Genomic DNA, 52,317 nt, shown 5'->3' with positions numbered 1-52,317 from the left:
TCGAAACGACGACAGCCGACGGCGCCCGCGTACGGGCGTGGCTGGCTCTTCCGCACGGTGACGGGGCCTTCCCCCTGGTGCTGAAGATCCACGGCGGTCCGGTCAGCTCCTGGAACTCCTGGTCGTGGCGCTGGAACCCGTGGGTGTGGGTGGCCCGCGGCTACGCCGTGCTGATGCCCGACCCGGCCCTGTCGACCGGCTACGGATACGAGTTCATCAAGCGTGGCTGGGGAGCGTGGGGTGACAAGCCGTACACCGACCTGATGGCCATCACCGACGCCGTCGTCGCCCGCCCCGACATCGACGAGACGCGGACGGCCGCCGCCGGGGGCTCGTTCGGCGGCTACATGGCCAACTGGATCGCCGGGCACACCGGCCGCTTCGACGCCATCGTCACCCACGCCTCGCTGTGGTCGCTCGACCAGTTCGGCGCGACCACCGACCACTCGTTCTACTGGTCCCGCGAGATGAGCCCCGAGCGCCAGTGGGAAAACTCGCCGCACCGCTTCGCCGACGCCATCACCACGCCCATGCTGGTCATCCACGGTGACAAGGACTACCGGGTGCCGGTCGGCGAGGCGCTGCGCCTGTGGTGGGACCTGATGTCCCGCTCCGGCGCGGAGGGCGTGCCGCACAAGTTCCTCTACTACCCCGACGAGAACCACTGGATCCTCACCCCGGGCAACGCCAAGGCCTGGTACGCCACCGTGCTGGCCTTCCTCGACCACCACGTACGCGGCGAGAAGTGGCAGCGCCCCGGCCTGCTCGACTGAGCCCTAGGCTTCGCCCATCACCAGGCCCTCGATGGTGTGCTTCTGGGTGATCGGGGTGAGCTTGTCGGCGATCGGGCAGTGCAGGTGGTCGCGGACCTGCTGGGGCAGCGCGTCCCAGTAGGCCTGGGTGACGGCCATGGCGTGCTTGTCGCCGTTGCCGGCGTCGGGGGCGTCCACGCCGAGCACCAGCACCGGGCGCGACAGCTCCGACTTGTTGGCCGTGCCGCGGTGGATGGTGAGCGCCGAACGGGCCGAGATGTCGCCGCGCTGGGGGTATTTGCGCACGGCCAGCTCGTTGTAGCGGGCGTAGTGCGGCTTGGGCGGGAACATGTCGTGACCGAACTCGGGGCTGTCGTCGAACTGGGTGCCCGGGGCGATCTCGAACGGGCCCATGTCGTCGGTGGTGTCGACGCCGGTCAGGTTGAAGGCCAGCGAGTTGAGCCGGCCCTCCTGGCGGGTGACCTCGGGCATCGGGAAGTCACGGTGCCACGGCTGGTTGACCGCGCCGGCGAACGGGATGTCGAAACCGAGCTCGACGATCTCGTACTGCGGGCCGAGCACGGCCGTGCAGACGGCGGTGACCCACGGGTGGGTGACCAGGTCGGCGAAGCCGCGAAGCTGTTCCGGGTGGATCTCGACGTAGTAGCGCTTCGGCCCGCGGCCGACCGCGCCGCCGGGACGGGCGATGGCCTCGGCGAACGCCGCCTCGATGTCCTCGCGCATGGCGTCGGCCCACTCGACGCTGAACGCGCCGCGCAGCGCCGTGATGCCGTCGGTGTAGATGGCTTCGCGGGCCTTCGCGCCCGCCTCGGTGGCGTTGATGGCAGTCGTCATACCCTCAGTTTGCAACGTGGCATGCCACGTTGCAAGTGGAAGTTAGGATGGTCTTGTGGGAGCCAATCTGAGACAGGTCGCGGAGCGCGCCGGCGTCTCCGTCCGCACGGTGTCCAACGTGGTTTCCGGCTTCCCGATGGTCTCGCCGCAGACCCGGGAACGGGTGCAGCGGGTGATCGACGAGCTGCAGTACCGGCCCAACGCCGCCGCCCGGCACCTGCGCGGCGGGCGGTCGGGGCTGGTCGCGCTGGTGCTGCCCGAGATCGCGTCGCCCTACTTCGGCGAGCTGGCCGGGCATCTGGCCGACGCCGCCGAGGCGTACGCGTGGACGTTGCTCGTGCAGCAGACCGGCGGTGACGCCGCCCGCGAGAGAGAACTCCTCGATGGCGTACGCGGTCAGGCCGTCGACGGTCTGATCATGAGCCCGTGGGCCCTGTCGCCGGCCGAGCTGACCCGGCGGCCCGACAGCGCCCCGCTCGTGCTGCTGGGGGAGCAGGACGCCGACGGGCTGCTCGACCACGTGGCGATCGACAACGTGGCCGGGGCGGCCGCCCTGACCCGCCACCTGATCGCGAGCGGACGCACCCGGATCGCCGCCATCGGGTTGCAGCCGCACCTCGAGAACGGCACCGCGGCGCGGCGTGCGCAGGGTTACCGGCAGGCGCTGGCCGCGGCCGGGATCCCGTACGGGAAGGAACTCGAAGTCGAAGTGGAGAGCCTGCACCGGGCCGACGGCGCCGCGGCGATGAGCCGGCTGCTCGACCGCGGAACCGCGATCGACGCGGTGTTCTGCTTCACCGACCAGCTCGCCCTGGGCGCGATGCACGTCGCCGTCGAACGGGGGCTGCGCGTGCCCGGCGATCTCGCGGTGGCCGGTTTCGACGACATCGAGGACGGCCGGTACGCCAACCCGGCGCTGACCACCGTCTCGCCGGACAAGGCCGCCCTGGCCGACGCCGCCCTCGCGTGCCTGGCCGAGCGGGTCGCCCGCCGCGATGATCCGCCACCGCCACGCCGGATCATCGTGCCGCACCACCTGGAGGTGCGTGGTAGTGCTCCTACTAAAGGAGGTTCCGCGTCACTCATCGACTGATTTAGGTTGCTGGATGTCACGGTTCCATGTTCGACAGACAGGGGAGCACAACGTGGTGTCTCGCACTCGAAGACGTCTGGGCGCCGTTCTGGCCGCCGCCGTCCTGCTCGGTGGCTTCGCCGTCGCGCAGCCGGCCCAGGCGTCCGGCCACTCCGTCAAAGACCTGACCAAGTCCGTCACGCTGGCCGGCGTGATGCGCCACCTCGTGGCCTTCCAGGCGATCGCCAAGCTCAACGGCAACACCCGGGCTTCGGGAACCCCCGGATACACCCGCAGCGCCGACTATGTCGCCACCCTCATGCGCGCGGCCGGCTATCGCGTGACGCGGCAGCCGTTCCCGTTCAACTTCTGTGAGGACGAGGCTTCCTCCTTCGCCCAGACCGCGCCGGCCCCGGCCACATATGTGGATCAGGTGGACTACGACGTGCTGGACTGCTCGGGCAACGGCACGGCGACGGGCACGGTCGTGCCGGTCGACCTGCAGCTGACCACGCCGAACACCAGCACCTCGGGCTGCGAGGCGGCCGACTTCGTGGGCGTGCCCGGCAAGATCGCCCTGATCCAGCGCGGCGGCTGCGCCTTCGGAGTGAAGGCGGCCAACGCCGAGGCCGCGGGGGCGATCGCGGTGATCGTCATGAACCAGGGTGACACCGCGAACCCCGACCGCCAGGACCTGTACTTCGGCACGCTCGGCACGCCGGTCGGCATCCCGGCCATCGCGGTGTCCTATCCGCGCGGGGTCGCGTTCGCCGGCACCCCGGGCCTGACCGTGACCATCTCGGCCGACACGGTCGCCGAGGTGCGCCAGACCGAGAACGTCATCGCCGAGTCCCGCTACGGCGACGCCGGCAACGTCGTCATGACCGGCGCCCACCTCGACTCGGTTCCGGCCGGGCCCGGCATCAACGACAACGGCACCGGCAGCGCCGGGATCCTCGAGGTCGCGCTGCAGATGCGTCACCAGAAGACCAAGAACAAGCTGCGGTTCGCCTGGTGGGGCGCCGAGGAGGCCAACCTGGTCGGCTCGACGTACTACGTGAACAACCTGACCGAGGCCGACCACGCCAAGATCCGGCTGTACCTCAACTTCGACATGATCGGCTCGCCCAACTACACGTTCGGCGTGTACGACGGCGACGACTCGGCCGCCAGCGGCGCCGGTCCCGGGCCGGCCGGCTCGGCCCAGATCGAGGCGGTCTTCCAGCGGTTCTTCGCCGCCCGCAAGCAGGCCACGGCGGCCTCCGACTTCAGCGGCCGTTCCGACTACGGTCCGTTCATCGGCACCGGCATCCCGGCCGGCGGCCTGTTCACCGGGGCCGAGGTCGAAAAGACCGCGGACGACGTGGCGAAGTGGGGCGGGATCGCGGGGGTGGCCTACGACCCGTGCTACCACGAGGCGTGCGACAGCTTCACGCCCGAACGCGACGGCGCCGACAAGGCCGTCTACGCCCAGCTGCGTAAGAGCTACAAGCTGATCGGCAACATCAACACGTTCGCGCTCGACACGAACGCTGACGCGGTCGCCACGGCGGTGGCCACCTTCGCCCAGGACACGTCGTCGATCCCGCCGCGCACCACGGCGGCCGCGGCCCGCTCCCGGTCGGCGGCGGCTCCGGCCGGCGCCCACGGACACGCGATTTCGTAGCAGCCCGCGTTCCGGCCCGTCGCAGCATGATTGAGTGGGGTGATCCAGATCGAGGAGGCTCTCATGGGTAATCACGTGTACCGGCTCACCGAGGTCGTCGGAAGCAGCCAGGAGAGCGTCGACGACGCGATCCGCACGGCGATCCGCAAGGCGGCCCAGACCGTACGAAACATCGAGTGGTTCGAGTCCCAGGAGATCCGAGGCCAGGTCGTCGACGGCGACGTCGCCTACTTCCAGGTACGCCTGAAGATCGGCTTCCGGGTCGAGGACTGATCGGTCATCGGCCGGTGGGCGGATCCTGTTTCCGCTCACCGGCCGGTCGCGCGTTCGACTGCCACCGGTTCGAACACCACCGGCTCACCGCTTTCCGTACCAGCGTCACTAGGGCCAAGACTATTCCGGCGGCCGCGTCCCTGGCCGGTGGCTCAGCCGGGGCTCAAGCCGGTCAGGATGCGTACGAAGGCCTCGCGCTCGTCGGGTGGGAAGGCGCTCAACAGGTCTTCCTCGGCGGCGCGGATCTCGGATTGGATTGCCTCGTGGAGGCGGCGCCCGGCGGGGGTCAGGTCGAGCAGCCGGACCCGCCGGTCGGACGGGTCGGGCTCGCGCTCGATGAGGCCGCGTCTCTGCAGCTCGTCGAGCACGGGGATGAGCCGTGTCTTGTCGGCGCCGATGCCCGCGGCCAGCGCGGCCTGGGTGCGCATCGAGCGTTCGCGCAGGGCGGTCAGCACCGCGTACGCCCACATCGACACGTCGTGCCGGTCCAGGATCGGCTGCTCCAGCGCCAGCAGTCGCCGTCCCAGCCGGAACACCATGGCGCCCAGGTCATCGCGCTCGTTCACGAGGTCTACTCCTACCACCTCGCCGCCCCTTGACTAACCATAAGCAGGCGCAGATGATAAGCACATGCTTACGTTTGAGATCGATGCTCGACCCGCCGACGCCGCCGCGGTCCGCGACACCGTGGAGCTGGTCCACAAGATCACCGACGCCGATCTGACGCGGCCCACGCCCTGCGCCGGCTGGGACCTGGCCGCGTTGCTGGCCCACATGACCGACCAGCACTACGTCTTCGCCCGCGCCGCCGGAGCATCACCCGGGGCCGTCGGCGATCACGAACGGACCGCCGGGGCGTCAACGGCGGCGGCCGGCGGGCGCCATGAGGACGTGGGGGCGTTGCCGGGGGTCGGCGGGTGCCATGAGCGGGACGTTGGGGCGTCATTCGAGGCCGTTGGGCGCTACGAGCAGGCGGCCGGTGTGGTGGTCGAGGCCTTCGCGGCCGTCGCGGATCTGGACCAGCCCTTTCGGATTCCCGAGTTCGGCCGGGCCGTCCCGGGCCGCCTGGCGATCGGGTTCCACCTGGTCGACTACGTCGTGCACGGCTGGGATGTGGCCCGCACGCTGGGCGTTCCCTACACTCCCGGCATTGACGCGCTCACGCTCGCGCTGACCGTGGCCTGCGCCGTCCCCGACGGCCCGGAACGCCGGACTGACGCGTCCCCCTTCGCCCCCGCGCTTCCCGTGCCTCCGGGCGCGGACGCCTTGACCGAAACCCTGCTGCTGCTTGGCCGCGACCCTTCCCACCCGTTGGTGTGAGCGGCGTGAGTCGGTGCGGGCCAGCGTGCGCACGCGATCGGTCCGTTACTCGTACCGGTACTTCAGCGCGTCCGCCTCCGTCTGCTCGATGTCGGAGATCGTCAGCTCCGGCCGCCGCAGCTGGGCCAGCGTCACCTCGGCCGAGGTCGGCTGCGCGTCCGCCGGCAGCCACTGGTCGGGCTTCCAGACCGAGCCGCGCAGGAACGACTTGGGGCAGTGCGGGTAGACCTCGTCGATCGCCACCACCAGCGCGCTGGCCGGGGGCTTGCCCACGGCGGTCAGCTGCGACAGCAGGTCCGGGCGGGTGGAGACGCAGGCCCGGCCGTTCACCCGCAGCGTCGTGGAGCGTCCCGGAATGACGAACATCAGCCCGGCCCGTCCGGTGGCGATGATGTTCTGCAGGCTGTCCAGGCGCTTGTTGCCGGTCGCGTCGGGTATGGCCACCGTCCGCGAGTCGAGAACGCTGACGAACCCGGCCGGGCCGCCGCGCGGCGAGACGTCACAGTTGCCGTGGGCGTCCACGCTGGCCACCAGGACCAGCGATGCGCAGTCGATCAATCGCCGGGTCGGCTCGGTGAGTTCGGTCATCTGCTTCCGTACGGCCGCGTCGTTGGGAAGGGCGTAGACGCGGCGCAGCGCCTCCTGGTCGGGCAGGGCATCGAGGCGCAGCGAGTCGAAGGCGCTGGCGGCGAGGGCTGGATCCATCCACCGAAACTAATGGACCGCATCCCGGCGTGCGGTTAGGTTTTTCGGCTATGACGCAGAAGCATGACGTTGCAGCGGGTCCGGATGTCGCGCTCCGGGACGACGGCTTTGTCGTGCTGCGAGGCTTGTTGTCCGAGGCGGAGCTGGCGGCGGCCCGCGAGCACGCGGACGACCTGCTGAGCGGCGCGAGCTGGAGCGACAACGACTTCGACGGCCGCCGCACCCGCCGCGTCTATGCGCTGCTGAGCCGCGTCGGGTCGCTCGAGCCGCTGCTTCTCCATCCCGATGTGCACCGCCTGGTCACCGCGAGCCTGGGCCGGGTCTACCAGTTCGGCATGCTGTTCCTGTCCGCCGTCGATCCGGGCCAGGGTGCCCAGAAGCCGCATTTCGACGCCGGGGTCTACCCCCTGCCCCGCGAAGTGGAGGCGGAGACCAACGTCATCTGGGCTCTCGACGACTTCACGCCGGCCAACGGCGCCACTTTGATCGCTCCGGGGAGCCACCGCTGGGCCGCCGGCCGCCGCCCGGCCGCGTCGGAACTCGTTCCCGCTGTCATGCCCGCCGGCAGCGCCCTGGTCTACAGCGGTCGCCTCTGGCACGCCGCCGGGCACAACACCGCCGAGACCACACGCCGAGCCCTGATCTGCGAACACGTCCTGCCGTGGCTCCGTCCGGCCGACAACCACATCCTGTCTACCGGGGCCGACCAGCTGCGACGTCTGAGCCCCGGACTCCGGCGCCTGGCCGGAGTGGCCGCCGCCGGCGATTACCTCGGTTTCGTCGCAGGCCAGGACCCCGAACAATGGTTGCAGGCCTCGATCGAGCGAGCCTGAGCCCGGTGCGCGGGCCCGCAGGACAGCCGGCCCGCGCACTACGATGCGATCATGAATCCCCTCATGGCGGCCGCCGAGGCCCCACCGCGAGTTCGCGTGCGCGGGGCGTGCGACCGGATCGCCGCCTCCCGCCGGCTTCCGCTCCAGTGAGGCAGTCACGCGCGCTGCAGGGGTTCGTCCCGGTGCTGGCCGTGGTTGTCGCGGCCGCCGTGATTGCCGGGGCGGTCGACTGGGCCGAGGTGCCCGCCCGGCTCAGCGTGCACGGGGAGTTCGTCGACCTTTCCGTTTATCAGTACGGCGGCCGGCTGGTGCTGGACCATCTGCCGCTCTACGGCTCCCGCGATCCGGCCACGAACCTGCGGTTCACCTATCCGCCGTTCGCGGCGGTGGCCATGGTGCCGCTGGCGCTGTTGCCGGGCTGGCTCGCCACAGCGCTGTGGACCGCGGCCTCGGTGGGCGCGCTGGCCGGGGTCATCGTGGTGGTGGGCCGGGCGATGCGCCAACCCATGCCGGGATGGCTGGTCGCACTGCTGACCGCTGGTGCTTTCGCCCTGGAACCGGTGTGGCAGAACCTGACCTTCGGCCAGATCAACCTGTTGCTGATGCTCGCGGTGCTCTTCGATCTGGTTCATCCGGAACGGCGCTGGTCGGGTGTGCTCGTGGGCATCGCCGCCGGGGTAAAGCTGACCCCGCTCGTGTTCGTCGTGCTGCTGGTGCTGATCGGTCGCCGGACGACAGCGGGACGGGCGATCCTGGCCTTCGTCGGCACCATCGCGATCGGCTTCGCGGTGGTGCCGAGCTCGGCCCGCACCTACTGGTCCGACAACCTCGTCAGCGCGGGCCGAGTCGGTCCTCCGGAACTGGCCCACAACCAGTCGGTCTTCGGCGCCCTCACCCGGGTGCTCGACCGTCCGCCCTCGACGATCCTGTGGTTCGCGGTCGCTGCGCCGCTCGCTCTGGCCCTCGTGGCCGTCGGCGCCCTGTGGTGGCGTCGCGGCGACCGGGTGCTCGGCGCCGGTTTCGGAGCGCTGGCCATGTTGCTCGCTTCGCCGGTCTCCTGGTCCCACCACTGGGTGTGGGCCGTCCCCATCGGGCTGGCCCTGTGGGCGCACAACCGCTGGGCGAGCATCGTCTGGACGGCGGTGTTCGTGCTCCGCCCGTTCGTGTGGCCCCCATGGGGTGATCGCCGCGAGTTCAAGTGGGGACTGCTCGACCACATACCCGGAAACGCCTACCTTCTCGTCGCGCTGGCCCTCGGCGTCTTGGCGGCGGTGGAACTCCGTCGCCGCGCCGACCCGCTCGCCGGCCTTCCCGGCCCCGAGAAGCTGCGCTCGGCCCCGCCCACCCTCCCGTAGCGACGGCGACGGCGACGGCCCAACCGTGACGCCGCCTCCGTCACTGGCCGGCCCTCCCGAGGCACGGTAAGCGGTAGACGCCGGCCGGGCGTACTCAGAAGTTGATTACGGTCTTTCCGATCGTCCGCCTGCCCTCGGCCAACTCGTGGGCTGTTCTCATCGCGTCCACGGTCAGGCCGTCGAGCACCGTCGTGGCGATGGGACGCAGCCGGCCCGCGACGACGTCCGCGGCCAGTTCGGCCAGGATCCGGCCCTGGGCGGCGATGTCGCCGCCGGTCGTGAACCTGCTGAAGACGGTCTCGGTGTGCAGCGACACGGACTTGCCGGCGAGCGGTCCGAGATCGAGGGGACCGTTGAGATCGATGGCGGCAAGGTGACCGAACGGCCGCAGGGTCTCGGCGATCCAGCTGACGTTGCCGGTGGTCCCCGACGTGGACAAGACCAGGTCGATGTGGTCGAAGCCGGCGTCGCGCAGCTGACCGGGGACGTTTCCGGTGTGGTCGACGACCACGTCCGCTCCCATCCTCGTGCACCAGTCGCGTGATTCGGGACGCGAGGCCGTGCTCGCCACCAGGGCCGGGGTCCTGCTCTTGAGCAGCTGGGCCGCCATGGATCCCACGCCGCCGGCGCCGCCGACGATCAGCACCCGGTCGATTCCCGCGGTCAGGCTGTCGTGATCGCGGAACAGGGCCTCCCAGGCGGTGAGCCCGCCGATGGGGAGTGATGCTGCGTCGGAGAAGGACAGCCGGTCGGGAATTCTGGCCGCTACACGGTGGTCGACCGCGAGCCGCTCGGCCCAGGCGCCGTCCCGGGCCGGGTCTCCGGTGCCCATGACGCGATCGCCGACCGTGAAGCCCGTGGTTTCCGGTCCCACGGCCTCGACCACCCCGGCGAATTCCCAGCCGAGGATGAGGCGCCCGCCCGGTTCGGCGCTGCGCATCTGCCGGATCATCGCCTCACCAGGGTTGATCCCGACGGCGTGGATCCGGACGAGCAGGTCCGTGTCGCGCAGCCGTGGCTCCGCGGTGTCGACGAGTTCGATGGCGAACGCGTCGAGTGAGTGGGCCTTCTCGTAAGCGAGGGCTTTCATGTGGTGCTCCTGTCGTGCCGGGGGAGTGGCTTCGGTGCTCGCCCGGGGTGATTTCGATGGACGAGACGGGCTGCTGGGACGCGCGAGGAGCCGGAACGTGTCGTCCGCGATCGGGCCGGCCCTGCGGTCATGGTTTGGGCCGGTCAGTCCTGCTTGAGGGCGTGCAGGGCCGAGAGCGGGCCGCCGACCTGCATCAGCCGGCTGCCGTCCCGCAACGACCCGGCGTCCACCGGCGCGAAGCCGATCTGCTCGGTGACCGCCCGGAAGCCGGTTTTCGCGTCCGCGTCGTCCCCGGCGTAGAAGAGCAGCTGGCGGCCCTCCGCGTGCCGCGGGTCGGGCGCGATGTACTGGGCGAACAGCGTGTTGAACGCCTTGATTACGCGTGCGCCGGGAGTGTGCCGGGCGACGAATTCACTGCCCGTCTCCGTACCTAGATCGACATAGTGTCCGGGAGCCGAGCCGGTCAGCTGGTTGGTGGTGTCGACCAGGATCCGGTCGTCCCATGCGGGCACGCCGGCCAGCGCGGCCGGGATGTCCGCCCACCGGACCGCGAGGAACACCATCTCCGCCTCGGCGGCCTCGGCGACTGTTGCGGCGCGGGCCGACGACCCCAGCCGGGCCACCGTGTCACCCAGTGCCGCCGGGCCGCGCCGGGCGCTCAGAACGACGCGATGACCGGCGGTCACCAGATGTCCGGCGATGGCCTGCCCGATCGTGCCCGCTCCGATGAATCCGAAGTTCACCAGCGTCTTCCTCTCCGACCGCCTTTTGATGTCGTACGACATCGAAAGTATGATTGTGCTCGACATCATTAGCTGTCAAGTCCGAGGCGCTTTTTTGATGTCGGGTATCATCGCAACGGCGAGGTGCGCCCGCAGCGGGCGCCGTCTTGGCGAGGAGGTGGCCGAGGTGCCACGCATCACCCAGGAGCAGAAGAAGCTCAACCGCGAAAAGATCGTCCGGGCGGCCGGCGAGGGCTTCCGGTTGCACGGCGTCGACGGGATCGGCATCGAGGACCTGATGAAGACCGCCGGGATGACGCACGGAGGCTTCTACAACCACTTCTCGTCGAAGGAAGATCTCGCCCTCGAGGTCTACCGTCAGGGCTTCACCGACTCACTGGACGCGCTCGCCGCCATCCGCAAGGCCCATCCGCGCTCCGCCCGGGCTGCGCTGCACGACATGGTCGACACCTACCTGACGGCCGCCCACCGTGATCACCCGGAGACCGGCTGCGCCTCAGCCGCCCTGGCCGTCGACGCCGGACGCCACGGCGCCCCGTCTCAGGCCGAGTATCAGCGCGGGCTCGACGGATACCTAGGCGCCATCACCGAGATGGTGCTCGATCGCGCGCGCCAGTCCGGCGCGGAGCCGACCGCGGCCGAGGCCCGCGAGCAGGCCGTGGCGCTGTTCAGTCAGATGGTCGGCGCGATGGTCATCTCGCGGGCGGTCGCCGAGGCCGACCCCGCACTGTCCGACGAGATCCTGGCCACCAACCGCAAGCAGCTCCGGCAGAGGTAAGCCAGCCTCAGGTGATCGGACGGCCCAGCGAACGGCTGCGGCCGCGGAACTCGGCCAGCACGGTGCCGTCTTCGCGTGTGACGGTGACGTCGTAGAGGCCGGAACGCCCGCGCCGGGCGCGCTCGACTGCGTGGGCCCGCAGCAGATCCCCGGCGTGGCCCGCCTCCAGAAAAGTGATGTCGAAGCCGGCCGCGACGGTCACTTCCCCGTACGTGTTGCAGGCGACCGCGAACGCACTGTCGGCCAGCGAGGCCAGCAGCCCGCCGTGCAGAAGCGCGTATCCGTTGACCATGTCGTCCCGGACACGCATGGTGAGCACCGCCCACCCGGGCCCGACGTCGCCGAGCTCGATGCCCAGGCTCCGGCTGGCCGCGTCCCGCCCGAGCATGATCTCCGCCCCGCGGCGCGCGACCTCGTCCGACATCCGAGCAACCTAACACTGGCCCGAACGCGCGAATCGTCACCCATGCTATCTTGAACGTGTTCAGTTGAACGTGTTCAAGGAGGCGTCATGGATCGCCTGACCGGGCCCGGCTGGGTGGGGCTCTACGTAGTGGTCGCGGTGTGCGTGCTGCTGTTCGTGCCGCTCGGGCTGGGTGCGCTGAACCGGGGGGACCGGCTCGTGCGGTGGTGGCCGGCGGTCGCGGTGCCCGCCGTCGTGGCCATGACGCTGCCGCGGGGGTGGGTCGCCGGGCTGCTCTGCGTGCCCTATCTGCTGGCCTGCTCGGCGGTGCCGGTGCTGCTCCGGCGCGACTGGCTGATGGCCTTCGCGGCGGCCTGCCTGCCCGTGGCCGCGGCGGGGCTGGCCGCCGAGCGCGCGGGCTATGCGCTTCTCGGGTTCCCGCCCGGCATTCTCGGGCTCACCGCCGCGCATTTCCACGTGGCCGGATTCGGCGCGATGCTGCTGCTCGCGCTGACCAGCGAACGTAAGCTCCTGGCCCCGGCGGGGGTGGCCGTCGTCGGGCTCGGGTTCGTGGTCGGAGGACCGACCGGCGACCTCATCGAGCTTCTCGGGGCCGGGCTGCTGAGCGCGGGGCTGTGGCTGGCGATCGCCTCGCGTACGGGGAAGGCCTTTCGATTCTTGCTGGCTCTGAGCGTGCTGACCATGGGGCTCGCGCTGCTGTACGCGTCGGGGCAGGTCGTCGAGTTGCCGCACCTCGACCTGACGTGGATGGTGCTCACTCACGGCGTGCTGAACGCGGCCGCCGTGCTCACCGCCCTGCTCGTCGTCTACGCCGGACGCTCACAAACGCACACCTGGACGCACCGGATCGGCGCCGGACGGGCGCGCTTCGAGACGGCCTCGACGGCGCTGCTCACCTGGGAGATGCACCGCCGGGGCGGGGCCTGGGTCGACCCGTCCACGCCGCCGGCCTTCGAGGGGCAGCGGATGCGCGCCGACATCGGCTTCGGCCACTTCCGGCTGCCGGAGCCGTGCGAGGTGCTCGAAGTTGCGCGTTCGGACAATCGCACGTCGATGCACTACCTCGCGCTGCCCGGTCACACCTTCGAGGGTGACGAACGCTTCACAGTTCTGCTCGACCCCGACGGGACCGTGCGTTTCCAGGTCGAGGTCACCGCCAAGCCGGCCCGGACGATCAGCCGCCTGGCCGGGCCCGCCGTTCCCGTCGTGCAGTGGCTGTTCATCGCACGCTGCGCACGGGCCCTGGCCCGCCACACGATCTCGCCGACCGGCTACAGCGAGGCCGCCGAGACGCACGATCAAGCTCCCGCCGTACGATCGGAGCCGTGACGGCGCTGCGATGGTACGGCGGAATTGCCCTGGTGGTGTTCGGCATTGTGCCGACGGTGATGCTCGCGCTGCTGGTCAGTGGCGGCCACACGCCGTCGTCGGTGGGTTACCTGCTGCTGGTCGGCATCCCCTTGATCGGCGCCGCGGCGGTCTTCGCCGTACGGGGAATCATGGGTCCCGAGCCGGAGGAGGCCGCGCGCCGGCTGCACCTGAGCATGGCCCTGGTGGCCGGCGCCGACCTGCTGATGCTGGGCGGAAACGCCCTGATCAGGATGGGGGCCTAGGCCTTCAGATCGCCCCAGACGTGCCAGCGGTCGATCACCAGGCGGCCGCTGACGCGCGGGCGTTCGCGGTTCGGATACGCGTCGCCGCCGTAGTGCCGGGACAGCGCGTCGATGTCCTTCAGGTCGATGTCGTCGGTCAGCTCCCCGACGCGTCCCTGCAGGCTCACGTGCGTGTACCAGTCGTCCTTGTCGAGCACGGTCAGCGACACCCGGGGATCGTTCTGCAGGTGCTTGAGCCGGGCCCGCCCGCCATCGAGGTTGAGCAGCACCCGCCCGTCGTCCTCGAAGAGATACCAGGTCGCCACGGTTACGGGGCGTCCGTCCTTCCCCAGGGTGGCCATCACGGCCGGGTTGGGCTGGCGGAGCATGGCGGCGACGTGCTCGGGCAAAGGTTCGGTAGACATGACTCAAAGCCTAGGGCCTGCTGCTCCCGCGGCCAGATAGTGCTGCCAGAGGAGGCGGGCGGCGACCGCTCGCCACGGCCGCCAGGCTTCGGCCCGCAAGGTCGTCGCGGCCGGTGAGGGCAGGGCCGGCAGTTCCCACAGCTCGGCGATCGCGGCGATCACGGCGAGGTCGCCGGCCGGCCACGCGTCGGGCCGCCCCAGGGCCGAGAGCTGATAGATCGACGACGTCCACGGCCCGATCCCCGGGACCGCCCGCAACAGCCGGTCCGCTTCCTGAGCGTCGAGTTCGCCCAGCGTGTCCAGCGGCAGCGACCCCTCGGCGACGGCATTGGCCGCGGCCCGGGCGTACCGGGCCTTCTGCCGGCTGAACCCGGCCGAGCGCAGCTGCGGGTCGTCCAGCGCGAGCAGGTTCTCGGGGGTGAGCGGATCGGCCAGCGCCAGCAGCCGGTCGAACGCGGCCCGCGCCGACGCGAGTGACACCTGCTGTTCCAGCATGATGTGCACCAGCGACGCCAGGCCGGGCTCGCGGGTCCACATCAGCGGAAACCCGTGGCGTTGGACCACAGTGGCGAAGCGAGGCTCGCGCCGGGTCAGTTCCGCCACGCCGCGGCGCAGGTCCGCCTCGGTCATCGGGCCGGTCAGCATGACTCCCACCGTAGTGATCGCCGGGCCGGGGCCGTGCACGCCGGACTGCCCGTCCCGGGGCGGTTATCCGTCCGGCCGACGGCCAGTGGGCCGGGCGGACGACCCCCTGCGGCGGAGAATCCGATCTTGAGGTCGCGCCGCCGCACGATCGCGCCCCCCGAAGCCCACACTCTGATCACTGATCATGACTTCGGGGTGGCACAGATGGCGGCAGGAATCAGCATCACCGGTCTCGTCGACGAGTTCGTCTCGACCCTTCGCCTGCACGGCGTGCGGATCGAGCGGCAGGCCGTCGAGGCGGAAGTGGGCGAGCGGCTGGGGGACATCGCGGAACGGCTCGGGGTCGGCGTGAACGCGGTCCTGCGCGATTACGCGTCCCGGGAGTGGGGGCGGCAGATGGCGATGGCCGTGGTCGCGCAGATCCGCGAGGACCACCTGCTCGACGCGACCCCGCGGTGATCACTGAACCGGTTCAGACCGGATCAGTGTGCAGGGGCCGGCCGCGACCCGGCGTTGTGGCGGCCGGGATGGCCGTCGAACAGGCCGCAGTCCTCCTTGTCGGCCCGCGGCGCCGGGCACCAGGTGTACGGGTTGATCTCGGACGCGCTCAGCGTCCACTGAATCCACCACATCGTGGCCTCCACCTGCTGCCCGAGCGCGGCGTGCGAGCCTTCGTGCCCGCGTTCGAGCTCGCAGCCCAGTTCGGACTGCACGCTCGGCGCCTCGGTCGGTAGCCCGTTGAAGAAGGCCAGCTGGGCCGCGTCGAGGGTGACGCGAGCGGGACAGTTCATCACATCCGGACATTCGATCGACATGCTTCCATGCTTTCCCGTTTCCGGCCCAACTGAACCGCATCAGTCCAGCGTAAGAACGATCTTGCCGCGACGCAGGCCACGACCCGGACGGCCGCTGCGCGCGCCGAGTTCGTGCGCGTCGGCCGCCTTCTCCAAGGGAAAGGCGGCCCGGATCGGCACCCGGAACCGGCCCTCGCCGAACAGCGAAGCCGCCGCGAGCAGTCCGTGCCGCCCGTCCGGCTCACCGGCGAGCTGTCCCATGCTCAGGCGTACGCCGTGCGCGCCCGCGGCGAAGTCGGCCAGGGTCACTACCGCGTCCGGATCCCCGGTCAGCGCGACCAGCTCGGGCACGGATCCCGCGCCGGCCACGTCCAGGGCGCGGTCCACCCCCGGCGCCGGAACCCGATCGGCCAGACCGGGTCCGTACGGGATGGGAATTGCTCCGAGCCCGGCCAGGAAGTCGTGGTTGCCGGGCCGCGCCGTGCCGACGACCCGGGCGCCGCGAGCCACCGCCAGCTGGACCGCCACACTGCCCACCCCGCCGGCGGCGCCGTCGATCAGCAGCGTCATCCCCGGCCGCAGGTCGAGCCGGTCGAGGGCCCGGGTGGCCGTCTCGACGCTGGAGCCGGCCGCTCCCGCCTGCTCCCACGGCATCGCGGCCGGCTTGCGGGCCCACATCCGAAGCACCGCGAACTCGGCACTGGCGCCACCCAGCCGGGCCAGGTCGACCAGGCCGAACACCTCGTCGCCGACGGTCACGCCGTGCACGCCGTCGCCGACCGCGTCGACGATTCCGGCCGCGTCGACGCCGGGGATGTGCGGCAGGGTGATCCGTGCGCTCATCGGAGTGCCGCCGGACCGCAGCGCGATGTCGGCCGGAGACACCCCGGCGGCCCGTACGCGTACGCGGATCTGATCTTTCGATGGCTCGGGAAGGCCGGCCGGGCCGAGATGCAGGACCTCCGGGCCGCCGAACTGGTGGAACTGGACTGCGAACATCGGCCTACCGTAGGCAGGAAACGGAACACCCGTTCCGCTGACGATCGAAGTGGGAAGGACCCGGGCCGCAGATGTCTCGGATACAGCGCGCCGACGCCCGATCGAACCGGGAACGGGCCCTGTCGGCGGCCCGCGAGACGTTCGCCGCCGACGGCATCGAGGCCCCCGTACGCGAGGTCGCCCGCCGGGCCGGGATCGGCGTGGCCACCCTCTACCGGCACTTCCCGACCCGCGCCGACCTGATCACCGCGGTTCTCGCCGAGCGGGTCGAGGCCTGTAACGAGCAGATCCGCCGCGCTCTCGACGACCCCGACCCGTGGCGCGCGCTGTCCGGTGTCGTCCTGGAATTCGCCGACCGGCAGATCCACGACCGGGCGCTCAACGAGGCGCTGCTGGGGCCGGGGGAGATCAGCGCCGGGTTGTCGAAGGAGCGCCGGGAACACTCGCAGGCGCTGAACCTGCTGGCCGTGCGCGCCGGTGTGGACGCCGGCGACGTACGGGCTGGTCTGCTCGCTGTGGCCTCTTTGCGCCGGCTGCCGCCGGAAACGAGCGCTCAGGTGATCAGCAAGGTGGCCCGGCTCGTGCTGGCCGGCCTGCGTTCAGCCGGAGTGGACGAGGGCGAGCACGGATCTGCTGCTTGACTCCCTCGGTGCGCTGCGCCGACGTCGCGGCCCCGCGATTCCCGGAGCAGCCAGACCGGCATCGCGCCGCCGTCGCCTATCCGATTCCCGCCGACCATCCTGGTCCATCTCCGCTGTCGGGGACCACCAGGAGTAGCCGGGATCCGTCGGCCGTGATCATCCCGTTAGCGGCGGGTTGCACTTCGGTGCGTCACGCTCTAACCCCTCCGATGGCCACCCCAGGTGACGAAAGGACCTCCAACGCGGTCCGAAAAGGTCGGGCTGCCGTACACGGGGAGATCGCATGGAGTCGGTTGGGACGCTAGTGCATCGGCGGGGGTTCATCGGGTGGGTGCAGGACCTCCGGGTCAGCACGAAGATCCTCTCGGCGGTTCTGGTGGTCGCGGCCACCGGCACGGGCGTTGCCTCGTTCGCGGTCACGGAGATGACCAGCTTGAACAACAGCACCAACGCCGTCTACGAGGGCAGCCTGGAGCTGAACACGGTGGCCGAGGTGCGCAACGCGTTCAACCGGGTGCGCATCGACTCGCTCAACCACTTCTTCGCCCCCGACGCGGCGACCCAGGCCGAGGCCGAGAAGGCGATCACGACTGACCTGGCGGCGCTGGCCGAGGCGGAGGCGGCCTACAAGACGCACGACCTCGGGCCGGCCCAGACGGCGGCGCTGGCCGACTTCGACAAGGCCTGGGCGCAGTACGTCACCGTGCTCAACGACAAGCTGCTCCCGCTGAGCCGGGCCAACAAGGACGCCCAGGTCTCGCTGGTCCGCAAGCAGCAGGTCGACCCGCTGGTCGCCACCGCCCGCACCGCCATGGACACCCTGTCCAAGGAGACCCTGAGGGTCGCGGAGCAGGAGAAGTCGGACGCGACGGCGGCCTATTCCAGCGCCCGTACGCTGGTCATCGGTCTGATCATTGCCGGGCTGCTGCTCGGGGTGGCCGCCGCGGTCGGCATCGCCCGGCTGATCACCAAGCCGCTGGCCCGCTGCGTGCAGGTGCTGATCCGGATCAAGGACGGCGACCTGACCGCCCGTACCGGTCTGACCGGTAAGGACGAGGTGGCTCAGCTGGCCGAGGCGCTGGACACCTCGACGGAGTCGGTGGCCTCGATGGTGCGTCAGGTGGCCGACAACGCTCACCACGTCGCGGCGGCGTCGGAGGAGCTGTCCTCGGTGTCGGTGCAGATGTCCTCGGCCGCGGAGGAGACCTCGGCCCAGGCCGGCACGGTGTCCGAATCGGCCGGCACGGTGTCGTTCAACGTGCAGACCGTGGCGGCCGGCGCCGACGAGATGGGCGTGGCCATCCGGGAGATCGCGACCAGCGCCACCCAGGCCGCGTCCGTGTCGGCGCAGGCCGCGGTGACCGCCGAGCGCACCAACGCCATCGTCGCCAAGCTGGGTGAGTCGTCGGCCGAGATCGGCAACGTCATCAAGACGATCACGGCGATCGCCGAGCAGACCAACCTGCTCGCGCTGAACGCCACCATCGAGGCGGCCCGGGCCGGCGAGATGGGCAAGGGCTTCGCCGTGGTGGCCTCCGAGGTCAAGGACCTGGCTCAGGAGACCGCCCGGGCCACCGACGACATCTCCCGCCGGATCGGCGCCATCCAGGACGAGACCGAGCAGGCGGTCGTCGCGATCGGCGAGATCACCGAGGTCACCGCCCGCATCAACGACCACGCCGCCACCATCGCGGCCGCGGTGGAGGAGCAGACCGCCACCACCAACGAGATGGCGCGCAGCGTCGCCGAGGCCGCCAGCAGCGCCAACGACATCGCCGGCAACATCTCCGGCGTGGCCCAGGCCGCCGACGCCACCGCCACCGGCGCCACCGAGACCCAGGCGACCGCGCAGGAACTGGCCCGGATGGCCGAGGAACTGCACCAGACCATCTCCGTGTACCGCGTCTGACGTCAGGCTCAGGAATGAGGCGGCCCGCCGGGCCGCCTCATTTCGTGTTTCCCGCCCCGAAGCCCGGACGGCCGGGAGCCCACTGGGGTTGCAGCAGGACCGACCTGCGCGGCCAGCCGCGCTGCTCCACGAGATGACGCTGCACCAGGCGGCAGGTGTCACTCTCCCCGGCCACGTACGCCGTGCCGGGATGTGCCGGCAGCTCGAGTTCCTGCACCGCGCGCAACAGCACGCGGGACGCCACCGCCGAAGCCGTGCCGCGGTGCACCCACGGGAACGGGCCGGGCACCTCGTTGTCCGGCGTGGTGGTCTCGAAGACCCCGTACGCCTCGGTCTCCGGCCCCAGGGCGGCGCGCATGGCCAGCAGCGGCACCGCGCCCGTCTCGTCTCCGACGAACAGGTGGTAGCGGGCCGTCCCGTCGAGGGTGATCTTGCTGCGCGGCGGCTCGACGGTCACCCGATCGCCCACCGCGGCCCCGAGGGCCCACGCGCACCCGGGACCACCCGCGTCGTGCAACGCGATCCGCAGCGTCACCGAGGCCGCACCCGGATCGTGGCGCCACAGCGAATAGACGCGCCGCTCGGGCGTCAGCACCACCAGGTGGGCCCCGGGCCGGCAGCGCAACCGGCGCAGCTCGGGGCCGACCAGCTCGACCTGGCGGATGCGGGCGGCCACGTCGGACACCGCCCGCACCTTGGTCACCAGCGGCGCCCGCCTCGGGAAGGTCACCGCCCGAGGCTAACAAGGTCAGCTCCGGCGGGCCGCCCGGCGCCGGGTGGCCTGGCGCTTGATCTTGGCTTCCACGCCGCAGCCGTCCATCGTGCACCAGCGGCGGCTGCGGTTCTTGCTGGTGTCGAGGAAGATCCCGACGCAGCCGGCCTCGGCGGCGCACACCTTGACCCGGTCCAGGGGGCCGTGGGTGAGCAGCCGCACCGCCGAGACGGCCACCGGCCACCAGGCACGGGCGGGTTCGTCGCCGGTGAACTGCCAGTCGAAGCCGTCGCCGCCGGGGACCAGCCGGGCCGCCGCCATCGCGCCGGCGTAGTGCTCCCGCACCGTGGCCAGGGCCTCGGCGGGAGCGGTCCGGTTGCGGCCGGCGGCGGCGAAGACTTCGAAGATCGCTTCCCGCAGCTCGACGGCGGTGCGCAGGTCGGCGTCCGTGCCGCGGCGGGCGAGGCGGGTGGCCGTGGCCGGGTCGATCAGTCCGGCATAGGCCGACCAGGCGGTCAGATCCCCGTACGAGTGCAGCAGCTCTTCCGGATGCGCGGTGGCGCGCCCGTCCACCGTGTTGGCGAAGTCGAGGCAGGCGACGCCGCCGAAGAGCTCGAGGAACACTGCTTCCACCTAAATGTGTTTGACCCGCATCAGAGGCGGTATCTACCAGTCAAGCGAGCTTAGCCCGCATCAGACCGGGAGGGTGCCATGCTGTTGCTCAGCGTGCTGGCGTTGGGGATCGCCGACTCGATGGTCGGCCCCTACCTCGTGCTCTTCGGCACGCAGGAGGCGCACCTGTCGCCGTTGCAGGTGGGCGGGTTCGTGTCGCTGATCTCGGCCGCGGGCCTGGCCGTGAGCACCTGGCTCGGCCGTCGCTACGACCGGCGCGCGAGCCGGTGGCCGGCCTTCGTGGCCGTGGGCGCGGCCGCCGCCGGATATGCGGCGCTGACCACGACCACCTCGTACCCGCTCCTGCTGCTCGTCGCGGCCGGGCTGCTCAGCGCCGGCACGGCCGCCTTCCCGCAGATCTTCGCCCTGGCCCGGACGCACTACGACCGCGCCGGCGAGGTGTCGCACCGCCGGACGCCCGCGCTGCGCTCGACCTGGTCGCTCGCCTGGGCGCTGGGACCGATGATCGGCGCCGCGCTGCTGGCGGCCGGCGGCTACCGCCGGCTATTGCTGGTCACCGCTCTGGCGTTCGTCCTGGTCGCCGGGCCGCTGCTGCTGCTCGGGCGCACTTCGCGACCGGACCGCGACGAGCCCTCGCCGCCGGAACACAGCCGGCTCACCCGGGCGATGCTGCCGGCCGCCGCCGCCTTCACCTGCTTCCACACGGCGATGCTGTCCGGCTCGGTGGTGCTTCCCCTGTACGTGACCGGCGGCCTGCACCGCCCGGACGGCGACGTGGGCCTGCTCTTCACCGTGTGCGCGCTGGTCGAGATCCCGGCCGCGCTGGCCACGATGCTGCTCCCGGCCCGCCTCCGCAAGATCGCCATCCTGGCCGGGATGGCGCTGTTCGCCGTCTACTTCGTCCTGGTCGCGTCGGCCGGCGCGATGCCGATTCTGATCGCCACGCAGGTCGCCCGGGGCATCGCGCTGGCGGCGGTGGGCACGCTCGGCATCACCTACGTGCAGGATCTCGCCCCGCATGCACCGGGCCGGGCCACCACGCTGTACGCCAACACCCTGACCCTGGGCTCGCTGGTGTCCGGGCTGCTGGCCGGGGCCACGATCCAGGCGCTGGGTTCCCGGCCGGCCCTGCTGGCCTGCGCCGCCCTCGTCGTGGCCGGCGGCGTGCTGCTGATGGCCGGGCCCCGCACCGGCGCCGGGCGGCTCGTCCACAGCGACGCGGCGGACGAGCCGGAAAACGCTACGACGATTCCCGTACGGCCTCGGTCAGCGCGCGCAGAAACTCCGGCGCCTCGAAGGGGACCGTCAGATTGCCTCGCCCCGGGCGGACCAGGTAGGCCGTGACCTTGCGGCCGTCGAGGAAATGGCAGACGAGCCGGACGCCCTGGGGCAGGTCGAGCACGATCTCGTCGGGCGTCTGGGCGAGGGTGTGCGCCACGTTGAGGAACGGAAGCTGCTCGAAGCCGCCCCACTGCCCGCGCTCGGCCGTCACCTGCCAGGCGCCGGCGTCGCCGTGCACGTCGATTCCGGCCGTCCGGTCCGGATCGTTCAGGCGCCCGGACAACGTCGTTCCCTCGATGCGGACGTCGCCGGTGTACACGACCTCGGCGTAGGTCAGGCTCATCCGGAACGACAGGCCGGTCAGCCGCTGGACCGCACGATCCACCACAGGATCGCGAGGATCGCCGCGACGGCCGTCACGGCCACCGCGATCATCGGCAGGCGAGGGCGGCGCTCCACCGTGAGCGCCGGGCCTTTTCCCGCGGGCAGCACCTGTAACCCGGACGAGCTGTCGGGGTCGAGTAGCAGGATCGCGGCCGGCGCCCGCAGGTCGTCGGCGGCCTCCTGCGCACCGCGGGCGGTGCCGAAGGCCTGGCTCGTGAAGGCCCACCCGTCCTGCTCGGAGGCGGCGATCCGCCCGGCCCGGGCCAGGAACGCCCCGCGCGCGTCGTGGTCCTGGACGCCGCCGACCCAGGAGCCGGGCCTGTCGTCGCCGGGAGCGGGCGCCGGGTCCAGCACCGCGCCGAGAATGTCCGCGGTGCGCCGGGGCACGTCGTCGGCCGGGTCCTCGCCGCCGATGGCCGCGTCGATGCGGTCGGCATCGAACTCCTTGTCGAGCTGTTCGCCCAGCCGTTCGTAGCCGTCACCCGACCAGGCCAGGGCCACGATTCGTTGCAGCAGGGCGGGATCCGGGCCCAGGTCGTCGATCACCAGCGTGTAGCGGATCGGGGTTCCGCCGGCGTCCCGGCGCGCGGACGGCACGCCGCTGACCATCACGCCGGCCCCGCCGGGGTGGCGGGCCACCACGATCTCGCGCTGCGTGGTCTGGATGTGCGGGGTGACCGCGTCCCACCAGCGGGCCGGCGGCACGGCGCCGATGAACTGGTAGTCGTAGCGGTTCTCGCGGGGACGTCCGCGCGTCATCAGGTACGCGGCGCCGGTCATGACCAGCTCTCCACACGCGGGTCGTACGCGGTCGCGGCCAGCTTCTCCACGCTCTCGCGCAGCTGCTGCCGGCGCTGCTCGATCTGCACGATCTCCGACTGTGTCCGGCCCTGGTCGGCCGCGTTGCGCGCGGACTCGCCGGTCACGTAGTAGCCGATCGTGCCCCAGAAACCCTTGCGTTCGCGGTCGCGGGCGACCAGCCGGCTGTACTCGTCCTGCCGGACCCGCAGCACCCGGCCCTCGGCGACCGCCCACCCGTCGACCACGCACTGGCACAGGGCGGTCATCACCGCGCCGGCCGCCTTGACCGACGGGGTCGTCTGGTTGCCGCGGATCCGGTAGTGGGCACGGAATCCGAGCTGGCCGGAGCTGTTCCTGGGCCAGTCGGCCTCCATCAGCTCGACCACCCCGTACGTGTCGATGGGCGCGTAGATGATGGTGATGTCGCGATTGGTGGACTCGCCGCGCACGATGTCCAGCATCGGCCCGTACCACTCGGCGACGCGCTTGCGCAGTTCGTCGGCGTCCCGGCCGTGGCCGCCGTTGTCGTCGAAGTATTTCTCGCACTTGAGCGGCGCGAGCACCAGCACGGCCGGTTCGTCGTGGTGCTCGGGCAGGTTGCGGGTGCTCGCCCATTTGCGGGCGACCTCTTCGACGTCCTCGAAGCCCAGCAGGCCGGGCACGGCGCCGCGCTGCGACGGTGTCTCGGCCTCCATGAGCACGGCCGAGTCGATCGGCACGAGCAGCATGACGCTGGCCTTGATGTGGTCCTCGCATTCGCGCCACTTGCGTTTGCCGTCGGGCACGGTGTCGAGGAAGTCGGGGTCGAGCCACTTGCCGGGGTAGTCGAGGATGCTGAACGGGATCTGCACCGAGTCGTCGGCGACCGACTGCAGCGACACCTGGTAGTACGCCTCGTCCTGGGTGCCCGAAAGCGCCTCGGCGTTGAACTCGCGTTCCAGCAGCGCCTGCCGCATCTCGGTCCGCTGGGTGCGCACCCGCCGCTGGGTGCGCTCGTCGAGCGAGACGATGACGCCGGTGCCGGTCAGCATCTGCTTGGTCTCGTCGAGGATCGCGGTCAGCAGGGTGGTCTTGCCGACCCGGGTGGGTCCGAGGACCGCTGCCTTGAAAGCCGGATTCATCGCGGTGTCCTCTCGGTGGGCTCGTCTGGTCGCAGGGCCGTGCTGAGCTCGCGGAGCACGCTGCGCAGATGCTGCACGCGGGCGGTGGCCAGGGCCGGTCCGCTGAGCTCGTCGGGCCACAGCTGGTCGCGGAACGCCTCGGCCAGCCGCCGGAACTCGGCCTCGGACGCGGCCGAGCGGATGAAGTGGTCCTCGAACTGCTCGGCGAAGGCCAGCAGCACCTGGGCGGTGATGGCCGGCTCCTGCTCCAGCGTTTTCGAGGCGCCGTGCGCGGCCTCGCGGGCCAGGTGCGAGATGTGGGTGAACAGCACCCCGGCGCCCTCGTCGTTGTGGGCCACGGCCGGGGTCTGGGAGCGCTCGGACCGCAGCAGCGTCAGCGCGTTGCGCATCCGGGGCAGCACCCGGGTGCGGTAGTCCAGCCGCACGTCGAGGATGAAGTCGAGCGCCTCGGCCAGCACCGGGCACGGGTCGGGGGCCTCCCGCAGCCGCACCGCCAGATCGGCCAGGGCCCGCCGGGGATCGCCGTCGGACGGCGGCACCAGCCGGGGGCCGAGCGCGGTGGCCAGACCCTGCCAGAACTCCTCGCGCCGTCGTTCGAGCAGGTCGTCGATGGCGCTGAACCGCCGGGCGATCTCCACCCGTACGCCGTTGAGCTCGTGCACGGTGAACGGGCTGGGGGAGTCGTCGACCCGCATCCGCGACACGGCCCGTTTGCGCCAGGCCTGCTCGCCCTCGCCGAAGCCGTTGATGATCCAGCCCCGTACGTCGTCGCGCAGTTGCTGGGCCCGGTCGTAGAACTCCTTGTCCTCGTAGGACTCGGCGGCCCGTTCCTCCAGACCGGCGATCCACTCCTGGACGGCGTCGGCGGTCTGCGCCCGCAGTTCGCCGGCCCGGGCGATCAGCAGGTCGACGGCCGTCGGGGTCAGCACCGAGCGCAGCGTGGCCAGCATGCCGGCCGCGACCGTGTTCAGGTGCTGGCGGGTGGCCGTGCCGAGCGCGAAGGCGTGCTCGATGACCGCGCTGTCCATCCGGGGCAGCGCGGCGGCCAGGTGGGTGAGCACCGGCCCGAGCACGTCGGCCTGCACGGTCCCCGGGTCCTTGACGTCGGCCACGATCACCGGGAAGGCGGCCTCGCGGGCGTTCTCGTTGACCGCGTGCCGGATGGCCGAGAGCAGCGCATCGACGTTCTCCTGCTCCAGGCCGCCGCTGTTGACCAGGATGGCGGCGAAGTCGCGCACCGGGGCGGCCCCGGCGGCCTGGCAGATCAGTGCGAGCCCGTCCGCGTCGTGGGTGTCCCAGTAGGCGTTGGTGCCGTCCGGGCGTTTGACGTTGAGCACGAAGTCGACGTCGTTCTCGAGACCGGCGATGTGGTGGCGTTCGGCGTTGGGCACGGTCTCGCCGAGGCCGGGCAGGTCGACCAGGCCCAGATCCTCGACCGTCTCGGTGGGGAACCGGGTGGTGATCCGGGCGTCGCGCACCGCCAGGTAGCGGCGGTCGGGGTGGGGCTCGTCGATGCCGGGATAGGCGACCCAGCCGCGCAGGTCGGCGAACTCGACGACCCGGGTCCGGCCGTCGAGGAAGGGCCGGTACGTGCCGGTCGAGCTCTGCATCTCGCGCAGCCGCACCAGCATCGGCCCGAGCCGGGTCTGCTCGGCGGCCGTCCAGTCGAGGTGCTCCTTGATGGTCGGGTAATCCTGCGCGATGAACGCGTCGATGGTCTCGGGCGGCGGCCCCAGGCGCAGTTCCTCGTGATAGCCGGCCAGCACCTCGGCGCAGAACGAGGCCTCGGTGTGCATGGTCAGCACGGCCTCGCGGCGTTCGGCCGAGTGGAAGATCCGGCTGCGTACGGCGGTGACGGGCGCTCCGGCGCCGGCCGGGATCTGGTCGTCGCCCAGTCCGGTCAGCGACTGCAGCAGCGTGCTCTTGCCGTTGCGGGCGCGGCCGCTGACGCCGATGTTCATCGTGTGCCGGCCGACCCGGGCCCGCACCGCGGCCAGCGCGGCCAGCACCTCGGTCACCCGCTGTTTGAGCTCGGGCACGTCCACGGTGTTCAGGCCGAGCGCGGTCAGGCTCTCGTCCTGCGCCGCGCCGACGGCGTCGACCGCCTGGCCCAGCCGTACGAGGATCTGCTGGGTCTCCTCCCACCGCTGGATCTCGCCGTCCACCGCGGGCAGCAGCCGCCGCCGGTTGTCCAGCACCTCGGCGATCCGCCTGCTCGTGTCGCTCATGGGCGCCCCTTTTCGTCGCGCGGAGACACAGAACAGGCGCGACCCTACGGAGATTCGAGCCGGATCAGCATCACCTTTGCGTCGCCCCGTTCCGGCTGAAAAGATGATCATGGACGCTGAGCTGGGTGGGCCGGGAGGCGTACGGGACGGGCTGTCTTTGATCTGTCACCACCGGAGGGGTCAGCACCAGGTTGCGCATCCGGCGGCTCAGGGGACGCTCGACGTAGCGGTGCACCAGCCAGGCCAGGCCGAGCATGAGCACGGTGGTCGCGGTGACGATGAGCCAGACCGGAATCATGCTGTGCTCGTAGGCGACCCGGATGACGGTGTGACCGAGCCGGGAGTGCAGCAGATAGAGCGGGTAGGTCAGCGCGCCGGCGACGGTCAGCCACCGCCACTGGATGCGGTCGGTGTGGCCGAGCGCGACCAGCAGCAGCACCGCATAGGACAGGGTGACGATGAGCATTCCCGGCCAGGACGGCACCTCGAAGCCCGCGCGGATCCCGCCCATGCGGTCGTCGACACGGGACAGGCTGACCAGCCAGGCGAAGCCGGTGATGCCGTACAGCAACGGGGTCGGTCCGAATCGGTGGATGAGGAACAGGGCGATGCCACCGATGAAGTACGGGGCGTAGTCGCTGATCGTCAGCGCGTTCAGGGCCGGGTTGTTCAGCGTGGGCGCGAGCACGGCGACCGTCATCCACACGGCACACAGCAGGACGGCCCGCCGGTAGGTCAGCCCGCCCCGGGCCAGCACCACCGCCATGATCAGATAGAACTTGAGCTCGACGAACAGCGTCCAGTAGACGCCGTCGACCGGGTCGTGCCCGAGCGGCTGCTGCAGCATGGTCAGGTTGACCGCGAGGTCGAGCAGGCTGGGCCGGTCGCCGTCGGTGACGCCGCCCGACAGCGGGTAGGCCATGGCCACGACGCCGGTGATGACCACGGCCGCCCAGTAGGCCGGGAACAGCCGGCTGATCCGGGAGGTGAAGAACTGCCCGAGGGTCCGTCCCCAGCTGGACATGCAGATGACGAACCCGCTGATCAGAAAGAACAGTTCCACGCCGAGGAAGCCGTAGATGGTGACGTGCACGGTGTCGGGCAGGAAATGCTCGGGCACCCGTACGCCGTCGATGCGCCATGCCACGGTGTAGTGGAACGACAGGACGGCCAGAGCGGCGATCAGGCGCAGACCGTCGACGGCGGCCAGCCGCGAGCGCCTCATACCTTGGTCAGTTTCAGCGCGTACGCGTCGAACTGGCCCCCGCCACCGATGAGCACCCGGACGGACCCCGCGCGCGGCATGGTGATCTCGTAGTGGCGGGCCACGCCGGCATCGGTGCACGTGATCGAGTCCTGCTGGTCGATCGTCCCGTTGAGCAGGATCGTTATCGGCAGCGGCGCCGGCCCGGAACACCCCACGTCCAGGCGGTAGGTGCCCCCCTGCGCCTCCAGGCCGACATCCTGGTTGAACTCGTCGACCACGTCGGTGTGGGTGGCCCCGGGAACCAGCGCGGCCGCGATCTCGGCCTTGTCCGACCGCCCGCGCCAGAGCATGCCGGAGGCGCTGGGCTCGGCCGACGGGCTGGCCGAGGACGCCGGCAGCAGCGTGCCGCCGTTGTCGCGCTGGCCGATGATGTACGACCCGCCGGCCGCGATGACGACAGCGGCCAGCACGGACGCCCGTACGGTGGCCCGGCGGTGCACGGTGCGGCGGACGGCCTCGGTGCCGGGGGCCTGAACCTGGGGCAGCGCCCGGCGCCGCAGGTCTTCGAAGAGCGGGGTCAGCTGGTCAGGCACGGCGGGCCTCCGGGTACTCGGGCTGCTGCAGCTGAACGGCGAGGGCGGCGCGACCGCGGTGCAGCCACGACTTGACGGTGCCGACGGCGACGCTCTCCCGCTCGGCGATCTCGGCCACGCTCATGTCGCCCAGGTAGTGCAGAACCACCGCGCGGCGCTGGGTCGCCGGCAGGGCCGCCAGCGCCTCGACCAGCTCGATACGGACCGTGTCCGGGCCCTCCACCTGGGGTTCGTGGGTTCGTTGCCGGCGCAGGAACGACAGCGCGGTGCGCGAGCGCCGCCAGCGGCTGACGGCCAGGTTCCAGGCGACCCGGCGCACCCAGGCCACCGGGTCGTCGTACCGGGACACCTTCGACCAGCGGCGCAGAGCCCGGCAGAACGCCTCCTGGACGATGTCCTGAGCCTCCTGACGGTCGCCGAAGTACGCGTACAACTGCACGGTCAGGTCGGCGTACTGCGCGGCGTACACCGCGTCGAAGTCCGCCGCTGGCTCATCGGCCGGCATGCTCGTTCGTGCTCCCCTCGGAGGGCCCTCCGTGGTGGTGGTCATGGCGACTACACGCGGCACGGTCGATCAAGGTTGCATCGATTTTCTGCCCGTCCGCCGCCGGATGCTTCCCGAACACCGCGTGTTCGCGTAGATCGAAACCAGTTAGCGTGAGAGCGCTCTGCGGGGGCGGTGGGCATTCACCGCTCCCGCCGGGACGCGCGTCGCTGCCGGGCTGGCAAGCTGGGCTGATGGAGTCAGTGTGGGACTATCCGCGACCGCCGCGCCTGGAGCGGACCACAGCCCGGGTGACGGTGGAACACGCCGGGCAGATGATCGCCGACAGTGACCGTTGCTGGCGTGTTCTGGAGACCTCGCATCCGCCGGTGTATTACGTGCCCCGCGACGGCATCGCCGAGGGGGTGCTGGAACGGGGTACGGGCCGGTCCTTGTGCGAGTTCAAGGGCAACGCCACCTATTGGGATCTGGTCGCCGGGACCCGAGTGCGCCAGGTCGGCTGGTCGTACGAAAATCCCGCACCGGCGTACGCGGAACTGGCCGGGGCCGTCGCTTTCTATCCGAGCCGGGCGGGCGAATGCCGGGTGGACGGCGAACTGGTCCGGCCGCAGGAGGGCGACTTCTACGGCGGCTGGATCACCGTGGACATCACCGGTCCCTTCAAGGGCGCCCCGGGAACCATGGGCTGGTGAGGTGTGTCGCGGGTCACAGGTGAGCCGCCAACCTTTTCCGGAGCCGCGCGTCCTCTCAAGTGACAGTGCACCGACCGACAGTGCTGGAGCTTGAGATGCGCAGATCCACCCGGACCCTCGCGGTCGCCGCCGGAGCCGTGGCCGTCGTGGCCATCGGCGGGGTGTCCGCCGCGGCGGCCTTCGCCGACGACACACCGCCGGCGCCGGCCCCCTCGGCTTCCAAGCCTGTGGAGGCGGCTCCTTCGGCTTCCGAACCAGTGCAGGCAAGTCCTTCAGCTTCCAAGCCGGTGGGCCCCACCCCTTCGGCTTCCGAGCCGGTGGGGCCCGCTCCTTCGGCTTCCGAGCCGGTGGGGCCCGCTCCTTCGGCTTACAAGCCGGTGGGGCCGAGTCCTTCGGCTTACAAGCCCGTGGGGCCGACTCCGTCGTCCTCCAAGCCCGCTCCGACGGCCTCGACCGCTTCCTGAGGTTTCGCGCGCCGGTCACCCGTACGGCCGGCGCGCGCACCCGGTCCGTCCCTTGAGCCACCACCCCGAGGCCCTCTGTGATCTTCGTGCTGCCGATGCCCCTGTCGCTGCTGCGCCGGAAGCGGGAATCCGCCCCCGGCCGGGTGGTGCCCGAGGCGGCCGCGGCGACCGGGATCGACCAGCTCTACCGGGAACGCCGCCTGACGCTGGTCCGGCTGGCCGTCCTCATGGTCGACGACCTGCCCACCGCCGAGGACATCGTCCAGGACGTCTTCACCCGGCTCTACCGCCGGCACGGCACCGGTCTCGAGGCCGTCGACGACCCGGACGCCTACCTGGTCTCCGCCGTCATGAACGCGGCCCGCTCGGCGCTGCGCCGCCGCCGGATCGCCCGGGCCTACCTGCCGGCGCGGCCCGACCCGGCGCCCGCCGCCGAGGACGAGGCCCTGCTCGGAACGGGCGACCGGGAGGTGATCCGGGCGCTGAGCCGTCTCACCACGCGGCAGCGGCAGGTCATCGTCCTGCGCTACTGGTCCGGCCTGTCCGAACGGGAGATCGCCGGGGCGCTGCGGATCACCACCGGAACCGTCAAGTCGACCGCGCACCGCGCCCTGACGCTGCTACGCGCCCAGCTGGGGGAGAGATGACCGAATCCGACCTGGAACGGCGCCTGCGCGCGGCCCTGTCCGCCCGGGCCACCGCCGTCACGACCCGCGATCTGCGCCACGAGCCGGCACCGTCCCGGGTCACCCGCCGCACTACGCCGGCCCGGTGGTGGCTGCCCCTGACCGCCGGCCTCGCCGCGGCCGCCGTCTCGATCATCGCGTTCGTCCTGTTCCGCCCGACCGGCCCGGCCCCGGCTCCACCTGCCACACCGGCCTCGCCCTCCGTGCCGGTCTCACCGTCCGTGCGGATCTCGCCGTCCGTGCCGGTCTCGCCGGCTCCGTCGCGCTCGCGCCCGGCCGTCCCGCCGTCGCCGTCAGGTTCGTCATCCACGATCGACCCGAGCCCCTCTTCCCCCGCCGCGGACTTGACTCCCTCCTCCTCCGGCCCGGGAAAGACCCTGGCGCCCACCCCACGCTGACATGCGCCGGTCTCAGGCCAGCGGCACCCGGGCGATCGCCTTCTCGGTGAGGCTGCCCAGCCACAGCGTGTCGCCGTGCTGCCGCACACCGGTGGCCATGACGTAGCGGCCGGCCGGGCCGTGCAACGCGCGCAGCACGTTGCCTTCGCCGTCGACCTGCGCGGCGATCGTGTAGGGCAGCGGCTGCGGCTGCAGGCGGGTCGGCAGCACGGCGGCGATGCGGCGCAGCATCGGATGCGGCAGCAGCTTCTCGGCCAGCGCGACCCGGGGGCTGGCCAGCGCGATCCAATAGGTGCCGTCACCGGCCGACGACATGTTGTCCGGATAAGCGGGCAGGTCGTTCAGAACAGTGGTGGCGCCGCCGGACAGCGTGATCCGGACCAGCCGGTGGGCCACGGTCTCGCACAGCATCAGCGCGTCCTCCTGCGGAGTCAGCGCGATCCCGTTGGGGAAGTGGAAGCCCTCGGCCACCACGTCGGTGCGGCCCGATCCCGGGTCGTAGGCCAGCACCCGCCCGTTGGGCCGATGCTCGAGCAGATCACGCCGCCAGTGCGAGACCGGAAACCGATCCGAGCTGTCGGTGAAGTAGACCGTGCCGTCGCGCGCCACGGCCGCGTTGTTGCACAACAGGATCCGCTTGCCGCCGACCCGATGCGCCAGGTCGGTGATCGTGCCGTCGCCGGTCAGCCGCAGCAGCCCCCGATAGGCGTCGCACACGATCAGGCTGCCGTCGCGCGGATCCACCTCGATGCCCAGCGGCCGCCCGCCGGTGTCGGCCATCAGCTCGGGCACGTGATCGGTGTGGGCGTCCGGCGGCCACCGCCAGATCCGCCCGTCGTCGGCCCCCGTGAAGATGTGCCCGTCCGGTCCGACGACGACGTCTTCCGGCCCGTGCCCGTACGGCAGAGGCAGCACCTCCACGTCGTCGAGCCGCGTGTCCTCGGGCGCCCACACCCCCTCGAGCGCAGGCGGAGTAGTGGCGGGCATCTTGACCGGCCGGATGAGCCACGGCGCGGGCGGGCGGGGGACGGGCATCCCTCATCCTCACCCCCACGCCGTGGCCCGTCGAGAGGGTGCGGGGCCTTAGGGTGTCCGGCGTGAGATTTGCCTTGATCACTGGAGTGGGACTCGTCCTGGCCGCTTCCGGGTGCGGGTCCCCGGCCCGGCCCGCCGCCGCGCCGGCCTCGGCGGCGCCGTCCCGGATGACACTGGACGAGCCGGGTCGCCGGGCCTGTGACCTCGCCGCCCAGGTCGTTCTCGGCGCCGAGCCCGCGAGTTCCGGCAACGGGCTGGCCATCGCGGACGCGGCGCAGGCGTCGGCGCAGGCGTCGTCGCTCGGCTTCGTCGCCCAGACGGTGAAGAGCGGAGCCAGGGTGGTGGAGATTTACGAGGGGCGTGCGGCCGAGGCCGAGCGGCTGGAGTACGAGCGTGGCCGGATGCTCGAGTCGATTCGTAGCCTGGATGAGCTGTGCCGCATGCCGGTTTGAGCGCGCCGTACCTCGAAAGGTCGATGCGCCGGGCGGGTTTCGTCCGGCTGGGCGTGCTAAGTTGGGATCGTTGCAGTTTTGATTTCCTTTTGGACGTTTCTCTTGACGCCTGACGGGTTTCTTGACCCGGGCCAGGCGTCTTTTTTGTTTCGTCGGTTTTCCAGGGATCACGACTGCGACGCGGAGGATTCGCAAGGTGCGTCTCCTCCTGAGTTGAGAGGAACAGTTTCGATGGCTACTGGCACCGTGAAGTGGTTCAACGGCGACAAGGGTTTCGGCTTCATCACGCAGGATGATGGTGGCGCCGACGTGTTCGCCCACTTCTCGGCCATCGCGACGTCGGGCTTCCGCAGCCTCGACGAGAACCAGCGGGTCGAGTTCGATGTCGAGCAGGGTGCGAAGGGCCTCCAGGCGGCCAACATCCGCCCGCTCTGACGTGACACCCCGACGGCTTCGCTAGAAGCCGACGGGGTCCGGCGGCGGCCGGTCGTCCGTGGTTGCAGATCCGCGAGCGCGTGATCTCCCAGGGATGACCGGCCGTCTCCTTTTTTCCGCAACCCATGGTTGCGCTTCCGGCCAGGTGGCCCTACCGTCATATGCAACCAATGGTTGCGATAGGCGGGAGCCGCGGTGGAACAGGGCAGCATCGACCGGGAGATCCACATCGAGGCCCCGCCCGAGGTGGTCTACCGGGTCATCACCACCCCCGAGCATCTGCGGCAGTGGTGGCCGGACGAGGCCGACGTCGATCCGGTGCCCGGTGCTTCCGGCACGGTCTCGTTCGGCGGCGGGGCCAAGGTCGCTCCGCTTACCGTGCTGGAGGCCGACCCGCCCCGGCGTTTCTCGTTCCATTGGGCGTACGACGACGCCTCGCCTCATCCGCTGACGGTGACCTTCGACCTGGTCCCGTCCGGCGCGGGCACCCTGCTCAGGTTCAGCGAGACCGGCTTCCGCGAGAAGGGCTGGGAGCTGGCCGTACGGCAAGAGTGGTACGACGACCACACCCGGGGCTGGGACCACTTCCTGCCCCGCCTGGTCGGCTACGTGGACCGGCTGGCGTCCGCGCGGTGAGCGACCTCATCGACGACGAACTCTGGTCGGCGATCGGCGACCCGACCCGCCGCCGGATGCTCGACCTGCTGCTGGCCGACGGCGGCGGCACGGCCACCCGGCTCAGCGACCGGTTGCCGGTCACCCGGCAGGCGGTTTCCAAACATCTCACCGTTCTCGACCGGGCCGGGCTGGTGCACGCGACCCCGGCGGGCCGGGAACGCCGCTACGAAGTGGACGAGGCGCAGCTGGCCCGGGCCATCGCGCAGCTCGCCGCGGTCGGATCGGCCTGGGACGGCCGTCTGCGCCGGATCAAGAGCATCGCCGAGACCATCGCCAAGGGAGAAAACGATGAACCGCAATGATTTCCGTACGCAGTTCACGGTCGACCAGGACGCCGATGAGGTGTTCCAGGCCGTCGTCGATGTGCCGCGGTGGTGGACCGGCGACGTCGAGGGCAGCGCGGCCCGGGTGGGCGACGAGTTCGTCTACCGGTACGCGGACCTGCACTTCTCCCGGCAGCGGGTGACCGAGCTCGTCCCCGGCCGTACGGTGGCCTGGCGTGTCTTGGAGGCGAAGCTCGCGTTCACCGCCGACCCGGCCGAATGGGCCGGCACCGACATCGTCTTTCGCATCGACCGCCGGGACAGCCGGACCGTGCTCGAGTTCGAACACGTCGGGCTCGTCCCGGCGGTCGAGTGCTATGACCAGTGCTCCAGCGCGTGGGGCTTCTTCGTCAACGGAAGCCTCAAGCGCCTGATCACCACCGGCGAGGGGCCGGCCACGCCGCCGTGGGCGTGACTCAGGCGCCGACGCCCTTGAGGTAGGGCATGCTCGCCAGACCGGACAGGTCGATCTTGGTGGCGCCGGTCGGGGCCTCGATCGCCGCGGGGTCGGTGACCTCGAGGCGGGCCGCCACCCGGCCGGTCGCGCCGTCGGTGAACTGCAGGACGTTCAGCTCGGCCGCGGTCAGCTTGCCGTTGTCGATCCACAGGTCGAGCACGATCGGCTTGTCGGCCGGCGCCTTCTTGAACTGCGCCGCCAGCGACGGCTCGACCGCCGTGGCGAAGCGCTTGGCCTCCCCGTACGCCTTCGTGGTCGACGACGTGACGATCAGGTGCTTGTCGTCGGCGCTGTCCCGCACGATCTCGGCCCCTTCGAGCAGGTTGGTCGCGCTGGTGGTGAACTCGGCCAGCGCCTTCTGCTGGTCGGGGCCCGGCGTCGGCTCGGCCGCACCCTTGCTCAGAGCGGCCGGGTCGATCGACACCCACTTGCCCGCGAAGAACGCGTCGAACTCCGACGAGCCGCCGCTGAGCTCCTTGACCTCGGCCGGGGTCGCCCCGAACTTGGCCGCGAGCTCGCCCACGGGCGCCTTGGCGTAGACCAGGCCGCCGACGAACCGGACTTCCGTGCCGGTGACGCCGTCGACGGTGGCGGCGAGGCTGGACTTGTCGTCGTCCGCGCCAGGCCCGCCCTTGTCGTAGGCGAGCGACACCGACGAGTTGAACAGCTGCTTGACCGAGTCGGCGTCGGCGTCCTTACCCGCCGCGGCGACCAGGTCGGCCGGGTTGCCGGTCACCTTGAGGGTGAAACCGGCCTGCTGAGCGTCGGCCAGCTGCTGCGCGGCGTTGCGCAGCTCCAGCTTCGGTTCGAGGGCCTGGAACTGCTGAGCGGCACAGCCGCCGACCAGTGCGACCGCGGCCACACCGGCGAGAAGAGCACGCATTGTTCCCCGTTTCCTTGATGTGCCCGCTCAGGGTAGGGCCACCGCTCAACCGGGTCGCGCGGTTATCCGGCGAGCAAGGGTCGTGAGCAGGCAAAACTACACCGCTGTAGTTAGGTGATCTTTCCGCGTACCGGTTGCCGGGAGCCCGCGGATCGTGATCACTGGAGTGGTGATCTCAGCGCCGATGCTCGCGGCCGCCGGCACGTTGCCGGCCGGTCCCGGGTGGGCGTTCGAGTTCAAGTACGACGGGGTGCGCGCCGTCACCGAGGTCCGCCAGGGCCGGGTCGAGGCCCGCTCGCGCAACCTCAACGACATCACCCGCAGCTATCCCGAGCTGGGCGAACTGGGCGGTCTGCTGGGCGGTCGCGACGCCGTGCTGGACGGCGAGATCGTCGCGCTCGAGGCCGAGCGCCCGTCGTTCGCCCTGCTCCAGCAGCGCATGCACGTCTCCGACCCCAGCCCGGCCCTGGTCAGCACGGTGCCGGTGCTCTACTACGTCTTCGACCTGCTGAGCGTCGACGGCGAGGACCTCACCCCGCAGCCGTACGCCACCCGGCGCGACCGGCTCAGCGACCTCGGCCTGGTCGGCGAGCACATCCGGGTCCCGGCCCGGTTCGCCCAGGTCGACGGGCGCACGGTGCTGCGGGCGGCCGAGCTCGCGGGCCTGGAGGGCGTGGTCGCCAAGCGGCTCGACTCGCCGTACCGGCCCGGCAAACGCTCCGCCGACTGGACCAAGGTGCCGCTCGTCAAGACGCAGGAGGTGCTGGTCATCGGCTGGAAGCCCGGCTCCGGCCGCCGCTCCGGCACGATCGGCTCCCTGCTGCTGGCCGTGCACGACGAGGCCGACCGGCTGGTCTTCGCCGGGCACGTCGGCACCGGCTTCACCGACAGCGCGCTGCGCCACCTGCAGACCGAGCTGGCCGGTCTGACCCGCTCGACGCCCCCGGTGGCCGGCGTGCCCCGCGAGTACGCCCGCCACGCCCACTGGGTCGAGCCGGCCCTGATCGGCGAGGTCGCGTTCCGCAACTGGACCCCCGACAACCGCCTGCGCCACCCGTCGTGGCGCGGCCTGCGCCCCGACCGTTCCCCGTCCTCGATCCGCCGCGCCCCCGAACCCGTGCCGCTGCCGAGTCAGGGCACGGTGATCGGCGCGATGCAGACCCCCGACGGCCGCTGGCGGGTCGAGGCGGTCCGCCGCGGCCGCCAGGACTTCTTCCGCCTCATCCACGGCGACAACATCATCGACGGCCTGGTCATCGCCACCGTCGAACGCCTGCTGGCCGAGGCCGGCGTCCACCTGGCCGACCTGGTCGACGCCCGCCAGGAAACCACTCACGGCGCCGCCTGACCCCGCCTCCACGGCGAGAAAAGGGGCGGATCGCCGGGCCCCGGGCCGCGTAGGGTGGCTCGCCGTGCGGATCGTGAGCGTGAACGCCTGGGGCGGGGCCCTGTTCGACGACCTGATCGCGTGGCTGCCCGCTGTGCAGGCCGACGTGCTGTGCCTGCAGGAGGTGACGCGCACGCCCGGGCGGACCGGCTGGACGCATTTCGAGGACGCCGAGCGCGCGCTGCCGCAGCGGGCCGACCTGTTCGACGACGTCCGCACCGCGCTGCCCCGTCACCAGGCGATGTTTCTGGCCGCCGACGCCGGTCCGGTGCACGTCGGCGGCGAGCGGCACCGGCAGGACTTCGGCGTGGCCACCCTGGTGTCCGAGCATCTGCCCGTCGTCGGGGTCGAGTCGGCGTACATCCACGGCGATTTTGCCGACCACGACGAGTGGGCCTCGACCCACCGCCCCCGCAACGCGCTGGCCGTGCGCACCGTCGACCGGGCCACCGGCCGCGCGGTCTGCGTCGTCCAGGCTCACGGGCTTCGCGACGCCCAGGGCAAAGGCGATTCCCCCGTACGCCGGGAGCAGGCTCGCAAGCTGGCCGGCCTGGTCCGCCGCATCCGCCGCCCCGGCGACCTCACGGTCCTGTGCGGCGACCTCAACCTGCTGCCCGGCAGCGAGACGTTCACGATCCTGGCCGAGGCGGGCCTGACCGACCTGGTCGGTGCGGCCGACACCCGCACGACGAGGTACCTCAAGCCCGTACGGCATGCTAGTTATCTGTTGATCTCCGACCCGGCGGCGGTCAAGCATTTCGACATCCAGGCCGCCCCGGAGGTCTCCGACCACCGCCCGCTGATCCTCGACATCTGATGCCCGCCCCCGTACGCCTGTCCGCGGTGCTCGCCCTGGTGCTGACCGGCGCGTCCGGCTGCTTCCTCACCGGGGGCGACCCGGCGCCGCTGCTGACGCCGTCGTGCACGCTGACCGGCCTGGACGCCCGGAAACCGGTGATCCATGAGGCCCACGTGACCGGCGTGCACGAGGTCGTGATCCGTGGCGGCAAGGTCGAGAGCTCGGTCCCGATGGACAACGGCCCCGAGAAACCCCGTGTCACGTGGACCACCGAGCGGTCGGCGACCCTCGACGAGGTCATCCGGGCGCTTCCGCCGGAATTCGGGATCTCGACCGGCCGGAGTCCCGGCGGCGATCGCATGGCCGCCGCCGTCTCCGGGCTGGGCGCCGAGGACGGCACCTTCCTCGGCTACGCCGCCGTCCGGCCGGTCGAGGTCGAGTTCACCGGTTCCTGCGCCGGCGGCGGCACCACCAGCGGCGTCCTCGTCTCGTGGACCGATCCCACGGTCGGCGTCGTCAAGTGCGGTTCCCCCGCGACCGGCGTGGCCCGTCTCGCCCAGTCCGATCGTTGCTGACTCGCACAATCCGAACGCTGCCGGTGCGGCCCGGTCCGCTTACCCTGGTCCGGTGACTGATCTTGACGAGACCGCGGTACAGCCCGAACTCATCGCCACGCACTACCTGACCAGCATCGACGACGTGACCGAGCACCTGCGGGCGGCCGCCCAGCTCGGCCTGGGCGTACGGGTGCGCACTTATCTCGAGGCCGTCGAGGAGGGCGAGGAACCGACCGAGGGCTGGGAGGTCGAACTGCTCACCTCGTCGCCGCTGCTCAAGGCCGAGACCGCCGAGCAGGAAGCTTTCGCCGCCACCGCCGAGTAACCCCGGGCGCGCCACGGGCGTGCATGTTCTTCAATGTGATGGTGTTCGCAGCCATCGTAAGTGTGATCGGTTGTCTCGTCCTGGCGGCGGCTGTCGTCGTGGTGATGATCGGCTCCGGCCGCCTCAGCGCGGCCAAGCAGGCGTCCGAGCAGCAGAGCCGCCAGGACGAGACCCTGCGCCGGCGGGTCGACGCGGTGTTCGCCGCGGCCGCGGGTGCGGGCGGCGGCCGGCTCGATGTCGGCCTGCGCAACCCCGAGGGCGACTCGGCCCTGCACCTGGCCTATCACGCCGGACACGACGCGGCCGTGGCCCGGCTGGTGTCACTCGGAGCCGACGAGACGCTGCGCAACCACGACGGGCTGACGCCGGCCGAGATGGTGGAGGTGGCGGCCACCGAGCGCCTGCTCGAACAGGCGATGGCGGCCATGACCGGCTGCCAGTGGCGCGACCCGGAGAAGGCCCGCCCGCTGTACGAGTCACTGACCCGCTGCCCGCTCCGGCTCTACAACCCGGCCCTGGTGCGGGTGGCGTTGCGCGAGCCGGCCAACCGCAGCCTGGCCTGCGTGGCGCTGAAGGTGGGAATGCCCGGCTCGGAGGACCGGCTGGTGCCCCTGCTCGACGGTCTCGGCAGCAAGGCCATGGCCACCCGCTACCTCAACGCGGGCTCACCGGTGCTGGCCGCCGCGGCCGAGCGGTGGGCCGCCGCGAACGGCTACGTCATCCGCTACGACGCGGCCGGCGGCGCGGTCCGCTGGGGCCGCTTCTGAGGCCCGGCGGCCCGGGACGGCTGCGGCAGGATGCGGTTGAGGTGATAGTCCAGGGTGCGGCTGACGTCGGCTCGGGTGCAACGCTGGTGCAGCAGGTCCAGCCCGAGTCCGCTGATGCCGCCGACCAGCAGGTTCGCCTCCTGGGCCGGGTCCGTCGGGGGTCCGGCGCCGGCCGCCGTGATCAGGGCGGCGACCAGGTCTTCCAGGGGGTGTTCGGCGGGCAGGAAGACCGCGGCCAGCGCGGGGTCGGTGAGGCTCCACGCGTAGTAGGCGGTCATCACCCGCAGGCTCGAGCGGCGCTGGTCGTCGAGGGGGAGCAGTTCCTCAAGGGTGGCCCGCAGCAGCACCCGCGGGTCGGACGCGTCGCGCAGCTTGGCGATGCGTTCCCGGCCGCGGCGCTCGTTGTCGCGATGCAGCGTCTGCAACGCGGTGACCAGCAGATGGTGTTTGCCGCGGAAGTGGTACTGCACCGCCCGCGGGGTCACCGCCGCCTCCGCGGCGATCTCGCGGACGGTGGCGCGTTGGAGGCCCCGTTCGGCGGCGATCCGCCAGACCGCCTCGATGACCTGGCGCCGCCGCCCGGACGGTTCGGGCGCGGCGGCCGGCGGGACAGGCGGGTTCTTGCGGGCCCGGTACGCCCGGGCCTGGCAGGCGCGGGAGCAGTAGATCGGCCGGCGGCCGCGAGGGGCCGGCCGGACCGGGCCGCGGCACACCGCGCATCCCTTTCCGTCACGCATCGCCCCAGGCTAGCCGCGCATCGAGTGTGACGTAACGTCCGGTTTGCGCTTGTCACGGGTGGTTTCCGATGGTGTCGTTGATACATCCGTATCTCGACGGGAGTCACCTGTGGACGATGGCTGGTACCGGCTGGCGATGATCCTGACGCTCTTCGCGGGTGTTTGGGAGGGCCCGATCGCGATCCTCTTCCGCATCGCCGGCAAGGGGCCGAACGTGTTGGTGGCGGCCAACTACCTGGCTGCACCGTGGTGCTACGTCGCCGCGGTGGGGGCGGCGGTCGTCGCCTTCGCCGTGCTCGCCGCCCTGGAGACGCGGCGCAAGGCCGTGCTCAGCCCGGGACGGACAGGGCGATGATCAGCGAGGTGGTCCACTCCGGGTCGCGCAGCTTGTCGCCGTACAGCTCGCGCAGCTGGGTCATCCGGTAGCGCACCGTCTGCGGGTGGATGAACAGCTCGGCGGCCACGTCCTCGCGGCGGCCCTGGTGGCGCAGCCAGCTGCGCAGCGTCTCGACCAGCTTGGCCGCCGCCGCGTCCGAGGTGTCGCCGATCGGGGCCAGCATGCGGGCGCGCAGGTCGGCCAGCGCCTGCGGGTCGGCCGTCAGCACCAGTTCGGTCAGGTGCTGCTCGGTGTCGACGACGCCGCGGCCGGACGACAGCCGGGCGATGCCCAGGATGCGTACGGCCCGGTCGTAGGACGCCTTGACCTGCAGCCACGGCCGGGCCGGGCCGATGACCACGCTCTGGCCGCGCAGCAGCCCCAGCAGCGCGTCGCGGGAGCTGCCCTCGGCGTCGGGAACGAGCAGCACCGAGCGCTCGAGCGCCTTCGGGCCGGTTTCCAGCAGCTGCAGGGTGCGGCGGTCGAGCAGGTTCAGCGCGGCCCGGCTGCCGTGTTCGGGCACGAGCACGGCGGTCAGCGTGCGCGGGGGTGACCAGTCGGCGCGTTCGGCGGCGGCCATGATGGTGCGCTCGGTCTCGCCCGCGAGCAGCGCCTGGGCCAGCCGCTCCAGATGGCGGGCCCGGGCCCGGCCGGTGGAGGCCAGCTCGTCGGCGTGCCCGGCCACGCTGGCCGCGGACAGCTCGTCGATGTAGGCGAAGACCAGCTCGGCGAAGTGGGCGATGGTCGCGGCCGGCTGCCCGTTGCCGACGCTGATCGCGGCGAGCTCGTGCCACGCGACGCGGGCGCCCACCCGGTACGCCGCGAGCAGGGCGTCGAGGCTGCGGCCGTTGCGCGCCTCGCCGCGACCCAGCCCATATGCCGCCTCCAGCGCCGGAGCCAGGGGAGACTGGGGGTCGGGACCGTGCCCGCGCGAGACCAGGCCGAGAAATGTGCCCAGCGCGGCCCGGACCGCCCGCTCGATCTTGACGCCCAGATCGCCGGCGAACGCCTCCGCATAGGCCGGGACCTCGGCCATGATCGCGTCGATGGTCTGGGTCGCCACGTGCGGCAGCCGTTCCCTCAGTGGCATCACCACGGCGGGGGCCAGGCGAAAAGTTCGGACGTCGGGAAGGGGTTCGGACATGAACGTTGTACCTCACGAACAAAAAACGCGGCTTTTTTTACTTCGCTTGGTCAGGAATCTACCCGGAGAACGCAGGAGGCTTGTTACGTGGCTGTTATCCGCAACCTCCGGAGCGGCGCTTGGCGCGTTGTCGAGCTGATCACGACTCCGGTTGTGCCCGCCGACTACCTCGACGTCATCGCCCCGCTGCGCAACGCCCGGATCCTCCGCGCCAAGATCGACGCGGTCCGCCCGGAGACCGATCGCAGCGCGACCCTGCTGCTGCGACCCGGCCGGGGCTGGACACCGCACCAGCCCGGGCAGTACGTCCGCGTCGGTGTGGACGTCGAGGGCGTACGGCTGTGGCGCTCTTATTCGATCACCAGCGCCCCCACCCGCCCCGACGGCCGGATCACCATCACGGTCAACGAGGTGGCCGGCGGCGCCGTGAGCACTCACCTGATCCGCAAGGCCCGGCGCGGCATGATCGTGCACCTCGACCCGCCGACCGGCGAGTTCGTGCTCGACCAGCCCCGCCCGGCCAAGGCGCTGTTCGTCACGGCGGGCAGCGGCATCACCCCGGTCATGGGCATGCTGCGCAGCGCGCTGCACGAGCTCACCGACGTGGTCGTCGTGCACTCGGCCGGCACCCCGGAGGCCGTCGTGTTCGGTCCCGAGCTGCGGGCCCTGGCCGCCGCGGGCCGGATCCGGCTGATCGAGCGGCACACCCGCGCCGGCGGCCGGCTCAAACCGGCCGACCTCGAGGAGCTGGTGCCCGACCTGTTCGAGCGCCGGACCTGGGCCTGCGGCCCGAACGAGATGCTCGACGACCTCGAGACGCACTGGGCCGACGGCGACGCCGCCCATCTGCTCCGCACCGAGCGTTTCCGTCCTACGCTGATCAACAGCGGCGGCGGTGGCACGGTGACGTTCGCCGGCTCGGGCACGGTCGTCGAGACCGACGGCTCCGAGCCGCTGCTCGAATCCGGCGAGAACGCGGGCGTGCTCATGCCGTCCGGCTGCCGGATGGGCATCTGCTTCAGCTGCGTGCTGCCGCTGCGTGAGGGCGCCGTGCGCGACCTGCGCGACGGGCAGCTCACCGTCGCCGAGCCGGGCGACAGCATTCCCGTTCAGACCTGCATCTCGGCCGCGGCCGGCCCCTGCACGATCGACGCTTAAGAGGACCCTGCATGACCACTATTCAGCGCAAGCAGTCCAACCCGATCGCCCACCTGAGCCCGGAGGACATCGAGCAGATCGGCATCGAGCTCGACGCCATCCGCGACGAGGTCATGGGCAGCCGTGGCGAGCGCGACGCCGCGTACATCCGCCGGGTCATCGCCTGGCAGCGCGGGCTCGAACTGGGCAGTCGCGGGGTGCTGCTGTTCTCGTTGTTCCCGCCGGCGTGGCTGGTCGGCACGGCGGGCCTGTCGGTGGCCAAGATCCTGGAGAACATGGAGATCGGCCACAACATCATGCACGGCCAGTGGGACTGGATGCGTGACCCGAAGATCCACTCGACGAAGTGGGAGTGGGACCACGCCTCCCCGGCCGAGCAGTGGAAGCACTCGCACAACGAGCTGCACCACACGTACACCAACGTGATCGGCCGCGACAACGACCTCGGCTACGGCATCATGCGGGTCGACGAGGACCAGAAGTGGCACCCCATGCACCTGGGGCAGCCGTTCTACAACTTCGTCAACGCCTGCTTCTTCGAGTACGGCATCGCCGCGTACGACCTCGAACTGGGCCGCAACCTGCAGACGAAGGAACGCCGCCGGGACCCGAAGTTCCGCGCCTCGCTGCGCAAGGTGCGCAACAAGATCGGCAAGCAGATGCTGAAGGACTACGTCGTGCACCCGGCGCTGTCCGGCCCGTCGTTCCTGCACACCATCGCGGCAAACTTCACCGCCAACGTGATCCGCAACGTGTGGAGCCACTCGGTCATCATGTGCGGCCACTTCCCCAACGGCGTCGAGACGTTCGAGAAGACGTCCATCGAGGGCGAGACCCGCGGCGAGTGGTACCTGCGCCAGATGCTCGGCTCGGCCAACATCAGCGGCAGCCGGGCCATGCACCTGATGACCGGCAACCTGTCGCACCAGATCGAGCACCACCTGTTCCCGGACATGCCGAGCAACCGCTACAAGGAGATCGCGCCCAAGATCCAGGACCTTTTCCAGAGGTACGGGCTCTCCTACACCAGCGGGCCGCTGCCCAAGCAGGTCGCCTCGGCCTGGTACAAGGTCATCCGGCTCTCCCTGCCCAACCGGGGCGAAGCCGCCGTACGCCGCCCGGTCGAGAAGAAGGCGCCCGCCGTGTCCACCCGCTGGCGCCGCGCCCAGGCCCCGGCCACGCCCGCTCCGGCCTTGGCCGAGCCGGCCACTAACTAAGGCTGGATCGGGGCGCCGCCGAAGCCGATCTCGTTGCCGTCGGGGTCGCGGAACGTGGCCTTGCGGACGCCGTTGTCGTAGGTCTCGCGTATGGCCGGCTCCAGACCCCGCGCGGCGATGGCGGCGACGCGTTCGTCGAAGTCGCTGACGAAGACGGTGTGCATGGCGTGCCCGGCGTGCTCCGGGCGCACCTCGATGAACACGTAGCGGTTCTCGGCGAGCTCCCACACCGCCTCGGTGTCGTTGGGCAGAAACGACGGCGGGGCGCCGAGAAGCCGCTCGTACCAGGCGGCCGCGGCGGCGTAGTCACTGACGGGCAGGCCCGCGAACAGGTCGACGGTCATGGGGACACGGTAGAGGCCCCGGCCACGACCACCTCGGTGGCCGGGTCGTGGGGCAGGTGGGCGGGACCGGCGACGACCATGGTGGCCCGGGCCCACGGTTGCTCCCGGAGCAGGAACGGCAGCTCCTCGAGCAGCCAGCCGGCGATGTGTTCACGCTGCTCGGGCGAGTCGCCGTCGCGGGCGGCCAGCAGGCGTTCCTGCTCGTCGAGGTCGCCCTGCAGATAGACCGAGGCGTCGAGCCAGGGGGCGAGTTCGGCGCGGATGACGCCGGTGCCCTCGACCCAGACGACCGGTGCGCCGGCCGGCACGCTGATCGATCCGGGCCGGTCGTGGGCGGCCCAGGCCGGTGGCCGGTAATCCACCGCCTCGCCGCGGTGCAGGGGACGCAGGATGTGCTCGGCGAGCGGGGCGCCCCAGTCGAAGCAGGCCAGATTCCAGGCGACGTCATCGGTGTGCACCATGGCCGAGCCCGGCACCACCGTACGGAATCTGCGCGCCAGCGTCGTCTTGCCGGCGCCGCCGCGACCGTCGATCGCGATGACGCGGGGACGGCCGGTGACGCCGGGCGACGCGTCGAACAGCCGCTGGACCACGTCGCGCAGGCTCGTCACGCGCCAGCCGGCGGCCTCGATCTCACCCGGGTGCAGACGCATCGGTCCACGTTAGTCGCCGGCGCTGAGGATCGCCGTCCACGACTCGGCCGTTCGGATGATCAACTTCCCGGCTCGGGCACGTACGCTGCGCTGGCGTCTCATGGGGGAGTGTCAATCTTGAAGCGGTCGATTCGTGCCGTCCTGTCCGTCGCCGTGCTCGCGGCCGGCACCGCGGTGGCGTTCCAGTTCGCCACCGGGTCGGCCAGCGCCGACGACTTCGCACAGGAACTGCCGATCCGCGGGTTCAGCGACGTCGTCGTCGACGGCAAGCACCAGCGGATCTTCATCAGCGACCCGGCCGGCGCCGAGCTGGTCACCCTCGACTACGGCGGCAAGGTGCTGGCCCGCACCGGAGGGCTGCCGGGCCTGGCCGACCTGCTGCTGTCCGACGACGGCAGCCGGCTCTACGCCGCATGGCCCAACGGCCAGTCGATCCTCGCGTTCAACCCGGCCAGCTCGGCCCGGGTCGCCGGCTACGAGACCGGCGTGGCGCCCCGGTCGCTGGCGCAGGCGGGCGGCAAGCTGTGGTTCGGCGAGGACGACGGGCTCGGCTCGGTCGACCTGTCCGGCCCGGCCCCGATCGTCACGACCGGGTCGCAGATGGGCGGCACCTACTGGTCGACCGCCCCGCGCCTGGCGGGCACGCCCAGCCGGCCCAACGTCATCGCGGCCGCCGGTTCCACGATCTACCAGCAGGAGTACCAGCTGCTGGACATCTCCACGAGCCCGCCGACCGTGCTCGCCTCGACCAAGCTGTCGAACAACTCGGATCTGGCGTTCACCGCCGACGGCAGCCGGCTCATCGTGATCGACGCCGGCCAGAATGCGGCCCTGTCGGGCACCGACCTGTCGGTCGTCGAGTCCTACTCGAGCAGCGCCGGGTTCGCCCGGGCCCTGGCCGTACGGGCCGACGGCACCATCGCCATCCCGGCCGGCGAGCGCGTCGGCCTGCACACGCCCGGCACGGCCGCGGCGGTGCAGGAGTTCCGGCTGCAGGACCCGAACGGCGCCCCGCTCAGCCTGACCGAGATCGCCGGGCACGGCCTGGCCTGGGAGCCCGGCGGCCGTCGCCTGTTCGGCATCGCCCGCAAGGGCACCACTAGCGCCTCCACCCCGGAGACGTTCTCGCTGCAGGTGATGAACACCCTCAAGACGGTGACCGTGCAGCTCGCGGTGCCTGCCGAGGCGCAGCCGGGTAAGGCGTACACCGTGCTCGGACTGATCCGGCCGATCCCGGCCGGCCTGCCCCTGGTGATCACCCGGATCGACCCGTCCACGCCGGGCGGCCGGCGTGTCGGGCCGCAGACCGTTCCCGAGTCCGGCCAGTTCGAGTTCGAGGACACCCAGCCGACGGTCGGTAAGGTCACCTACACGGTCAGCTTCGCCGGTGACAACCAGTACGGCGCGGCCTCGGCCACCGGGTCGGTGCAGGTCGACGTGCCCAAGAAGGCGACCACGCTGACCCTCGACCGCAACGGCAGCGCCTACAACTACGCGACGACGGTCACCTTCACCGCCCGGCTCGGCGCCACCGGCACGAGTCGTACGGTGGAGATCTGGGCCGACCCGTTCGGCGCCGACCAGCCCAACCGTCTGCTGCGCAAGGCCAACGTGGACGCCAAGGGCGCTTTGACCACCAGCCTCAAGCTGACCCGCAACACGACCCTGTCGGCGATCTTCCGCGGCGACAACCGCACCGTCGCCAAGACCGTCGCCTCCACGGTCTCCACGCGGGCCAGTGTCGCCACCACGGTCACCCGGCACTACAAGTACGCCAAGATCGGTTCCACTCCGACGTACCACTTCCGCAAGACCAAGCACCCGCTGTTCACCACGACCATCCCGGCGTACCCGGGCCGCAAGGCGTACATGCAGATCGACGTCCTGCGCGGCGGCAAGTGGATCCTGTGGGGCCCCGGCTACTACCCCCTGAACAGCGCGGGCCAGGTCGCGTACGAGCTCAAGGGCACTCATTCGACCGGTGTGCGCTACCGGGTGCGTTTCGCCTACCTGTACGGCAAGTCCGGCGACACGGCCAACGCCTCCAGCTACGGCCCGTACCGGTACTACACGTTCACGAATTGATTCCGGCTAGCCGGTAGTCCGGTTGGGGGCTCACCCTGACGACACCACGCCCCCGGGCGAGGATCGTCATCAGGCATGACAGCTGTCTCGTACGCCCCGGCGCCGCGCTCCCTGAGCGGCCGGACGCTGGCGGACGTTCTCCGCGAGGACGGCCCGCTGCCGGTCGCACGGGTGCGCGCGATCGGCCTGCACATGCTGGACATGCTCGAGTTCGCCCAGCACGGCAACGTCCATCCCGGCACGGTCGAGCTGCACGACGGCGACCGCGTCACGCTGCTGCGCCCGGCCGGTGGCGGCACCGCGGCCGGCGATCTGATCTCGCTGGGCGCGACCCTGTTCGCGGCGTCCGGCGGATGGCCCGGCCCGCTGCGCCCGGTCATCGAGGAGCTGCTGACCGCCGGGTGGGGCGACCACGGGCTCCTCACCCGCGCCCGGGCCGCGCTGGCTCTACTGCAATAGCGCCCGGGCCACTGCGCGGCCGGACTGCCAGGCGGTCTGCACGCGCGGGCGGCCGAAGGCGTCACCACAGAGCCAGACCCGGCCATCGCGGGCGTACGGGGCCTCGACCGGATCGGGCTGGGCGAAGGTCCAGCGGTGCACCCGCACGTCGGGCCGGTCGGACAGGCCGAGCAGCTCGCCCACGGCGTCGGCCAGAATCGGCCCGGCCGTCTCCGGGTTCTCCAGATGCCGGGCGGCCAGCTCGCCGGTCGAATGCGCGACCAGCACCGGGGCGCCGTCGCCGCGGCGGTCGCCGTCGTCGCACACCGTGGCCAGGACGGGATGGTCGTTGACGAAGGCGCCGGGCAACTCTTCCCACTGCCGGGACGGATACGTCAGGACGGCCGCGATCACGGGATGCCAGGTCTGCGCCGCGGCGGCGGCGACGATCCCCGGCGGCGGGTTGAGGCGCAAGGCCTGCGGGCCCGGCATGGCCAGCACGACGGCGTCCGCGTCGCCGGGCACCGCGTCGAGCTCGGTCGACAATCGCACGTCGAGCCCGTCGGCCAGGTCGGCCGCCAGCGACCGCAGCCCGCCCGGCGCCGCCCACCGCACCGGCCCGGTCGCCGGGCTGCCGCCGGGAAAGACCCGCAGGGTGTCGGTCCACGGCCGGGCCAGCCCGCGCGCCTGCCACGCGTCCGCCTGCGCGGCGAAGCCCGGATCGTCGGCCACGAAGTAGGCCGCCCCGATGTCGGCGTACCGGCCGTCGTAGCGCTTGCTGGCCAGCCGGCCCCCGACCACCCGGCCGCGCTCGGCCACCCGCACCCGGGCGCCACCCTCCGACAGGGCCCGCGCACAGGCCAGCCCGGCGATCCCGGCTCCCACCACCACGACGTCCATGATCGGACCCTATCCGCCGGTTCTGCCGGGCGCCCTGGTGAGGACGACGTGGTCCTGGCGGACCGCGCCGACCATGGCGAACGGCGACCGGTCGACGTCGCAGCAGAACGGCAGGTCATCGGTCAGGTCGACCCGATCGGACGCGGGCGCGCCGGCCCAGGCCCGCGCATGCTCGGCGGCGCCCCGCCGGATGCCCGCGATCAGCTCGGCGGGGTCCGGCGCCGCCCCGTCGAGCAGGGCGGCCAGGTGCTCGGCGCAGGCCCGGTCCTCGGCCCTCCGGCCGGTGCAGATCAGGGTCCACGGAACGCCGGCGTGGTGGCTGGTGATCCACCGGGCGGTGGCGCCGACGTTGACCGCGGCCACCGCGAGCAGGGCTGCCGGCTGCGGGCACTTCGCCAGCCCGCGTGTGCCGTTCGACGTCGCCTGGATCAGACGCCGACCGCCGACCTGGGCCGCGGACATCTCAGCGGGGGAGTTTCCGAGGTCGAAATCGGCGGGCTTGAGCCCGCCGGTCTCCCCGGTGAGCAGGCGGTCCGGGTGCCGCCGGCGCAGTTCCCGCCCGGCGTCGGCCGTCGGCGCGCACGCTATGTCGGTCACGCCGCGCTCGAAGGCCACCGCGGCCGTCGTGAACGCCCGGATGACGTCGATGACCACGACCACCCGTCCGGGGGAAATCTCGGCATCCATACCCACGATCGACACAACACCCGATCGTTGGGCACCGGGGCCCCGGCGCGCAACTGGCCGGGGCCGCGCACTGCCCGGCCCCGGCCCGGGCCGTCAGTGAGGCCCGATCAGAACGGTGCGGGGCCGTGCCCGGTCAGTGACACCAGCGTCTGAGTCGCGAGCAGCTTGCGGACGCCGGTGACGGACACCGAACCGACCTGGTCGTAGGGCAGTTCCAGGGTGAGCCCGTCGGACTCGTCACGGATGTCCGCGCTGGTCTGGTCGGGGCGGAACGTGCCGCCCCAGCCCTCGACTCCTCCGCGCTGCTTGGTGCTGAGCGAGGCCATGCCGGATACCTGAGTGCCGCCGGCGAGGGTGAGCCGCGCCGGGCCGGAGTAGGTCGTCATGAAGTCCACCGTATCGGGCGGGGGCAGCATCGCGGTCGGCCCATGGGTGACACGGGCCGTGCCGAGCTACTTCTGGTGCGGACTCCTCGCCTCTTGACCCCGGTCAGCCGGCGCCGAGGGCGGCGAGGAGCGCGCCGGCGGGGTCGGCGGCCGAGAGGGCGCTGACCGCCACCACGGCGAGCAGCAGGCCCGCGGTGAGGACCAGAATGACGCTGAGGCTGCGGCGCATGGACCGGACGCGTACGGGGCCGGTGGCGCGCCGCTTCCACAGGGCCGCACCGGCCACGCCGGTAGCGAGCATTACCGTGGCGCTCACCGCGACCATGACCCAGTGGTAGCGCTCCACCGCGCCGAGAAGCTCGGAGCCGGCGGCCGACCCCGTCAGCCCCTCGCGCATCTCCCGCAGGGTCTGAGCGACTTCCCCGCCCGCCGCCGCGCTGTCCACCAGAGGCAGCAACGCGACCAGCGGTACCGCCGTCGCCTGGATGTTCAGGATCAGCAGGCCGGTGGCCACGACCGAGAAGATCGTCGCCGTGATCGCCGCGGCGGCATGCCTGGCCGTGCCGTGCAGGTAGCGGCGCCACAGCGCGACCGCGAGCAGGGCGAAGACCACCAGCATCAACGAGGTGATCAGCACCTTGATCGCATGCCACTGGAACCAGTAGTCGACGAGCCTGGCCAACGAGGCGGGCAAGGCCGGGCTGTCCCCGCGCCAATAGTCGACGAGGCCGCGCCCGACCGCGGCCCGCAGCGCGGCCTCGTCATGGAAATCGCCGTACGTCCGGTGCAGCAGGGCCGCGGGGGCGAGCACGAATGCCGCCACCAGCGCGGCCCCGGTGGCCAGCAGCAACCCGATCACGGGCCGGGAACACAGTCGAACCTTCATCGCTGCATCCCACCGCTCCGGGCGCCGCCGGCACATCCGGCCGGAGATCGACCGGCGCCTGTCGCGAGTCGGACGAAAGGCCGACGCTACGCCTTGAAGCGGCGGACCTCCTGGGGCCAGCCGCACGCCTCGGCGATCTTGCCGGCCCACATCCGGGCGGTCTCCTCGTCCGGCACGTCCACGATGGTCAGCCCGCCCAGGAACTCCTTGGTCTCGACGTACGGCCCGTCGGTGAACAGCACCGTGCCGCTGGTGGCGTCGGCGCTGAAGACCGGCCCGTCCTCTTCCTCCAGGCCACCGGCGAAGACGTACGCCCCGGCCGCCTTGATCTCCTCGACAGCCGCCCGGGCGAGCGGCCCGCGCCCGTTGAACCACTCCTCGCTGTGGTCGCCGACCCACTGCTGGTTGAAGTAGATGAGGTACTCGGGCATCGTCGCTCCCTCTGCTCGGCCGGACCCGCTGTCCGCCTCTACGTACGCTACGAACGGCGTCCGGCCGATCCGACACCCGCGGGCAAGAAATTTTGTGGGGGCCGCGGCGACCGGGCCCTGGAATTGGTGCAGCCGGTACGCGAGCGCATCGCCGGTGAGTTGCAAGCCGTCGACCGCAAACCGCGTCACACCCACAAAGGCCCGGCCTGAAGGCAACGCTGACCCGGCGCACGGGCCGCCGCGGAACGGCCTTCCCGTCATTGCTGGAATGGCCGTGTTAGTGGAGTGGCCTTCCGGCTAGCAGGAAGTCACCTCTTGCACTCCCAGATACATGTAACCGCGGCCGAGCCTCCATCCCTGTTTCTGCCCGGCGGGGACCGTGAGACACGCGGGCTTCGGGCTGAACGTGACAACTTTGATGGAAACGGCCGTGGAGCACCGGTTCGTGACCCACACGGTATGGCGTAGCAATCCTTTACGGTATTCATGGCTCCAGCAGGCCGAGCCGGTTGCGGCGGAGGCGGCCGAGGGGGCCGAACCGGCAGCGGCGCCCGCCGGTGCGAAAGCGAGAACCGCGCCGGCGATCACGCCGATGGTCACCCTGCGCAGCATGGGCACCGCGGTACGGACGGAATTATGTGGTGCATTCAAGATTGCTCCCGAGAGCTGAATTTTGAGAATTGGCAGTGCACAAAATACAGCGATAAAACACGGCCAGAAGTTGAATTGCGGTCCGCCGGATCGGTGGCTCGGTCATTTCATTCGCAGGGGTGATAGTCAATCCGCACGCTCTGGGTCGACACGGGACCCGTCCGCGATGACCCGGGCGACGGCGGGCGTACGGCGTTAGGGTTTGGCGGTGACCCGGATCGACGATCACGTCGCCCTCGACGATGCCCTGGACCCGCTGGTTCTGGCGCTGGACATCGGCTCCACGGCGACCCGCGGAGGCGTGCACGACGCGTCCGGGCGGCCGGTCCACGGCCTGCAGCACAAGGTGCCGCACGCGTTCACGGTGGCGCCCGACGGCACCTCGGTCATCGACCCCGACCAGGTGACCGCCGAGGTCGGGCAGGTCCTCGACGCGGTGACCGGCCACCCGCGGCTGGGCACCCGCATCGCCGGTGTCGCGATGGACACCTTCGCCGCCTCGCTGATCGCGGTCGACGCGGCCGGGCGCGCGCTCACCCCGTGCCTGACCTACGCCGACTCGCGCAGCGCCGCCGCGGTCGAGGCGCTGCGCCACGAGCTCGACGAGCGCGCGGTGCAGCAGCGCACCGGCACCCGGCTGCACACGAGCTACCACGCCCCGCGCCTGCGCTGGCTCGCCGAGGCCCAGCCGAACGTGGTCGCCGCGGCCGCCGCCTGGTGGTCGCTGGGCGAATACGTCTGGGCCCGGCTGATCGGGCAGCCGCTGGCCGGCACGTCCACGGTGGCGTGGACCGGACTGCTCGACCGCCGCACCGGCGAACTCGACGCCGAGCTGCTCGCGGCCGTGGACGCCGGCCCCGAACGGTTCTCGCCGCCGCGGGACATGAGCGACCCGGTGCCCGCGAGCCCGGCGGCCCGGCCCGCGCTGGCCCGGGCCGTGTGGTTCCCGGTAATCACCGACGGGTTCGCCAGCAACATCGGGTCCGGGGCGACCGACGCCACCGTGCTCACCGCGGCCACGGCCACCAGCGGCGCGCTGCGGGTGCTGATCGACGGCCCGGCCGATCCGCTGCCGTTCGGGTTGTGGAACTACCGGGTCGACGCGCGGCGCACCCTGCTCGGCGGGGCGATCAACGACGTCGGCCGCGCGGTCAGCTGGGCGCAGAGCACATTGCGCCTGAGCCCGGGACTGGCGGCCGTGCTGACCGCGCCGCCGAGCGATTCCACGCCGCTCGTGTTGCCGTATCTCACCGGGGAACGCGCCCCGGGCTGGGCCGGCGGGGCCCGCGCCACGCTGACCGGGGTGTCGGCCGCCACGGATGCCGACACCCTGTTCCGCGCCATCGTCGAGGGCGTGGCCCTGACCTACGCGCGAGTCGCCGACGAGCTGCACCCGGCCGCCCCGCAGGTGCTGGAGGTCGCGGCGGCGGGCCGGGTCAGCAACGACCAGCCCGAGTGGCTGCAGGTCCTGGCGGACGTGCTCGGCCGGCCGGTCACGCACGTCACCCGGCGGCGCTCCACCCAGCGCGGCACGGCGCTGCTCGCGCTGG

At 71.4% G+C, this 52,317-nt stretch carries 64 protein-coding genes (2 of these 64 only partly in view); 34 read left to right on the top strand and 30 right to left on the bottom strand.

The window, feature by feature from the left end:
- On the top strand, positions 1 to 773 hold the end of the coding sequence (locus ACZ3I4_RS08740) for a S9 family peptidase (RefSeq protein ID WP_465381285.1). Its footprint begins 1,213 nt before the window's first position; the window shows 773 of its 1,986 coding nt (coding positions 1,214-1,986); its start codon lies off the left edge, out of view; its stop codon occupies positions 771 to 773.
- Between the two features lie 3 nt (positions 774 to 776).
- On the opposite strand, the gene ACZ3I4_RS08735 is transcribed toward ACZ3I4_RS08740, so the two are convergent.
- Positions 777 to 1,607, bottom strand: a complete 831-nt coding sequence (locus tag ACZ3I4_RS08735) for a phytanoyl-CoA dioxygenase family protein (RefSeq protein ID WP_465381284.1) — start codon at positions 1,605 to 1,607, stop codon at positions 777 to 779.
- Positions 1,608 to 1,662: 55 nt separating this feature from the next.
- Between ACZ3I4_RS08735 and ACZ3I4_RS08730 the strand changes: the two genes are divergently transcribed.
- The 3 genes from ACZ3I4_RS08730 to ACZ3I4_RS08720 all read left to right on the top strand — a co-directional run bounded on the left by ACZ3I4_RS08730 (position 1,663) and on the right by ACZ3I4_RS08720 (position 4,618).
- Complete coding sequence (locus tag ACZ3I4_RS08730; RefSeq protein WP_465381283.1) at positions 1,663 to 2,700, top strand: LacI family DNA-binding transcriptional regulator; 1,038 nt, start codon at positions 1,663 to 1,665, stop codon at positions 2,698 to 2,700.
- A gap of 52 nt (positions 2,701 to 2,752) precedes the next feature.
- Positions 2,753 to 4,345 carry a M28 family peptidase gene (locus ACZ3I4_RS08725; protein WP_465381282.1) on the top strand — a complete coding sequence of 531 codons (1,593 nt, stop codon included), beginning with the start codon at positions 2,753 to 2,755 and terminating at the stop codon, positions 4,343 to 4,345.
- A gap of 63 nt (positions 4,346 to 4,408) precedes the next feature.
- A complete protein-coding gene (locus ACZ3I4_RS08720) occupies positions 4,409 to 4,618 on the top strand; it encodes a dodecin (protein WP_133871881.1) in 210 nt (69 codons plus the stop codon).
- Positions 4,619 to 4,770: 152 nt separating this feature from the next.
- Here ACZ3I4_RS08720 and ACZ3I4_RS08715 read toward each other — a convergent pair whose 3' ends face one another.
- The gene (locus tag ACZ3I4_RS08715; protein WP_465381281.1) at positions 4,771 to 5,184 is read right to left on the bottom strand and encodes a MarR family winged helix-turn-helix transcriptional regulator; all 414 of its coding nucleotides are present in this window, start codon (positions 5,182 to 5,184) and stop codon (positions 4,771 to 4,773) included.
- Positions 5,185 to 5,248: 64 nt separating this feature from the next.
- Between ACZ3I4_RS08715 and ACZ3I4_RS08710 the strand changes: the two genes are divergently transcribed.
- A complete protein-coding gene (locus ACZ3I4_RS08710; protein WP_465381280.1) occupies positions 5,249 to 5,938 on the top strand; it encodes a TIGR03086 family metal-binding protein in 690 nt (229 codons plus the stop codon).
- 45 nt (positions 5,939 to 5,983) lie between these two features.
- Here the strand turns inward: ACZ3I4_RS08710 and ACZ3I4_RS08705 are convergent, their stop codons facing one another.
- Positions 5,984 to 6,643: an MSMEG_1061 family FMN-dependent PPOX-type flavoprotein gene (locus ACZ3I4_RS08705; RefSeq protein ID WP_465381279.1), complete on the bottom strand. Its 660-nt coding sequence runs from the start codon at positions 6,641 to 6,643 to the stop codon at positions 5,984 to 5,986.
- Positions 6,644 to 6,693: 50 nt separating this feature from the next.
- On the opposite strand from ACZ3I4_RS08705, the gene ACZ3I4_RS08700 reads away from it, so the two are divergent.
- Together ACZ3I4_RS08700 and ACZ3I4_RS08695 are read left to right on the top strand one after the other, a co-directional pair.
- Entirely contained in the window at positions 6,694 to 7,476 is a 783-nt protein-coding gene (locus ACZ3I4_RS08700) for a phytanoyl-CoA dioxygenase family protein (protein WP_465381278.1), read from the top strand.
- A 146-nt stretch (positions 7,477 to 7,622) separates the two neighbouring features.
- Positions 7,623 to 8,831, top strand: a complete 1,209-nt coding sequence (locus ACZ3I4_RS08695) for a glycosyltransferase 87 family protein (protein ID WP_465381277.1) — start codon at positions 7,623 to 7,625, stop codon at positions 8,829 to 8,831.
- Between the two features lie 94 nt (positions 8,832 to 8,925).
- Here the strand turns inward: ACZ3I4_RS08695 and ACZ3I4_RS08690 are convergent, their stop codons facing one another.
- On the bottom strand, positions 8,926 to 9,921 hold the full coding sequence (locus ACZ3I4_RS08690; RefSeq protein WP_465381276.1) for an alcohol dehydrogenase catalytic domain-containing protein: 996 nt from the start codon (positions 9,919 to 9,921) through the stop codon (positions 8,926 to 8,928).
- A 143-nt stretch (positions 9,922 to 10,064) separates the two neighbouring features.
- On the bottom strand, positions 10,065 to 10,664 hold the full coding sequence (locus ACZ3I4_RS08685; RefSeq protein WP_465381275.1) for an NADPH-dependent F420 reductase: 600 nt from the start codon (positions 10,662 to 10,664) through the stop codon (positions 10,065 to 10,067).
- 166 nt (positions 10,665 to 10,830) lie between these two features.
- Between ACZ3I4_RS08685 and ACZ3I4_RS08680 the strand changes: the two genes are divergently transcribed.
- Entirely contained in the window at positions 10,831 to 11,442 is a 612-nt protein-coding gene (locus ACZ3I4_RS08680) for a TetR/AcrR family transcriptional regulator (protein WP_465381274.1), read from the top strand.
- 7 nt (positions 11,443 to 11,449) lie between these two features.
- Here the strand turns inward: ACZ3I4_RS08680 and paaI are convergent, their stop codons facing one another.
- Positions 11,450 to 11,866 carry a hydroxyphenylacetyl-CoA thioesterase PaaI gene (paaI, locus tag ACZ3I4_RS08675; protein ID WP_465381273.1) on the bottom strand — a complete coding sequence of 139 codons (417 nt, stop codon included), beginning with the start codon at positions 11,864 to 11,866 and terminating at the stop codon, positions 11,450 to 11,452.
- An 87-nt stretch (positions 11,867 to 11,953) separates the two neighbouring features.
- On the opposite strand from paaI, the gene ACZ3I4_RS08670 reads away from it, so the two are divergent.
- Together ACZ3I4_RS08670 and ACZ3I4_RS08665 are read left to right on the top strand one after the other, a co-directional pair.
- Positions 11,954 to 13,195: a YndJ family transporter gene (locus ACZ3I4_RS08670; RefSeq protein ID WP_465381272.1), complete on the top strand. Its 1,242-nt coding sequence runs from the start codon at positions 11,954 to 11,956 to the stop codon at positions 13,193 to 13,195.
- Entirely contained in the window at positions 13,192 to 13,479 is a 288-nt protein-coding gene (locus ACZ3I4_RS08665) for a hypothetical protein (protein WP_465381271.1), read from the top strand. The genes ACZ3I4_RS08670 and ACZ3I4_RS08665 overlap by 4 nt, the downstream gene beginning before the upstream one ends.
- Here ACZ3I4_RS08665 and ACZ3I4_RS08660 read toward each other — a convergent pair.
- Both ACZ3I4_RS08660 and ACZ3I4_RS08655 read right to left on the bottom strand, forming a co-directional pair.
- Positions 13,476 to 13,883 carry a PPOX class F420-dependent oxidoreductase gene (locus ACZ3I4_RS08660; protein ID WP_465381270.1) on the bottom strand — a complete coding sequence of 136 codons (408 nt, stop codon included), beginning with the start codon at positions 13,881 to 13,883 and terminating at the stop codon, positions 13,476 to 13,478. The genes ACZ3I4_RS08665 and ACZ3I4_RS08660 overlap by 4 nt on opposite strands.
- 3 nt (positions 13,884 to 13,886) lie before the next feature.
- Complete coding sequence (locus ACZ3I4_RS08655; protein ID WP_465381269.1) at positions 13,887 to 14,528, bottom strand: DNA-3-methyladenine glycosylase family protein; 642 nt, start codon at positions 14,526 to 14,528, stop codon at positions 13,887 to 13,889.
- Between the two features lie 204 nt (positions 14,529 to 14,732).
- Here ACZ3I4_RS08655 and ACZ3I4_RS08650 point away from each other — a divergent pair, with 204 nt between their 5' ends.
- The gene (locus ACZ3I4_RS08650) at positions 14,733 to 14,987 is read left to right on the top strand and encodes a hypothetical protein (RefSeq protein ID WP_465381268.1); all 255 of its coding nucleotides are present in this window, start codon (positions 14,733 to 14,735) and stop codon (positions 14,985 to 14,987) included.
- Between the two features lie 23 nt (positions 14,988 to 15,010).
- Here ACZ3I4_RS08650 and ACZ3I4_RS08645 read toward each other — a convergent pair whose 3' ends face one another.
- Both ACZ3I4_RS08645 and ACZ3I4_RS08640 read right to left on the bottom strand, forming a co-directional pair.
- Entirely contained in the window at positions 15,011 to 15,343 is a 333-nt protein-coding gene (locus tag ACZ3I4_RS08645) for a hypothetical protein (protein ID WP_465381267.1), read from the bottom strand.
- Between the two features lie 39 nt (positions 15,344 to 15,382).
- A complete protein-coding gene (locus tag ACZ3I4_RS08640) occupies positions 15,383 to 16,321 on the bottom strand; it encodes an NADP-dependent oxidoreductase (protein ID WP_465381266.1) in 939 nt (312 codons plus the stop codon).
- A gap of 71 nt (positions 16,322 to 16,392) precedes the next feature.
- Between ACZ3I4_RS08640 and ACZ3I4_RS08635 the strand changes: the two genes are divergently transcribed.
- Both ACZ3I4_RS08635 and ACZ3I4_RS08630 read left to right on the top strand, forming a co-directional pair.
- Positions 16,393 to 16,962 carry a TetR/AcrR family transcriptional regulator gene (locus ACZ3I4_RS08635; RefSeq protein ID WP_465381265.1) on the top strand — a complete coding sequence of 190 codons (570 nt, stop codon included), beginning with the start codon at positions 16,393 to 16,395 and terminating at the stop codon, positions 16,960 to 16,962.
- A 283-nt stretch (positions 16,963 to 17,245) separates the two neighbouring features.
- A complete protein-coding gene (locus tag ACZ3I4_RS08630; RefSeq protein ID WP_465381264.1) occupies positions 17,246 to 18,871 on the top strand; it encodes a methyl-accepting chemotaxis protein in 1,626 nt (541 codons plus the stop codon).
- Between the two features lie 37 nt (positions 18,872 to 18,908).
- Here the strand turns inward: ACZ3I4_RS08630 and ACZ3I4_RS08625 are convergent, their stop codons facing one another.
- Entirely contained in the window at positions 18,909 to 19,601 is a 693-nt protein-coding gene (locus tag ACZ3I4_RS08625) for a siderophore-interacting protein (protein WP_465381263.1), read from the bottom strand.
- 18 nt (positions 19,602 to 19,619) lie between these two features.
- Positions 19,620 to 20,216 carry a CGNR zinc finger domain-containing protein gene (locus tag ACZ3I4_RS08620; protein WP_465381262.1) on the bottom strand — a complete coding sequence of 199 codons (597 nt, stop codon included), beginning with the start codon at positions 20,214 to 20,216 and terminating at the stop codon, positions 19,620 to 19,622.
- 78 nt (positions 20,217 to 20,294) lie between these two features.
- Between ACZ3I4_RS08620 and ACZ3I4_RS08615 the strand changes: the two genes are divergently transcribed.
- The gene (locus ACZ3I4_RS08615) at positions 20,295 to 21,560 is read left to right on the top strand and encodes a sugar efflux transporter (protein ID WP_465381261.1); all 1,266 of its coding nucleotides are present in this window, start codon (positions 20,295 to 20,297) and stop codon (positions 21,558 to 21,560) included.
- Here the strand turns inward: ACZ3I4_RS08615 and ACZ3I4_RS08610 are convergent.
- The 7 genes from ACZ3I4_RS08610 to ACZ3I4_RS08580 all read right to left on the bottom strand — a co-directional run bounded on the left by ACZ3I4_RS08610 (position 21,457) and on the right by ACZ3I4_RS08580 (position 28,336).
- Complete coding sequence (locus tag ACZ3I4_RS08610; RefSeq protein ID WP_465381260.1) at positions 21,457 to 21,882, bottom strand: hypothetical protein; 426 nt, start codon at positions 21,880 to 21,882, stop codon at positions 21,457 to 21,459. The two genes, ACZ3I4_RS08615 and ACZ3I4_RS08610, sit on opposite strands and share 104 nt — an antisense overlap.
- Positions 21,858 to 22,661 carry a hypothetical protein gene (locus ACZ3I4_RS08605; RefSeq protein WP_465381259.1) on the bottom strand — a complete coding sequence of 268 codons (804 nt, stop codon included), beginning with the start codon at positions 22,659 to 22,661 and terminating at the stop codon, positions 21,858 to 21,860. Before ACZ3I4_RS08605 ends, ACZ3I4_RS08610 begins: the two co-directional genes overlap by 25 nt.
- Positions 22,658 to 23,803 carry a hypothetical protein gene (locus ACZ3I4_RS08600; RefSeq protein WP_465381258.1) on the bottom strand — a complete coding sequence of 382 codons (1,146 nt, stop codon included), beginning with the start codon at positions 23,801 to 23,803 and terminating at the stop codon, positions 22,658 to 22,660. The genes ACZ3I4_RS08605 and ACZ3I4_RS08600 overlap by 4 nt, the downstream gene beginning before the upstream one ends.
- A complete protein-coding gene (locus ACZ3I4_RS08595) occupies positions 23,800 to 26,031 on the bottom strand; it encodes a hypothetical protein (RefSeq protein WP_465381257.1) in 2,232 nt (743 codons plus the stop codon). Before ACZ3I4_RS08595 ends, ACZ3I4_RS08600 begins: the two co-directional genes overlap by 4 nt.
- A 70-nt stretch (positions 26,032 to 26,101) precedes the next feature.
- A complete protein-coding gene (locus ACZ3I4_RS08590) occupies positions 26,102 to 27,256 on the bottom strand; it encodes an acyltransferase family protein (RefSeq protein ID WP_465381256.1) in 1,155 nt (384 codons plus the stop codon).
- On the bottom strand, positions 27,253 to 27,831 hold the full coding sequence (locus tag ACZ3I4_RS08585) for a hypothetical protein (protein ID WP_465381255.1): 579 nt from the start codon (positions 27,829 to 27,831) through the stop codon (positions 27,253 to 27,255). The genes ACZ3I4_RS08590 and ACZ3I4_RS08585 overlap by 4 nt, the downstream gene beginning before the upstream one ends.
- Positions 27,824 to 28,336 (bottom strand): SigE family RNA polymerase sigma factor, encoded by a 513-nt coding sequence (locus tag ACZ3I4_RS08580; RefSeq protein ID WP_465381254.1) that lies wholly within the window; start codon positions 28,334 to 28,336, stop codon positions 27,824 to 27,826. Before ACZ3I4_RS08580 ends, ACZ3I4_RS08585 begins: the two co-directional genes overlap by 8 nt.
- 233 nt (positions 28,337 to 28,569) lie before the next feature.
- Between ACZ3I4_RS08580 and ACZ3I4_RS08575 the strand changes: the two genes are divergently transcribed.
- From ACZ3I4_RS08575 to ACZ3I4_RS08565, 3 genes are all read left to right on the top strand, one after another.
- Positions 28,570 to 29,028 (top strand): DUF427 domain-containing protein, encoded by a 459-nt coding sequence (locus ACZ3I4_RS08575; RefSeq protein WP_465381253.1) that lies wholly within the window; start codon positions 28,570 to 28,572, stop codon positions 29,026 to 29,028.
- Between the two features lie 541 nt (positions 29,029 to 29,569).
- Positions 29,570 to 30,139, top strand: a complete 570-nt coding sequence (locus tag ACZ3I4_RS08570) for an RNA polymerase sigma factor (protein WP_465381252.1) — start codon at positions 29,570 to 29,572, stop codon at positions 30,137 to 30,139.
- On the top strand, positions 30,136 to 30,576 hold the full coding sequence (locus ACZ3I4_RS08565) for a hypothetical protein (protein WP_465381251.1): 441 nt from the start codon (positions 30,136 to 30,138) through the stop codon (positions 30,574 to 30,576). The genes ACZ3I4_RS08570 and ACZ3I4_RS08565 overlap by 4 nt, the downstream gene beginning before the upstream one ends.
- 12 nt (positions 30,577 to 30,588) lie before the next feature.
- Here the strand turns inward: ACZ3I4_RS08565 and ACZ3I4_RS08560 are convergent, their stop codons facing one another.
- Positions 30,589 to 31,611 carry an SMP-30/gluconolactonase/LRE family protein gene (locus ACZ3I4_RS08560; protein WP_465381250.1) on the bottom strand — a complete coding sequence of 341 codons (1,023 nt, stop codon included), beginning with the start codon at positions 31,609 to 31,611 and terminating at the stop codon, positions 30,589 to 30,591.
- A gap of 62 nt (positions 31,612 to 31,673) precedes the next feature.
- On the opposite strand from ACZ3I4_RS08560, the gene ACZ3I4_RS08555 reads away from it, so the two are divergent.
- From ACZ3I4_RS08555 to ACZ3I4_RS08535, 5 genes are all read left to right on the top strand, one after another.
- Positions 31,674 to 32,063 carry a hypothetical protein gene (locus tag ACZ3I4_RS08555; RefSeq protein ID WP_465381249.1) on the top strand — a complete coding sequence of 130 codons (390 nt, stop codon included), beginning with the start codon at positions 31,674 to 31,676 and terminating at the stop codon, positions 32,061 to 32,063.
- Positions 32,064 to 32,294: 231 nt separating this feature from the next.
- A complete protein-coding gene (locus ACZ3I4_RS08550; protein ID WP_203781199.1) occupies positions 32,295 to 32,498 on the top strand; it encodes a cold-shock protein in 204 nt (67 codons plus the stop codon).
- 195 nt (positions 32,499 to 32,693) lie between these two features.
- Positions 32,694 to 33,134 (top strand): SRPBCC domain-containing protein, encoded by a 441-nt coding sequence (locus ACZ3I4_RS08545; RefSeq protein ID WP_465381248.1) that lies wholly within the window; start codon positions 32,694 to 32,696, stop codon positions 33,132 to 33,134.
- On the top strand, positions 33,131 to 33,478 hold the full coding sequence (locus ACZ3I4_RS08540; protein ID WP_465381247.1) for an ArsR/SmtB family transcription factor: 348 nt from the start codon (positions 33,131 to 33,133) through the stop codon (positions 33,476 to 33,478). Before ACZ3I4_RS08545 ends, ACZ3I4_RS08540 begins: the two co-directional genes overlap by 4 nt.
- Positions 33,465 to 33,914: an SRPBCC family protein gene (locus ACZ3I4_RS08535; RefSeq protein ID WP_465381246.1), complete on the top strand. Its 450-nt coding sequence runs from the start codon at positions 33,465 to 33,467 to the stop codon at positions 33,912 to 33,914. The genes ACZ3I4_RS08540 and ACZ3I4_RS08535 overlap by 14 nt, the downstream gene beginning before the upstream one ends.
- Before the next feature lies 1 nt (position 33,915).
- Here ACZ3I4_RS08535 and ACZ3I4_RS08530 read toward each other — a convergent pair whose 3' ends face one another.
- Positions 33,916 to 34,839, bottom strand: a complete 924-nt coding sequence (locus ACZ3I4_RS08530; protein WP_465381245.1) for a hypothetical protein — start codon at positions 34,837 to 34,839, stop codon at positions 33,916 to 33,918.
- A 154-nt stretch (positions 34,840 to 34,993) separates the two neighbouring features.
- Here ACZ3I4_RS08530 and ligD point away from each other — a divergent pair, with 154 nt between their 5' ends.
- From ligD to ACZ3I4_RS08505, 5 genes are all read left to right on the top strand, one after another.
- Positions 34,994 to 36,187, top strand: a complete 1,194-nt coding sequence (ligD, locus tag ACZ3I4_RS08525) for a non-homologous end-joining DNA ligase (protein WP_465381244.1) — start codon at positions 34,994 to 34,996, stop codon at positions 36,185 to 36,187.
- 64 nt (positions 36,188 to 36,251) lie between these two features.
- A complete protein-coding gene (locus tag ACZ3I4_RS08520; RefSeq protein WP_465381243.1) occupies positions 36,252 to 37,043 on the top strand; it encodes an endonuclease/exonuclease/phosphatase family protein in 792 nt (263 codons plus the stop codon).
- Positions 37,043 to 37,600 (top strand): hypothetical protein, encoded by a 558-nt coding sequence (locus ACZ3I4_RS08515; RefSeq protein ID WP_465381242.1) that lies wholly within the window; start codon positions 37,043 to 37,045, stop codon positions 37,598 to 37,600. The genes ACZ3I4_RS08520 and ACZ3I4_RS08515 overlap by 1 nt, the downstream gene beginning before the upstream one ends.
- Before the next feature lie 52 nt (positions 37,601 to 37,652).
- Positions 37,653 to 37,907, top strand: coding sequence for a hypothetical protein (locus ACZ3I4_RS08510; RefSeq protein WP_465381241.1), 255 nt, complete (start codon positions 37,653 to 37,655; stop codon positions 37,905 to 37,907).
- A 41-nt stretch (positions 37,908 to 37,948) separates the two neighbouring features.
- Entirely contained in the window at positions 37,949 to 38,674 is a 726-nt protein-coding gene (locus tag ACZ3I4_RS08505) for a hypothetical protein (protein ID WP_465381240.1), read from the top strand.
- On the opposite strand, the gene ACZ3I4_RS08500 is transcribed toward ACZ3I4_RS08505, so the two are convergent.
- A complete protein-coding gene (locus ACZ3I4_RS08500) occupies positions 38,632 to 39,411 on the bottom strand; it encodes a TetR/AcrR family transcriptional regulator (RefSeq protein WP_465381239.1) in 780 nt (259 codons plus the stop codon). The genes ACZ3I4_RS08505 and ACZ3I4_RS08500 overlap by 43 nt on opposite strands.
- 109 nt (positions 39,412 to 39,520) lie before the next feature.
- Between ACZ3I4_RS08500 and ACZ3I4_RS08495 the strand changes: the two genes are divergently transcribed.
- Entirely contained in the window at positions 39,521 to 39,766 is a 246-nt protein-coding gene (locus tag ACZ3I4_RS08495) for a hypothetical protein (RefSeq protein ID WP_465381238.1), read from the top strand.
- On the opposite strand, the gene ACZ3I4_RS08490 is transcribed toward ACZ3I4_RS08495, so the two are convergent.
- Positions 39,741 to 40,931, bottom strand: coding sequence for a PucR family transcriptional regulator (locus ACZ3I4_RS08490; protein ID WP_465381237.1), 1,191 nt, complete (start codon positions 40,929 to 40,931; stop codon positions 39,741 to 39,743). The genes ACZ3I4_RS08495 and ACZ3I4_RS08490 overlap by 26 nt on opposite strands.
- Before the next feature lie 87 nt (positions 40,932 to 41,018).
- Here ACZ3I4_RS08490 and ACZ3I4_RS08485 point away from each other — a divergent pair, with 87 nt between their 5' ends.
- On the top strand, positions 41,019 to 42,089 hold the full coding sequence (locus ACZ3I4_RS08485; RefSeq protein ID WP_465381236.1) for a ferredoxin reductase: 1,071 nt from the start codon (positions 41,019 to 41,021) through the stop codon (positions 42,087 to 42,089).
- 11 nt (positions 42,090 to 42,100) lie between these two features.
- Complete coding sequence (locus ACZ3I4_RS08480; RefSeq protein ID WP_465381235.1) at positions 42,101 to 43,306, top strand: fatty acid desaturase family protein; 1,206 nt, start codon at positions 42,101 to 42,103, stop codon at positions 43,304 to 43,306.
- Here the strand turns inward: ACZ3I4_RS08480 and ACZ3I4_RS08475 are convergent.
- Both ACZ3I4_RS08475 and ACZ3I4_RS08470 read right to left on the bottom strand, forming a co-directional pair.
- Positions 43,303 to 43,650, bottom strand: a complete 348-nt coding sequence (locus ACZ3I4_RS08475; RefSeq protein WP_465381234.1) for a VOC family protein — start codon at positions 43,648 to 43,650, stop codon at positions 43,303 to 43,305. The genes ACZ3I4_RS08480 and ACZ3I4_RS08475 overlap by 4 nt on opposite strands.
- Positions 43,647 to 44,303: a uridine kinase family protein gene (locus ACZ3I4_RS08470; RefSeq protein ID WP_465381233.1), complete on the bottom strand. Its 657-nt coding sequence runs from the start codon at positions 44,301 to 44,303 to the stop codon at positions 43,647 to 43,649. Before ACZ3I4_RS08470 ends, ACZ3I4_RS08475 begins: the two co-directional genes overlap by 4 nt.
- A 108-nt stretch (positions 44,304 to 44,411) precedes the next feature.
- On the opposite strand from ACZ3I4_RS08470, the gene ACZ3I4_RS08465 reads away from it, so the two are divergent.
- A complete protein-coding gene (locus ACZ3I4_RS08465; protein ID WP_465381232.1) occupies positions 44,412 to 46,388 on the top strand; it encodes a YncE family protein in 1,977 nt (658 codons plus the stop codon).
- Positions 46,389 to 46,463: 75 nt separating this feature from the next.
- A complete protein-coding gene (locus tag ACZ3I4_RS08460; protein ID WP_465381231.1) occupies positions 46,464 to 46,847 on the top strand; it encodes a hypothetical protein in 384 nt (127 codons plus the stop codon).
- Here the strand turns inward: ACZ3I4_RS08460 and ACZ3I4_RS08455 are convergent.
- From ACZ3I4_RS08455 to ACZ3I4_RS08435, 5 genes are all read right to left on the bottom strand, one after another.
- On the bottom strand, positions 46,836 to 47,726 hold the full coding sequence (locus ACZ3I4_RS08455) for an NAD(P)/FAD-dependent oxidoreductase (RefSeq protein ID WP_465381230.1): 891 nt from the start codon (positions 47,724 to 47,726) through the stop codon (positions 46,836 to 46,838). The genes ACZ3I4_RS08460 and ACZ3I4_RS08455 overlap by 12 nt on opposite strands.
- A 9-nt stretch (positions 47,727 to 47,735) precedes the next feature.
- Positions 47,736 to 48,413 carry a 2-phosphosulfolactate phosphatase gene (locus ACZ3I4_RS08450; RefSeq protein WP_465381229.1) on the bottom strand — a complete coding sequence of 226 codons (678 nt, stop codon included), beginning with the start codon at positions 48,411 to 48,413 and terminating at the stop codon, positions 47,736 to 47,738.
- A 107-nt stretch (positions 48,414 to 48,520) separates the two neighbouring features.
- On the bottom strand, positions 48,521 to 48,799 hold the full coding sequence (locus ACZ3I4_RS08445) for a hypothetical protein (protein WP_465381228.1): 279 nt from the start codon (positions 48,797 to 48,799) through the stop codon (positions 48,521 to 48,523).
- 103 nt (positions 48,800 to 48,902) lie between these two features.
- The gene (locus ACZ3I4_RS08440; protein WP_465381227.1) at positions 48,903 to 49,685 is read right to left on the bottom strand and encodes a hypothetical protein; all 783 of its coding nucleotides are present in this window, start codon (positions 49,683 to 49,685) and stop codon (positions 48,903 to 48,905) included.
- An 86-nt stretch (positions 49,686 to 49,771) separates the two neighbouring features.
- Positions 49,772 to 50,116 carry a YciI family protein gene (locus ACZ3I4_RS08435; protein ID WP_465381226.1) on the bottom strand — a complete coding sequence of 115 codons (345 nt, stop codon included), beginning with the start codon at positions 50,114 to 50,116 and terminating at the stop codon, positions 49,772 to 49,774.
- Between the two features lie 418 nt (positions 50,117 to 50,534).
- Here ACZ3I4_RS08435 and ACZ3I4_RS08430 point away from each other — a divergent pair, with 418 nt between their 5' ends.
- Both ACZ3I4_RS08430 and ACZ3I4_RS08425 read left to right on the top strand, forming a co-directional pair.
- The gene (locus tag ACZ3I4_RS08430) at positions 50,535 to 50,786 is read left to right on the top strand and encodes a hypothetical protein (protein ID WP_465381225.1); all 252 of its coding nucleotides are present in this window, start codon (positions 50,535 to 50,537) and stop codon (positions 50,784 to 50,786) included.
- A 189-nt stretch (positions 50,787 to 50,975) separates the two neighbouring features.
- Positions 50,976 to 52,317: the 5' portion of an FGGY family carbohydrate kinase gene (locus ACZ3I4_RS08425; protein WP_465381224.1), read on the top strand. The gene runs 137 nt beyond the window's last position; the window shows 1,342 of its 1,479 coding nt (coding positions 1-1,342); it begins with the start codon at positions 50,976 to 50,978; its stop codon lies off the right edge, out of view.

It is taken from the genome of Actinoplanes sp. NPDC021490, from assembly GCF_055562135.1.
Note: the sequence above shows the minus strand (reverse complement) of the source record. Positions and strands in the feature narration are given on the sequence as shown.

Excerpts from the sequence above, each read along its gene's own strand:
- ACZ3I4_RS08735 (WP_465381284.1), bottom strand. The coding sequence starts at position 1,607 with ATGACGACTGCCATCAACGCCACCGAGGCGGGCGCGAAGGCCCGCGAA.
- ACZ3I4_RS08720 (WP_133871881.1), top strand. The coding sequence starts at position 4,409 with ATGGGTAATCACGTGTACCGGCTCACCGAGGTCGTCGGAAGCAGCCAG.
- ACZ3I4_RS08710 (WP_465381280.1), top strand. The coding sequence starts at position 5,249 with ATGCTTACGTTTGAGATCGATGCTCGACCCGCCGACGCCGCCGCGGTC.
- ACZ3I4_RS08705 (WP_465381279.1), bottom strand. The coding sequence starts at position 6,643 with ATGGATCCAGCCCTCGCCGCCAGCGCCTTCGACTCGCTGCGCCTCGAT.
- ACZ3I4_RS08700 (WP_465381278.1), top strand. The coding sequence starts at position 6,694 with ATGACGCAGAAGCATGACGTTGCAGCGGGTCCGGATGTCGCGCTCCGG.
- ACZ3I4_RS08690 (WP_465381276.1), bottom strand. The coding sequence starts at position 9,921 with ATGAAAGCCCTCGCTTACGAGAAGGCCCACTCACTCGACGCGTTCGCC.
- paaI (WP_465381273.1), bottom strand. The coding sequence starts at position 11,866 with ATGTCGGACGAGGTCGCGCGCCGCGGGGCGGAGATCATGCTCGGGCGG.
- ACZ3I4_RS08670 (WP_465381272.1), top strand. The coding sequence starts at position 11,954 with ATGGATCGCCTGACCGGGCCCGGCTGGGTGGGGCTCTACGTAGTGGTC.
- ACZ3I4_RS08660 (WP_465381270.1), bottom strand. The coding sequence starts at position 13,883 with ATGTCTACCGAACCTTTGCCCGAGCACGTCGCCGCCATGCTCCGCCAG.
- ACZ3I4_RS08655 (WP_465381269.1), bottom strand. The coding sequence starts at position 14,528 with ATGCTGACCGGCCCGATGACCGAGGCGGACCTGCGCCGCGGCGTGGCG.
- ACZ3I4_RS08650 (WP_465381268.1), top strand. The coding sequence starts at position 14,733 with ATGGCGGCAGGAATCAGCATCACCGGTCTCGTCGACGAGTTCGTCTCG.
- ACZ3I4_RS08645 (WP_465381267.1), bottom strand. The coding sequence starts at position 15,343 with ATGTCGATCGAATGTCCGGATGTGATGAACTGTCCCGCTCGCGTCACC.
- ACZ3I4_RS08640 (WP_465381266.1), bottom strand. The coding sequence starts at position 16,321 with ATGTTCGCAGTCCAGTTCCACCAGTTCGGCGGCCCGGAGGTCCTGCAT.
- ACZ3I4_RS08635 (WP_465381265.1), top strand. The coding sequence starts at position 16,393 with ATGTCTCGGATACAGCGCGCCGACGCCCGATCGAACCGGGAACGGGCC.
- ACZ3I4_RS08630 (WP_465381264.1), top strand. The coding sequence starts at position 17,246 with ATGGAGTCGGTTGGGACGCTAGTGCATCGGCGGGGGTTCATCGGGTGG.
- ACZ3I4_RS08615 (WP_465381261.1), top strand. The coding sequence starts at position 20,295 with ATGCTGTTGCTCAGCGTGCTGGCGTTGGGGATCGCCGACTCGATGGTC.
- ACZ3I4_RS08605 (WP_465381259.1), bottom strand. The coding sequence starts at position 22,661 with ATGACCGGCGCCGCGTACCTGATGACGCGCGGACGTCCCCGCGAGAAC.
- ACZ3I4_RS08600 (WP_465381258.1), bottom strand. The coding sequence starts at position 23,803 with ATGAATCCGGCTTTCAAGGCAGCGGTCCTCGGACCCACCCGGGTCGGC.
- ACZ3I4_RS08595 (WP_465381257.1), bottom strand. The coding sequence starts at position 26,031 with ATGAGCGACACGAGCAGGCGGATCGCCGAGGTGCTGGACAACCGGCGG.
- ACZ3I4_RS08590 (WP_465381256.1), bottom strand. The coding sequence starts at position 27,256 with ATGAGGCGCTCGCGGCTGGCCGCCGTCGACGGTCTGCGCCTGATCGCC.
- ACZ3I4_RS08580 (WP_465381254.1), bottom strand. The coding sequence starts at position 28,336 with ATGCCGGCCGATGAGCCAGCGGCGGACTTCGACGCGGTGTACGCCGCG.
- ACZ3I4_RS08575 (WP_465381253.1), top strand. The coding sequence starts at position 28,570 with ATGGAGTCAGTGTGGGACTATCCGCGACCGCCGCGCCTGGAGCGGACC.
- ACZ3I4_RS08565 (WP_465381251.1), top strand. The coding sequence starts at position 30,136 with ATGACCGAATCCGACCTGGAACGGCGCCTGCGCGCGGCCCTGTCCGCC.
- ACZ3I4_RS08560 (WP_465381250.1), bottom strand. The coding sequence starts at position 31,611 with ATGCCCGTCCCCCGCCCGCCCGCGCCGTGGCTCATCCGGCCGGTCAAG.
- ACZ3I4_RS08550 (WP_203781199.1), top strand. The coding sequence starts at position 32,295 with ATGGCTACTGGCACCGTGAAGTGGTTCAACGGCGACAAGGGTTTCGGC.
- ACZ3I4_RS08535 (WP_465381246.1), top strand. The coding sequence starts at position 33,465 with ATGAACCGCAATGATTTCCGTACGCAGTTCACGGTCGACCAGGACGCC.
- ACZ3I4_RS08530 (WP_465381245.1), bottom strand. The coding sequence starts at position 34,839 with ATGCGTGCTCTTCTCGCCGGTGTGGCCGCGGTCGCACTGGTCGGCGGC.
- ACZ3I4_RS08515 (WP_465381242.1), top strand. The coding sequence starts at position 37,043 with ATGCCCGCCCCCGTACGCCTGTCCGCGGTGCTCGCCCTGGTGCTGACC.
- ACZ3I4_RS08500 (WP_465381239.1), bottom strand. The coding sequence starts at position 39,411 with ATGCGTGACGGAAAGGGATGCGCGGTGTGCCGCGGCCCGGTCCGGCCG.
- ACZ3I4_RS08490 (WP_465381237.1), bottom strand. The coding sequence starts at position 40,931 with ATGTCCGAACCCCTTCCCGACGTCCGAACTTTTCGCCTGGCCCCCGCC.
- ACZ3I4_RS08480 (WP_465381235.1), top strand. The coding sequence starts at position 42,101 with ATGACCACTATTCAGCGCAAGCAGTCCAACCCGATCGCCCACCTGAGC.
- ACZ3I4_RS08475 (WP_465381234.1), bottom strand. The coding sequence starts at position 43,650 with ATGACCGTCGACCTGTTCGCGGGCCTGCCCGTCAGTGACTACGCCGCC.
- ACZ3I4_RS08470 (WP_465381233.1), bottom strand. The coding sequence starts at position 44,303 with ATGCGTCTGCACCCGGGTGAGATCGAGGCCGCCGGCTGGCGCGTGACG.
- ACZ3I4_RS08460 (WP_465381231.1), top strand. The coding sequence starts at position 46,464 with ATGACAGCTGTCTCGTACGCCCCGGCGCCGCGCTCCCTGAGCGGCCGG.
- ACZ3I4_RS08455 (WP_465381230.1), bottom strand. The coding sequence starts at position 47,726 with ATGGACGTCGTGGTGGTGGGAGCCGGGATCGCCGGGCTGGCCTGTGCG.
- ACZ3I4_RS08450 (WP_465381229.1), bottom strand. The coding sequence starts at position 48,413 with ATGGATGCCGAGATTTCCCCCGGACGGGTGGTCGTGGTCATCGACGTC.
- ACZ3I4_RS08445 (WP_465381228.1), bottom strand. The coding sequence starts at position 48,799 with ATGACGACCTACTCCGGCCCGGCGCGGCTCACCCTCGCCGGCGGCACT.
- ACZ3I4_RS08440 (WP_465381227.1), bottom strand. The coding sequence starts at position 49,685 with ATGAAGGTTCGACTGTGTTCCCGGCCCGTGATCGGGTTGCTGCTGGCC.
- ACZ3I4_RS08435 (WP_465381226.1), bottom strand. The coding sequence starts at position 50,116 with ATGCCCGAGTACCTCATCTACTTCAACCAGCAGTGGGTCGGCGACCAC.
- ACZ3I4_RS08430 (WP_465381225.1), top strand. The coding sequence starts at position 50,535 with ATGGAAACGGCCGTGGAGCACCGGTTCGTGACCCACACGGTATGGCGT.